This window comes from Paenibacillus sp. Z6-24, from assembly GCF_054161335.1.
The window spans coordinates 57,672-115,342 of sequence record NZ_CP096398.1 but is presented as its reverse complement, the minus strand read 5'-3'; the positions used below and the strand labels follow the sequence as shown (position 1 = coordinate 115,342).

The following is a 57,671-nucleotide window of genomic DNA, read 5'->3' as shown; positions in this document are numbered from 1 at the left end:
GATCATATGCCATACCGCCGCCGCTCCGGCGACCCGGTACGGTGGCAGGAGACAACTGCTGCCAGTTCGTACCATTCCACATCCATGTGTCATTGAGCTGATTGACACTTCCACCTACGTAACCACCAAACATCAGAACATTGCCTGTAGTTGGATCATACGCCATTAGTGGAGCTGTCCGTCCAGAAGGTACGGTTGCCGGAAACTTTTGTGTCCATGCATAATTACCATCGGTTGCTGCCGAAGCAGTGGATGCTCCGCCAAACCAGCCAGTAGGCAAAGTAACTACCAGAAGAAAAGATAACAACAGCAACATCGATTTTCTCAAAACCCGGGCACTCGACAATAGACTCTAACCTCCTATGTGTTTACCTATAATAGAAAAAAATGTTTATAATGTATATTTAAAACAAGATGAATCCAAACAAACAACCAAAATAGCCAATTTGCGTATATTTTTATTTTTTCTATCCAGCTGTTCGGCTATCGGTTTATTGCCAATATCATCAAGCAAAAAAAGACTCCAAATCCGAAAATAAGGATTTGGAGTCTTGAATGATATGGAGCTTACTAATTACTGGCGATCTGGACGGTTGTATTCTCATCCAGCAGCGCTACATTATTGGAGACCACCTGATCGCCTGCGTATAGGCCCTTGGTGATCAGCGTCTGGGAACCGGCCGTAATGCCTACCGTTACCGGTTTGCGTACAGCCTTGCCTTTGACCACTGCATAGACGTAAGACTGCTTGCCATCCTGCTGAATCGCCTTGGTCGGAATAATGATTCCTTCTTTGGCATCATCACCAACAAAGCTCACATCTGCCAGCATGCCGGTCTTAAGCGTGCCATCCGGGTTGCTGACCGCCACCTCTACCGGATAACCATTACCGCTGTCATCCATCGGATTGATGTTTTTCACTTTGCCATTCGCCACGATACCGGACGAAGACACATTCACCTGTACCCGGTCACCGGCCTGAATACCGTTGATCTCTTCTGCAGGGACATAGATCAGAATGTTCACTTGATCCAGATTAGCGATGACCAGTGACGGAGCGGCCGAAGACACCATTTCGCCGGCTTCCACATTTTTGGTAACGACAATACCGTTAATAGGTGATTTGACGACCGCATTATCCAGCGCATCGCGGGCGATATCGATATTCACCTGTGCCTGTTCCACCTTTTGTCGGCTTGCTTCGACACCGGCTGTACTCTGGGACACCTCCAGCTGACGCTGGGCATTATTGTATCCTTCGCTCGCATTGGTATAGCTGCTGTTCGCATTTTTATAAGCGGACTGTGCGGTAGCCAGTCCTTTCTGGGCCGTCACCTGTGAATTACGGGCGGCTTCCAGCTGCTCCTGTGCATTGGCACGTGCATTGACCGCATTGTCGTACGCGGTCTGGGCGCTGACGACGGCTGCCTGAGCCTGTTCCAGCTGTGCCTGCGTCGCCAGTCCGTTATCCGCCAGCGATTGGGTACGTGTCAGCGCAGACTTGGCAGTAGCCAGTGCTTCCTGGGTCTGCTTGATCGTATTACCGGCTGTAGAAATGGCTGTCTGCGCCTGCTTCACGGCTGTATTGGCCTGATTGACTGCCGCCTGGGCCTGATTAATGCCACTCTGCGCCTGGGTGATGGCGCTCTTGGATGAGATGATTCCGTTCTTGGAGCTGACCAGACCCGATGAAGCGGAGACTACACCGGTCTCGCGGGAAGTCTCCGCCGTCTTGACGCCTGCCTGTGCTGCCTTGGCATCCGACTGGGCAATCTTCAGTTTGTTGCGCAGATCGTCGTCATCCAGTCGGAACAGTACCTGACCCGGCTTGACCTGTGCACCCACGTCTACAGTCACATTGTCCACCTTGCCGGCGATTTTGGGCATAATATTTACGGTAGCCGAAGGATGTACGGTACCCGTATAGATATTACCCTGACCGAGCATTCCCTTCTGGGCCTGGCTCACCTTAACGGTAACATTCATAGCCTGTGCCGCTTCGTTGCCTGTCGAACATCCTGCCAGCAGGGTCGTGCTCAGGACAAGCGCTGCGGCCGTAACTTCCCATTTTCCTCTTTTCATTGCTCGCTTCCCTTTCTTTCTGTAATGGCTGATTTCTATTTCCATAACGATCGTTCCGAATTATCCATTATGCCTGCGCGGGTGCTTCCTCGGTAATCATGATTTCTTTGGATTTCTTTTTCCGGCTGATAAACAGGAACATCAGCGGCAGACAGCAGAACAGCGGGATCGAAGACAGCAGGAACGTATCCGCAATGCCCCGTGAATAAGCATCCAGCGAGATCAGACCGGTCGCACTGGACAGCCAGGAGCTGCCAAGTGCCGACTGCAGGTACTGCCCGCCTTCCACAGTGACCGACTCGGCGATATGCTGCGTATGCAGGGCGGTACGGCTCTGCATGATAAAAGTAAAGATCGCGATCGCCATCGAACCTGCCAGCGTACGGATCAGATTGGATGCGGCCGAGGCACTGCTGACTTTGGCGGCAGACACTTCCTCCGCAATAGCGTTCATTCCCACCGTGGACAACGGCATCAGACAGAGTCCGATTCCCATCCCGCGGACAACCATAACCGTCTCGAACCATAACCGGGATGTCTGCGGGGTCAGCGTGTGCAGATGATAGGTCATCACGCTGGTCAGCGTCAGACCGAACAGGCATAGCGGCACAATACCGATCTTGTCCACCAGTTTGCCGGCAATCGGCATCATCAGCGCCATCGCTACCGCCTGCGGCAGCAGGATCAGACCCGTGTTGATTGCCGAGTACGACTGGATATTTTGCAGGAAAAGAGGCGCCAGAAAGGTTCCGCCCATCATACCCATCATGACAAAGCTGGAAGCGACCACACTGATCGTAAATTTGTAGTTTTTAAATAATGAAATATCGATAACCGCGTTATCCTTGCCGCGTTCCACATAGATCAGGAACACCAGCGACCAAAACGCGATAAACAGCAGCCCGACAATCTTGAACGACGTCCAGCCGGACGAAGATCCGTTGGACAGTGCGTACAATAGTGTGCCTGCACATGTAGCAGACAGCAGGAAGCCCAGCACATCGAACTTGATCGGCTGATTTTTGGGCGGCTCCTTGATCAGCAGGAAAATCATCAGAAGCGCGAAAAGGGCAATCGGTACACAGGCGATAAACAGGAACCGCCAGTTAAACCATTCGATCAGATAACCGCTCAGTGTCGGCCCGATCGCTGGTGCCGCCATCGCTGCAATCCCCCACAGACCAACGGCAAAGCCGATCTGTTCGCGCAGCATAATTTTGTACACGATCGTCATACTGAGCGGCATAATCAGCCCGCCACCCAGACCTGCGAGAATCCGGGCAGCGATCAGTGAAGTATCATTCCAGGCAAAAGCGCAGATCAGCGTACCGATCGTGAAAACGGACAATGCCAAAAGCATGAACTTCTTGTAGCCGATCCGCTGCTCCATAAAGCCGGTAATGGGCACGATAATCCCGGAAGCCAGCGTGTAGCCGGTAATGACCCACTGGATACGGGTCGTGGTCGATCCCAGATCGGTCGTCAGCTGGGGAATCGCCACGTTGATCAGACTGTTGTTCAGTACAGCGACAAATGTGCCGAGTACGATTGACCAGAAGGCAAACCAGCGCTCCCTGGACGTTAGCGTCTCGGCGGTCGAAGGAGGAGCGGTTACAGTTGCAGCAGACACGTCGACTCCCCCTTTATGAAGTATGAATCTTGACTTCCACGTTCGTGCCCGGGATCAGCTTCATACCTTCCGGCACATTCAGCGCGATTTCAACCGGAATCCGCTGGGTGACTTTGTTAAAGTTACCGCTCGTGTTGGTCGCGGGAATAACGGAAAAGACCGAATTGGACGCCTGTCCCACTTTGCGGACTTTACCCTGAATGACCTGGTCGCCGGCAGCGTCAAGCGTAATATCGACCAGCGCGCCCAGCTTGATACGGCTGATGTCCGTCTCTTCGATATTGGTGGATACGTACAGACTGTTCATGTCTGCCATGATCGCTATCGTTGAACTCGGCGAGGCAATTTCATTCACTTTGGAATACAGCTTGATTACGGTGCCGCTGATCGGTGCACGCACCACGGACTTGCTGATGGAGCTGGATTCCAGACCGGATACATCCTGCTCGGCGATCGGCTCGTTTTTTTGCAGAGTGTCGCCTTCTTCAATATCAATATGGTTCAGACGTGCAGTCAGCTGCGGCATGACTTTGTACTGGTCCGCGGTAATTCGGGCATCGTCACTTTTCACAAAATAAGCGCCCTGGTACCAGTAGTAGTAGCCCAGTGCTCCGCCGCTCACGACGAGCAGCACAATCAGAACCCATAACGTGATTTTCTTTCTCACTTCTTCCACCTCAGACTCATATATTTGGCGATCCTGGTATGGATCAGGAGAGCTCATCCTTCATCCGCTGGATGACTCCCAGCAGGTCCTTCAGATTATCCAGCTCATGCTGACGGCCGGACTGTCCATACCTAATCAGAAAGGCGTAACACTCTTCATAGCCTGCCTCCACATTTTGCGGCTGCCAGGATGCGGTACGCTTTTTCATCTCATCCAGTTCCTGTTCCTTCTGCTCAATCGCTTCACTGAGCATGTATAGGATACGGTCGATATCGACCAGCTTGACAAAGAAAAGAGGCGCCAGCAGAGAGCGAATATCCTTTGGATGTTTGAAGCTTTTGTAGATCATGTCCTTGAGCGCTTCCCGGCCGCTCTCTGTTATGGCATAGTTGCTTTTGTCCGGGTGGCCTTCCGATTGCACGGTCTCTACCTTTTCGAGATATCCCTTTTTGTAGAGGGCATCGAAATTATAGTAGAGATTGCCATCGGTAATGCTGACGGTGTTGCTTGTGTTTTCCAGGATCCGTTTCTTGATGTCATACGGGTGACGCTCTTCATGCCAGAGCGAACCCAGGATATAGATTTGTAAAGACAATACATTCCCCTTTCCGCTGTTCTTACTTGTCGTCGTTCCATTTGGAACATGCTATATATTTTGGCTTCGACTCTGTATAGGGTACTCTGTACAGAGTATGTCTGTTGATTAATATACGCACTTTTGCATTAGCTGTCAATCTATTAGGTAACCTATTAATTTGAAAATGGATTTTTAGAGTGCTAGCATGTTATCTGTTCCTGATTTTGCAGTTTTAAAATTTGCAATATTCTCTATATAGTAGATGAAGGAAATCACCAAATAATTGAACTGGCCTGTCACAAATCGGGATTCCCGATTGTTATACAGCTGAATGAAATGAATAAAAGGGGCGGAAGATGATGCCTGGTACTTCAAATCCAAGCGAGAATTACAAAGTACAAACCATCGTGGAACAGGTACAGCAGGGTAATACCGAAGCGTATAGTGAACTCATACATATTTTTCAGAGACGGATCTATGTCTACTGTCATTATCTGCTCGGCAACAATGAGGAGGCCGAAGATGCTGTGCAGGAAGTGCTGGTCAAGGGATATTACGAGATTCGCCGCTTCCGGCATGCAGTCTCTTATTCCGCCTGGCTCTACCGCATTGCCTACAATCACTGCATGAATGTGCTGAAAAAGAGAAAACGTCAGCGCTCCACCCTGCAGGATTATATATCCAGCTACAGCAGCCGGCTCACCTACGAGATGGATCATTCCGATCAGCTCGACCAGCTGCTGGAACAGCTCAAGCCGGAGGAAAAGCATATTCTCATTCTGAAAGTGGTTGAACAGTACACCTTTGATGAGATGGAAGTCATTACCGGTATCCGCAATACCACACTTCGCAAAAAGTACGAGCGCATACGCAAAAAGCTCAGTTCAACGAAGCGTAAAGGAGGAATACTGCATGCACGATCCTATGGAACGACCAAATGAGGAACAACTCAAATTATGGGAAGCGAGTATCCGAACCATGCATAAAAACGATGTAGATTTAACCGACCAGATTATGAACCGCATTCGTGAGCAATCCACCAGCAATCGTAACAACGAACGACCAGAGGTCAAGCTCGCCCGAACCGGCCTGATTGCCGTATCCGTAGCTGCTATGCTATTTCTGGGATTGGCCAGCAGCGCCTATGTCTCACCATCCATGGCCAGAGCCCTCAAGGAAATTCCTGGTGCCAGTCACATTTTTGCCATGACCGGAGACGCCGGACTAAGGACAGCCGACGAACAGGAACTGCTTACCCGTACCGCACTGGCAGACAGCCATAACGGTCTGAGTATTCAGGCGCCTGAATTTATGTATGATGGCACACGGTTTTCGATTGCCTTGAAGCGCCAGCCGGACAGTGGACAAACGCCGCAGCAGAGCCTGATCCAATCGATTCAGGATGTGCAGCTGCAGATTGATGGAGAACCGATCAGTACGTATGCCGGCGCCAATGGAGATAATACAGTCGATCCAATGATGATACCCGGCTACGATCCCGATACGCTTATTATGGAATTCTCGGATCGGCGTAATCAGCAGGGGCCAGCTTTTCCGGATCAATTTCAATTAACCGTACAAATGAAAATTGATGGAGCCAAGCAGCCTTTCATTATTGATCTGCCAGTTCAGAAAAATACACAGGCGATGAAAATTATTACGCCAAATATTCAGCGGCATGACCAGAATATCCTGTTCACTGTAGCTAAAATGGAATTAACGCCAATTACAACGAATATTACAACCCGAATTCAATTACCCGACGATCAAAAAATAGATCTGGATACACTGATGATGAATTATGATGTGGTAGATGACCAGGGTCACAAGCTACCTGGGTTAAGCGGAGGACACGGTTATTATGAGCATAACGGCAGCACACTGACTACGGATAGCCGCTTTGCTCCTTTTACCACTCTGCCCAAATCCATTACGATCAAGCCTTATCGACAGCTGCTGCAGAAAGATGATCCCAGCCAGTTCCAGCAGGATGCAAACGGAAATATCAAAGTCGAATATTTGCCGGAACTGCAGGTTACTATCCCGCTGAACCAATAAACCCAAAAAGCAAGGAAGCGTTTATCCGCCTCCTTGCTTCTTTATGTTCATCTATGGATGCCTGCTATTGTTGTCAGCCAGGTACTACAATAAATGTATATACACCCAGCGGTCGGCCATTGGCTTTGTACGCCTGTACCTGTGCTGTACCATAGCCAATCATAATTACATCGCTCCCCGACAGCCTTACCACATCGCTGCCCTGCAGAATACGCCAACTGGAACCGTTCATGCCGAATCTGCCACCCAGTCCATGGAAAGTTTGCGACAGATCCTGTGTATTCATGCCACCGGAACCGGCATGAATATCGGGCGTAAATGTAACCGTCACCGTTGCATCCTGCAGTGCAGATGCTTCCACTGCTGTAGGTTGGAGTGATGCTGCAGATACCTCTGCTGCTCCACTTATGGATAAGGCTAGAACAGCCGCTGTGCAGGCGATTATTCCTTTTTTCATTCTAATTTCTCCCTTTTATGTAAATTTGAGTACATATTGAAATCTATTACATCCATATGCGCAGGTCAATACTTTTAATTTGAAATACGCCAACAATAAAAATTCGCCAAACCGTGGTCCACAAATTACCTTAAAATCCAAGTCTTATATTTGTCACTTTTTACATTTAAAATAGAAGGTGCAGCTTGTATCAGGCTGCTTCTTTCTATGCCTATTTGCAGATGCTGCTCAATCACCACGTGATCTCACCAACCAAGAAGGAGTTGTATTATGTCTAACCCTATTCAACATGCAGTCGTGATCGGAGCCGGAATCGGAGGATTATCCGCTGCGATTTCCCTGCGAAAAATCGGACTGAATGTGACAGTATGCGAAGCCAGCGCCGAAGATGCGCCTGCCGGAACCGGAATTACCCAGCCGCAGAATACATTCAAAGTACTTAAAGATCTAGGTATCTATGAAGAATGTCTGCGAGAGGGTATCCAGCTGGACAGCATGCAGATTCTGAACCGGGAAGGCCGGGTACTGCTGGAAGTAAACCAAAAGTTCCTGAATGAAGACCTCCCCGGACGCAATTCGATATGGCGTTCCAGCCTGAACCGGATTCTGCTGTCGACTGCGCTGTCTCTTGGCGTGAAGGTCCAGTGGAATCGCAAGCTGAAGGCCTACGAAGAAAGCGATACGGGCGTGACGATCCACTTTGAGGATGACAATATTCTTCATACCGATCTGCTCGTGGGCTTTGACGGTATTCGTTCCCGGGTACGCAATATCATGCTGGGACGTGAAGTAACATCTCGTTATCTCGGTATAGGCTCCTGGCGTGTACCGATTGAGTTCCCGGAAGGTACGCTTACCACGACCAGCTATATGCTGCTGAATGGCAGCAGTAAAGTAGGGATTTTTCCATTAACGGCAACTACCGGCTATCTGTTTATCCTCAAGCCGGTCGCCGAAGAATACTGGGACCCCAAGGAGCAGCGCTACGAGACCGTCCGTTCCATGCTGGACCCGTTCCAGTGGAAGCCGGATTTCCTGCGCAGCTGCTTTCAGCCGGACAGTCCCATCCTGTTCAATATGATCCGGGAAGTGGTACTGGAGGAGAAGTGGTTCAGTCAGCGCGTCGTGATTGGCGGCGATGCTGCTCATGCCAGTGCGCCGAATCTGGCTCAGGGTGCAGCGATGGCTATGGAAGACGCGATTGTACTCGCAGAAGAAATCGCACGCGGCGATTCCCTGCCAGATGCATTGGCGGCTTATTACAATAGAAGATACCCTCGGGCGAGTGAAATACAGCGACTGTCCGCCGAATTGCTGGAAGGTGAAATGTCCGGTAAGGATAATCAGCAGACCATTATTCAGCAGTGTGATGCTTTGCTGGAAGAAGCGTATTAAGTATCGATCTTGTCGGTTCTGCTCCCTGCCGGAAGCCTATCCATGATCTGTCCGGCAGGTGGATCGCTTTGCTCCATGGATCTGTTTGAATTAAGAAAGTTCTGCAAAAAAGCACCTGCAAAGGTGCTTTTCTTATTTATTCTCGGATATTCCCGGAAATACAGGCCCAAAGATGATATGTTCCTGCTGGTTGTGATAGGCTGGATATAAGCCATTTTTACTGCCACACCGGCATAATGTATTTGCTATCCACTATACGTCGATGATCCTGGCATAATTGACTGACTATATAACCGGAGGTACATGTATGAATTTGATTATTTTCGGTGCTACCGGCCGGACTGGACGTGAGCTGGTTACCCAGGCACTGGAACAGGGGCACTCTGTCACCGCTTTCGTACGTGATTCGACCCGGATGCATATGACGCACGACCATCTGAAACTCGTTCACGGCAATATCGACAGCTATCCGGACATCCTCAGCGTCGTGCAGTCGACCCGTTATGATGCAGCTCTGTTCGCCCTGGGTTCCAAAAGTCCTTTCCGGCGCAATCCCGTCCTGAACAAAGCGATGCAAAATATTATTCGCGCCATGGAAGACAGCGATACCGAGCGGTTTATCCATATTTCCTTTGTCGGTACCCGTCCGGATGCGGGCAGACTCGGTATGATGTACCGGTTCGTTATTCCGGTATTTATGAGGAATCTGCTGGCCGATCACCGGGAAAAGGAACAGATGCTTCATAACAGCAGCCTCGACTGGATGATCGCCCAGCCGCCGATGCTGACCAACGGACCCCGTACCGGTGAGTACACATACAGCGCCGGTATCGATAAAGGCAAAGCCGGCAAGCTCAAGCTCTCTCGCGCCAATCTGGCGGATTTCATGCTCAAACAGCTCGAAGACCATGCCTACAGCCGCAAGGAAGTCTTTGTCACCGAATAGCAAAGCCGGACCACCGGAACAGACCAAACAGACCACTTCGCCATGAAGCGGCCTGTTTTTTTGTATTTACGCACCCGGGATAGACGGTCCGGTTCCTCGATGCAGACAGGTCATTTCGGCTGCTGCCTACCTATACGTGCTTATAGGATTTGCATAAAAAAGCTGCCCCTTTCAGCGGAGCAGCTGCCTTTGTCATATCGTCAAATGGTAAAATATCCTGCTGATCCGTCTGCTTACCAGTCAATCTACATCAAATGGCAGCCGGATCTTGATCCGGTGGCTACAGCAGGTTATGCCGATCTTCAATAATGTTTTTCATGCTGACCTGCGATTTGGAAGGACCGAACTGCACGAGCTTCTCCTGGAAACTGGCCAGCTCCTGCATGGAAGAGGTCTGTACCTTGATCATATAGTTGTACTCGCCGCTGATCCGGTGCAGGTCTGTCACTTCCAGCGCGTGCTCGCAGAAATCGACGATCTCCTGGCAGCGCTCGGTTTTGACCATAATAAACGTCGTCATCGAACGATCCAGCTTGGCCCAGTCGAATATGGCGCTGTAGCCGGTAATTACACCGCTTTCCTCCAGCCGAATAATGCGTTCACGAATGGATGGAGCCGACAGGTTCAGTTCCTTGCTCAGCTGGGCTGCAGTGATTCGGCCGTTCTGCTGTAGTTTTTGCATAATTTTAAGATCCATTTCGTCGATGGAAGATGTCATCATATCATTTCTCCTCTATACGGATCAGCCGAGTACCAGAAAAAAAGCAAACAAGGCTTATTTCCTTCTTTTCCAAATCCATACCCGCTGATTTCCTTGGTCTGCTCATATATCGTCAGGGCAGTCTTTTTTATACTAAAGCTATCATACCACGAAGGAGATCCAAGAATGGGAATTAACGGATTACCACATTTCGCCGTTCAGGCGAAGAACTATGAATAGACACTGACTTCTTACCGGTAGATGCTGGGATTTCAGAGGGGGGGTATCACTGGAGTCTGCTATCGGTTGAATGACTTGTCACAGTTTATAATGAAGAACGTTGAGGACCTACTGCCAAGACGTTCTTTTTGCGTTTTAACCTAGGATGCGTAATGATAGATAGTGACAACTTGTATAATAAAAGCAATCCGATCGATCAACGATATGCTGGTCTTTCTGCTCGTTGGGAGGAGCCGGTCTCCTATAGATATTCATATCCTTATACGGAAAGGAAGCGATCACCGATGAAAAAGCAGCATTCTTCTCCGCTTGGAGAATTTATCAAATCACGTCGGGAGCGGCTGCAGCCGAATCAGGCCGGTATTCAGCCGCTGCCGGGAAGACGGCGTACGCCAGGGCTGCGAAGAGAGGAAGTCGCGTATCTCGCCAATATGAGCGTGACGTATTATACGTGGCTGGAGCAGGGACGGGAGACCAATCCTTCGCCTGAAGTACTCGGCAGCATCAGTGCCGCGCTGCAGCTGAGTATGGATGAACATCGCCATCTGCTCGATCTCGCCAGAAACGAGTCTGCCCGTCATGCCAACCCCAATGAGAATACGCCATCCGATACCGGATTTTTGCAAAGTATTGTAGATCAGCTGCACTATCCTTCCTTTATCACGGATGAAGGCACCAATATTATCGCCTGGAACCGCGCAGCCGAGCTGGTTATTGCGGATTTTGGCCGCCTGCCGGAGCAGGACCGTCATATGAGTCATGTGCTTTTTCTGGATGACGATTACCGTCGGCGGCTGCTCAATTGGGAGCAATTTGCCCGTTACAGTGTGGCAATTATGCGTACACGGTTTGAATTTTTCCAGGATAACCCGGTCTATATGGATCGGTTTGCCCAGCTGCAGCGGGAGAGCGATATCTTCACTTCCCTGTGGGACAAATACGAAGTCCAGCAAAAGCGGGTCACGACCGCCCAGTATCAGATGACAGATGGTTCGATCATGGAATTCACCATTCATTACACGGCCGTGATCGACAATGATCCGGGGTTGCACTGGTGTTTCTTTGTACCCGTACCGGGTTCGGGAACGGAAGAGAGACTGCGGCAAGCGCTGGAGCAGGACCAGCAGCGCGGATAAGCATGTGCTGTGTTGATTATGATCTTCAACAATCAATAGATGTAAAGACTTTGGGCTGCAAAATGTAACACCTATGGAGAAGCGTCTTGTTACAGGCGAACAATAATATGACGAATGGATAAGTTCGAATATCTTTCCAAGGCATAGGAGCGCTATTTGCATTCTATGCAGATTCATCCTCTTCGTTATGACTATACACAGACAAAACAGCCCTTTCAGAAAATAAATTTCGAAAGGGCTGCCGTTTAGTCGTATAGGATAGACAGATAACCTGCAATTCCAGTGCAAACGACAGATTCACAGCCAAACGATATACCTGCTTCTGGATATATGCACTTACAAATTTACCAATATACAAACTTGTAGAGGCATAGCTCTGTACGTTTACATACTTACTGGATGATCGCTACTTCACTGGCTCTCCAAACACTTCCGGCTCGGTAACCATTTTCAGGGAATCGATACTCGGATGCTTTTCTTCGCTTAGTTCCAGCGTTCTGGTCGTCGACTCGAAGATCTCGTGGAACATGTCCGGGTGATCCGCCAGGGCGATCCCGTAGGAAGGAATCATTTCCTTGATCTTGGGCTCCCATTCATTCATCCGCTGCGGGAAGCATCTTTGCAGCACTTCCAGCATGACATGTACCGCAGTCGATGCACCCGGAGATGCGCCCAGCAGGGCAGCGACCGAGCCGTCGGCTGCGCTGACCACTTCGGTACCGAACTGCAGCGTCCCTTTGCCGCTTGGCGTGTCCTTGATGACCTGCACACGCTGTCCGGCGACCACGATCTCCCACTCTTCCAGCTTGGCATTGGGAATAAATTCACGCAGCTCTTCCAGCCGTTTGTCGTTGGAGAGCATAACCTGCTGGATCAGGTACTTGGTCAGTCCCATTTCCTTGGCACCGGCGGCCAGCATGGTGAACAGGTTATTCGGTTTGACCGACCCGATCAGATCGAGATTGGAGCCTGTTTTGAGGAACTTCGGCGAGAAGCCGGCGAACGGGCCGAACAGCAGCGCCTTTTTGTTCCCGATATACCGGGTATCCAGATGGGGAACCGACATTGGCGGTGCGCCGACTTTGGCTTTGCCGTATACTTTGGCATGGTGACGGGCGACTACGTCCGGATTGTTGCAGACCATGAACAATCCGCTGACCGGGAAGCCGCCGATATAGCGGGATTCCGGAATACCCGTTTTCTGCAGTAACGGCAGGCTGCCGCCTCCGGCTCCTATAAAGATAAACTTGGTAATATGATGCTCCACTTTGCCATTATCGAGGTTCTGCACTTTGACAGACCACATGCCGTCGCTCGTACGCTTGATATCCTTGATGCTATGTTTATAATGAATCTCTACATTTTTACTTTTCAGATGGTCAAACAGCATGCGGGTCAGCGCTCCAAAGTTCACATCCGTGCCGGAATCGATCTTGGTCGCCGCAATCGGTTCACTGGATGTACGGCCTTCCATGATGAGCGGAATCCATTCTTTCAGCTTTTGCGGATCGTCTGAATATTCCATTCCTTCGAACAGAGGCAGCTTTGATAGCGCTTTAAATCTTTTGTTCAGAAAAGATACATTTTTCTCACCCATCACCAGGCTCATATGAGGGATCGGCTTGATAAAGTCCTGCGGATTGCGAATCAGATTGCTTTTGACCAGGAAAGACCAGAATTGACGGGACAGCTGAAACTGCTCATTGATCTGCACCGCCTTGCTGATGTCTACCGATCCGTCTTCTTTCTCGGTCGTATAGTTCAGCTCGCATAGGGCAGCATGGCCTGTACCCGCATTGTTCCATTCGTTGGAGCTTTCTTCTCCAGCGCTTGCGAGTTTCTCAAACACTTTAATTTCCCATTCCGGTGCTAACTCTTTCAGCAATGATCCCAGCGTCGCACTCATGACCCCGGCACCAATTAAGATAATGTCTGTTTTTTTCTGTATGCTGCTCATAAAAACCTTCCTTATCTCTTATATTTGCAAAAAAGAGCAGGCCCTCCTGCTTAGGATACAAGAAGCAAGGCTCCACTCAGGAACATCCCTTTTCTGTATACAGTATAACTAATAATTTCACTCTATTAAAATTTTATCGACATTGTTCCTCTAATTATAAACCATTTGCAGTTGGAAAAAAAAGTGAGAAGTTTACCCATATAGCATTAATAATACAAAACCGACGGTTTAACTCAGTTATCCAGAAATAAGTTCCTTATTCTCATCCTTATGCCAGGATCATGTCGATTTGCTTGCCAGAATGCCGGTTGCGTTATCGCATGTGCCGTATGCATTGATACGCAGGCTAACCTTTTACCCGGAAAAGGTCGTCGGTATCCTCCATTTCGTACAGGAAGCATCTCTAATCCGGCATCCGGGACGGACGATGGAAAGACGATAGACGGACCTTCCCACTCCGAAAGATCGGTGCTTCGGTAGACAAGCACCGGTAACGATCCATGCCGTTCCACTCCGGCGTGCCACCAGTGTACAGGTAATACATCCGATTCCGCTCATCCGTCAGCACAAACCGATCGCGGGCAGGAATACGCTCCAGACGGTGACCATGCTGCGGATGATGCACATCCGAGGCTGCATTGTAGACAGGCAAGACGACCAGCTCCTTTGAATACGTTTTCATTTTTAAAAGTATACCACTATCTAGCATAGCAATACAGTCAGCTCACTGGTGAACATGGTGCTGGTGGAGTCATGGTTTTGGTTGGAACCCTACGGAAAGCCGCTGTTTGTCATTACCGGGATGAAAAAGTCTCCATTCATGCCATAGCATGCGCTGGATATCCGGCTAAACCATCAGCGGGAACTCGTGCAGCTCAGCCGATACGGCAAGCAGATACTGGCAAAGCGCAGCGGACACTTTCCCCAGTTTACCGAGCCGGAGCTTGTGCTGAAGACGATCAGGGACTGTATTTATTACTATGCCACCAGAACATGAAATCCCTCCGCAATTGCGGTTGGCTGCTTTACCCGAGGATACGACTATGTTAGGGTGTTACCAGTGTCCGTCAGCAGCCAAAGAACCTAAAACAAGGAGAACCTGCCATGCAAAATTTGTATACTAAACCTGTCATTTTCCTGCTCATCGTTGTCTTTCTGCTGTGGATTCTATTACAGCTGGCGATCGACGTTAATCCGATAACCAATCCGTTTAACTATTTTCTGGTTATTATCATTTTCTTTTTTATTATTCGCTATTTCAAAGCTTCCCGTTCCAATAATAGCTAGGAGATATTATTTTACTTCTTCATTCTTTCTTTTTTAAAACAGATTGTCTATTTTCTTCATATGGAAAAAAAGGTATAGTAATTTTATTACATAAAAAGATATTTTTTACGGAGGACTGGTTTTGGAAAAAGATAGGACAAGCATTGAACCGAATCAACGCATTCAGGTACTTGATCAACTTCGTGGTTTTGCATTACTGCTTATTTTTCTGATGAATCTGCCTTCACTGAGCAGGCTCCCCATGGATTATAATGACACTTTGGAGCCTGTACTGCGAGATGACAGCATACTCGCCAATCATCTGTACGATCTGCTGTACCTGCTTTTTCGTGACAGCGCTCGTCCGCTATTTGCCTTTATGTTTGGCATAAGCATGGTGCTGATCTATGAAAGTGTAAAACGGCGCGGCAAAAATCCATTTTTCACTTTGTTCCGGCGGATGCTCGTCCTGATGCTGATTGGCTACATTCATTTTGTATTCATCTGGCATGGAGATATTCTATTGATGTACGCTATGGATGGATTGATGCTGCTGTTGTTTGTCTCGATGTCCGCCTGGCCGCTCTTGCTGTTTGGGCTTCTATCTATATTATTATTTGGAGAGACCGACAGTGGAATTTCAATGCAGGTTAACGAAGAATCAATGAACTTGAGTTGGGGTGTCCAATCACATATCATACATATTGTTAAAAGCTTGTTCTGGTGGGGAACGGATAGCTCATTTGATAGCAACCCTGCGATAGCCAACTTCCTTTATCAATTACAGTTTGCTGTACCTCATCTGTTTTTCTTTATTGCAGGTATGCTCGCTTACCGTCTGAATCTCTTTGGTAGGCTTCCCAAATACAGAGTTGCAGGCTGGATAGCCGCTGTCATTTTACTGGCGGCAGGAATATATGGTAAGAGCGTTATGCTTGATATCAATTCTCCCTTATGGGCGTTAAGTCACCGAAATCTGATTGATTTTTCTGTTTCGCTCGGTATTGCATTCATAATCATTCTGATGAGTTCATCCCGACGGATGTCTATGCTTACCCAGCCTTTTGCGGCAGTAGGGCGGATGGCATTTACCAACTATCTGCTGCAGTCGCTGGTATTCGTCAGTATCTTTATCCCATCGGGAGAATCCATTTTTAGAGAGCATGGACTGCTGAACCAGCTGCCCTACACTATATTACTGCTGCTCTCTTTACTCTTTTTTGGACTGCAAATGTGGGGAAGTCATATCTGGCTCCGGCATTTCTACTATGGCCCCTGTGAATGGCTATGGAGATGGGGAACCCATCTGAAGCTGCCACCGATGCGGCGACGAAACCTTCCTTCTGCAAAAGAAAATACGTCAACTATCCAGATTCCGTAGTTTGACGACCCATATGGTTCCTTATGAAAGATTGAGCTCTTGGCTTTACCAATAAGCAATACGCATACATGAATAACGTAAATAAAGCAGGCGGCTGGTTCAAACAATCAGCCGCCTGCTTTATTTAATTATAAAATCATATGCTCGGGCAACCTATCTGCCGATCACCTGAACAATTTGTATAAAAGTCAGTCGAACAGGACACCACCATTTATATCACCATCATGATTTATTTCAAAATCAGCAGCCGGTCATCATTCGCTCCCGGATTGCCGTTGCCACCGGATGTATTATTGGTCAGCACATAAATCTTGCCGTTATGTACGGCAACATCACGCACACGCCCCACACCGGTCAGCACATTGGTCATTTTCTTTGTTTTCGGATCGAATTCCTTGAGGCTCTCGCCTGCCAGCGTTGCTACGAGAATCGTATCATCCGGCGTAACGGCAATACCGGATGGGGCGATTGCTTTGGAGCCTGCCACGTACAGCGGAGGCGTCATACCGGTAGCTGTCTCTTTGCCCATCACTTCCGGCCAGCCGTAGTTGGCACCGGGTTTGATCAGGTTCATCTCGTCAAGACCTGTACGGTCGGTACCGCCGCCCGGGATCGGTGCGCCGCTCGGACCGTGATCGGAAGCGTACAGCTTGCCGTCAGATGTCCAGGCGATACCCTGTGAATTGCGCAGTCCGTAGGCATAGACGTAGGAATTTTTGATCGGATTGTCCTTTGGAATTTTGCCGGCTGTGGTCATCCGCAGGATTTTGCCGCCGAGGCTATCCAGATCCTGGGACAGTTCACGCCGGTTGGTCTCGCCAGAAGTGCTGTACAGCATGCCGTCCGGTCCGATCGCCAGCCGTCCGCCTTCATGGATGCGGCCGCCAGGTATGCCTTTTAGCAGTTCGCTCTGCTCTTTCCATGTATTGCCGGTCAGCTTGACCTTGACGATCCGGTTGAAGCCTTCACCGTTCTCTTCATAGGCATGGTAGATGTAGGCAGACTTGTTTTTAGCAAAATTCGGATCTAGCACAAAGCCGGTTAGACCCGCTTCGCCCACTACCCGGAGCGGCTTTTTGGTCTGTACTTTTTGTAGGGTTTGCTTACCGTTCTTGACCTGTACGATGCCGCCGACACGCTGCGTAATATAGACGGTATCTCCGGCAAACTGCATCGACCACGGCACCCTCATTTTGGTGGCTGCTGTGGTATAGCCGCCTTTGAGTGAATCGGTGAGACTGGCCTTGTCGGTCTTGGCAGCGGATGATGCCGTATTAGAGGATGATGTGGATGTACTGGTTTCTGATGACGCTGGGGCTGTCTGTTCCGCCGCAGGGGCCGCCTGTGGTTCCGCTGCGTAGGCAGAAGCCGGCAGGGCGAGCAGCAGAGCGAGCGCAACCATTTTACCTTTTGTATGCATCTTGAACATTATATTCCTCCTTGGTCCTTTTTCCATTTTTTACCCATTACTGTTGGTTTTAATCGGCATTGGACCAAGATTAGACTTAAAGGTTTGAAATTATATGCTGTCAGCCGATGATTTACTGTATTCTTTTCTACGTATACTGCCGCAATTCCATTATATGATTTGTCTATTTCTCGCTGCCGGTCTCGGACTGATCTGGTGCTTTGAGTACTTCCTGGATCACCGTCAGAGCTGCTGCAGCACGGGGCCAGCCTGCATAAAAAGCCAGGTGGGTCATCGCCTCCACCAACTCTTCCGGACTCCATCCATGCTGGATCGCCAGCCGCACATGATATGGTATCTGGTCAACCATACCTCCGGTCGTAAGCGCAGCTATGGTAATGATGCTGCGATCCCGCAGAGACAGCTGCTCACGTCTCCATACTTCTCCAAACAACACTTCCTCCGAATAACGGACAAATGCTGGCGCGATGTCTCCGTAGGATGCTCTTGCACTGGATTGGATTCTCGGATGGGGCATCGGTCTACACCTCCCCGGATGCAGACAGCATCTGGGCGATACCATTGCCAAATGACCAGTCCGCAAACTCTGTCTCGGTAATCACAATAAATACATCTTCCGGGCGCATAGGGACCGCAGTGCCCAAACGGTCCGCAATCTGACGATACAGTCCTGTTTTCTGCCTGACCGTGCGGCCGGACTTGCAGGTAATATGAATAAATACCAATCCATCGCTCCGCGACACATTCAGATAATCCGGACTGTAATAAAATTCTCCCTTTCCATGAGCATGGAACACCTGAAAACAATCATCGGGAGGTACATCAAAATGATCCACTAACGCTTCCATCATAACCTGACTCATACGCTGCAGCTGAGCATCGTCATACTGCTGCTCCATATAACCAACCCGGATAAAAGGCATCTTTCACCACTCCTTAAATAGAATGGTTTCAGTGTACGCCATCTTTCTTCATCTATATAATGGAATAAATACATACAATCAATCGATTTCGTCGATAGAGGTGATGAAGATGGATTTAAAAGAGCTTATTGCTTTTCAAACCATTGTGCAGGAGCGAACTTTCTCCCGTGCAGCAGAGAAATTGAACTACGCCCAGTCCACGATCACCAACCAGATTCAGCGTCTGGAAAAGGAGCTGGGCATCCAGTTATTCCAGCGCGGTTGGGAAGTGCAGCTTACTCCGGCAGGACGGATTTTTGCTGCGGAGGTCGATCATCTGATCCGGCATTGGCAGGATACCGCCAAGCTGGCCCAGGCGCTGCAACATGACGAGATTGGCAGTATGCATATAGGTGGCATCGAGTCTATGCTCCATACCCTAATGCCGGATGCCGTGCGTCAACTCCAACAGCACAAACCACGGGTCGCCTGCCAGATTACGGCTGGCAATACCGATATGCTGGCCAGAGAGCTGCTTGAAGAAAAGCTGGATTTTGCGATTTGCGGTTCTCCGTCCGATGCGTCTGCTTTTTACTTTGAGCCTCTATATGAAGAGAACACCATTCTGGTCGTTGATCAGAAACACCCACTGTGCGGGCAGCAGGGAATTTTTTTCGATAATGTTCTGGATTATCCGATGACTGCAGGAGGCCATACATGTCTGTATCATCTGCAGCTAGCCAAATATATGTCCAGCTATCGCAAATCTCCGGCTCTACTAAATACGATGACGCCTATCTCGCTGATCCCCCGGATGGTCAGGGACACGCTGGCAATCGGTGTTGTACTGGAGTCCACACCTTTGATCCCAGGGGTGCAAAAGATTGATGTACAACTGGAACTGCCCTCCATTCCGGTCGGGCTGCTGCAGCTGCGCAAACAGCATTACTCTCCGGGATCTTCGGTGGGATTGCTGCAAAGCATTATCAAAAAACAAATCAACGGCTGAATCCTTTTCCCCCATACAAAGCAAAAGACCGGAGAATCTCTCCGGTCTCATGCTCGTGCTATATAGCTGTACACTTACAGCAATGCTTATTTAATAACAACGTAATCCAGGTTCACCAGCTTGGCATACGTGATGATCTGATCGGTAGTCAGGTTCAGGGATACCACGGTGTGGTGACCGCCGCCATTTTCGATCCATGCGCGTACACCGTCCTGGAAGTTTGGTTTCACTTCCCACAGTACGCGTGCTACTGGCAGGTTCGGTGCCGGAACTGTCGGTTCAAATGCGGATACTTCGTTAATCAGCAGTTTGTAGTGAGTACCAAAGTCTGCCATCGATACAACAACGCCTTCGCCAGCTTTACCGTCGAATACGAGACGGGCAGGGTCTTCACGATCGCCAATACCCAGTGGGGACACGACTACTTTTGGCTTGCTGCTTGCCAGGGTAGGATCCACTTCCAGCATGTGAGACTGCAGGATCGCTTCCTGTCCGGCTGCCATTTCGTAAGTGTAGTCTTCCATGAAGCCTGTGTTGAGGTTGTGGCTCATGATTTTCAGCTGGCGATCCAGGGCAGCTGTTTTCCAGTCGCCTTCACCGGCAAAGCCGTAGCCCTGTGCCATCAGGCGCTGAACTGCCAGACCCGGCAGCTGCTTCATGCCATGCAGATCTTCAAAGTTCGTTGTAAACGCTGTGTATCCGCCGTTGTCCAGGAAGCGCTTGAGTGCGATCTCGTAGCTCGCCTGTACGCGTACACTGGCTTCCCAGTCTTCTTTGCTGTAAGAACCATATTCAAAGTCATACAATTCTGCATATTCTGCCATCAGCGCATCGATTTCCTGCTCGGTTACGGCATTAACGTATTCCACGAGGTCGCCGATACCGTAGTAGTCCACGGTCCAGCCGAACTGGATCTGCGCTTCCACTTTATCGCCTTCGGTTACGCCAACGTTGCGCATGTTATCGCCGAAACGGGCTACTTTCAGGTTGAATCCTTCGTTGTAGGCAACTGCTACGTCCATCCAGTCAGCGATTTGTTTTTGTACCGCTTCACGTTCCCAGTAACCAACGACGATTTTGTTTTGCTTTTTGAGGCGGGCATTGATGAAGCCGTATTCGCGGTCACCGTGCGCTGCCTGGTTGAGGTTCATGAAGTCCATGTCGATCGTCGCCCATGGGATGCTTTCGTTGTACTGTGTCGCCAGATGAAGCAATGGTTTTTGCAGCAATTTTGTACCACGAATCCACATTTTCGCCGGGGAGAAGGTGTGCATCCAAGTGATTACACCTGCCACTTCATCACGGTAGTTGACTTCTTTCATGATGTTGGTGATTTTGTCTGCCGTTACTGCCAGATCCTGCAGTACGAGCGGATAAGGCAGTACGCCGCTTGCGTTCAGGGAGTCGGCGATTTTCTGTGCATTGGCTTTGACTTCACCAAGTGCTTCTTCTCCGTACAGATGCTGGGAACCTACGACAAACCAGAATTGTTTTTCTACTGCTGCTGACATGTAATCATCCTCTTTTCCATAATATATAATCGTTGAAAATACGCTGTTCATGGACGACATACTACAATTGCTGAATGACTGACGAATGATTGCTGAATGATCTGGTGGGATCGCTGCTGCTTACTTCTGACCGTAGTAGGCGTCTTTGCCGTGCTTGCGCAGATAGTGCTTGTCCAGAATATTCTGCGGCAGTTCCTTGGCAAAATGATTCAGTTCGCGTGCGTACAGATTCATTTTGCACACTTCTTCCAGTACGACGCTGTTCACGACAGCGGACTTGGCATCCTTGCCCCATGTGAATGGTGCATGACCGTGCAGCAGCACTGCCGGAATCGCCATCACATCCAGACCGCGCTGTTCGAATGTCTCGATAATGACGCGGCCAGTCTCGGCTTCGTAGCCGCGGTCGATCTCTTCCTGATTAAGGAAACGGGCACATGGCACCGCACCGTAGAATGTATCCGCATGGGTCGTTCCCATTACCGGCACATCCAGACCTGCCTGCGCCCAGATCGTTGCCCAGGTGGAATGGGTGTGCACGATACCGCCGATTTGCGGGTAGTGCTTGTATAGAACGGCGTGGGTTGCTGTATCGGAAGAAGGTCTCATCTCGCCTTCCACCACATTGCCGTCCAGATCGACCACGACCATATCACTTGGCTTCATTGTCTCGTAACTGACACCGCTTGGCTTGATAACGAACAGTCCGCTTTCACGATCGACGGCACTGGCGTTACCCCATGTGAATTTCACCAATCCATGCTTGGGCAGTTCCAGATTCGCCTGATATACCTCTTCTTTGAGTTGCTCCAACATATTAGTTTCCTCCATTCTCTAACAGATGATCGATCGCTGCCTGCTCAATCGCGAGGCCCTGACGGTAGCGCTCCAGGAAGATCTCGAATCCGTGCACATCCGTATCATCCGGCGTCACTTCTTCTCCTTCCACATCGTGGAACACTTTTTGCTCCAGGAATACGTCCAGACTTTCTTCGGTATCCTTGTTGATCATGTAGGACGCCAGCAGCGCCATACCCCACGCTCCGCCTTCTCCGGCTGTAGACATTACCGCTACAGGCACATTCAATGCTGCTGATACGATGCGCTGTCCAACGAGCGGCGTCTTGAACAGACCGCCGTGTGCCAGAACGCTGTCGATCTGAACCTGTTCATTGGTCAGAATATCCATGCCGATCCGAAGTGCGCCGAATGCCGTGAACAGATGCGTACGCATGAAGTTCGCCAGATTGAAGCGGCTTTCCGGTGAGCGAACGAACAGTGGGCGTCCTTTTTCCATACCGGTGATGTTCTCGCCGGAGTAGTAGCCATAGCTCAGCAGGCCGCCGCCGTCCGGGTCGGCTTCAAGTGCTTTGTTGAACAAGACGCCGAACAGCTTTTCCTTGTCCGATCCGTAGCCCATCGCTTCGGAGAATTCGAGGAACAGTCCGAGCCATGCGTTGATATCGCTGGAGCAGTTGTTGGCATGTACCATACCGACAGGGCTGCCATCCGGCGTCGTTACCATATCAATCTCCGGATACACTTTGGACAATTCCTTCTCCAATACGATCATGGCAAATACGGACGTACCCACCGAGATGTTACCTGTGCGTTTGCGTACACTGTTCGTTGCGACCATACCGGTACCGGCATCGCCTTCCGGCGGACAGAGCGGAATGCCGGTCTGCAGATCGCCATCCGGGTCAAGCAGTTTGGCACCTTCTGCGTTCAATGTGCCTGCCTGCTCTCCTGCACGGTATACCTTGGGCAGCAGATCTTCCACTTTCCATGGATAACCTTTGCCTGCGATATGTTCATCGAACTGCTGGATCATGGATGGATGATAGTTATGGGAAGTCTCTTCGATCGGGAACATACCGGATGCATCGCCGATTCCGATCGCATGGTTGCCGGTCATCCGCCAGTGGATATATCCAGCCAGCGTGGTGATGGAGGACAGCTGCGGTACATGTGTCTCTTCGTTCAGAATCGCCTGATACAGATGGGCAATGCTCCAGCGCTCCGGAATGTTGAACTGGAACAGCTCGGTCAGTTCTTTGGCTGCTGCTCCGGTTGTCGCGTTGCGCCATGTACGGAAAGGAACGAGCAGTTCGCCGCTGCTGTCCAGCGCCACATAGCCATGCATCATGGCCGAGAATCCGATTGAACCTACCGTTTGCAGTGTGATGCCGTACTGCTCCAGGACACTTTGCTTCATTTTGCGATAAGCGGTCTCCATACCGTCAATGATCGTCTCCTGATCATAAGTCCAGAATCCGCCTTTCAGCTGGTTCTCCCATTCATAACTGCCGGATGCGATTGTCTCAAAGTTCCGGTTGATCAGTACTGCCTTGATCCGTGTCGATCCAAATTCGATACCCAGCGATGTTGCTCCCGCAGTGATCGCTTCTTTCATGTCCACCTGACTCATGATCCTGTATCCCCTCTCTAATTGCCGTCTTCCTTTTAGAAAAGCGCTTTCCAAACTGCTCGTATCTATTGGAATAACGTCTCCGAATGCCTGTATTGTCATGCCAATGTATAAATTCATGCTGCGGAATTCAGCAGCCTGCGCCGGACTGAATTCATGTATATGTTTTGTATGTGATATAGCAAAGCTGGGGCTGTCACATCTCTCTGAGGAGTGCATCGTGTATTCCACCAAAAAGAATGCGCTCTCTTTTTCAACAGTTTCAGTATATTTTTTGTACGTACATTTGTCAACATTATCTATAATTTATACTTACAATACAGCTATAACTGTCTCATATCATGCAATTTAACGATTGATTTAAATAAAAATATAGGGTACATTTCTTTAAAGAAAGCCAGATTTGTACGGTTTATTTGGATAAATAGGTCATTTCATTTCCATCCATACCTAATCATGATAAAATGTGTACGTACAACTATTTGAAATTGAACGGTGTATGGATGAACAACGATGAAAGAAGTGGTTACGTGAAGCCCAAGTACCAGGTCATCATTGATGATATAAAAAGCCATATCCTGTCGGGAACCTACAGTGTCGGCATGCAGATTCCGACCGAATCCGCCCTGCAGGAGAGTTATAATGTGAGCCGCCAGACCGTGCGCAAAGCGATTCTGGAGCTGTCGAACGAAGGATTTTTGCGAAGTGAAAAAGGGTCGGGCACGTATGTCAGCAACCAGTACCGCACCCGTTCCGGCGGCAGCACCACCAACAGAACAATCGGTGTTATTACCACCTACATCTCGGACTATATCTTCCCGTCCATTATTCGCGGCATCGAGAGCCGACTGAATGAGGATAATTATTCGCTGCTGCTGGCCAGTACGAACAACGATGTCGCCCAGGAGAAAAAGGCGCTGGAGATGATGCTTTCCTACGGCGTGGACGGCCTGATCGTCGAGCCGACCAAGAGCAATCTGTACAATCCCAATATTGCCTATTACCTGTCGTTCAAAGAGCAGGATGTACCGTTTACGATGATTAATGCCTTTTACGAGGAACTGGAAGTGCCGTTTTTCCGGCTGGATGATGTGCAGTCCAGCTATCTCGCTACCCGTGAGCTGATCGCCAAAGGTCATACCCAGATCGGCATTATCGCCAAAATGGACGATCTGCAGGGCAAGTACCGGATGAAAGGATATATCAAGGCACTCGGCGAAGCCAAGCTGCGCTTCCATCCGGAGCAGGTACTGTCCTTTGACACGGATTCCAAGCCGGATCTCGCTCATCACCTGGATACTTTCCTGAATGAGAATCGGGACATGATGACCGCGATTGTCTGTTATAACGATGAAGTCGGGCTGGAAGTGGTCCATGCCTGCCGCAGACTGAACATCTCCATCCCGGATGATATGTCCATTATCGGTCAGGACAATTCGTACATCGCCAAAAACGCCAGCATCAAACTCACCACCCTCACCCATCCCCAGGAACAGATGGGACGCGATGCCGCCGAATGGATTATCAAAAAACTGCAGGGCAAAAAGGATCTGCCGGACAGCACCTGCTATCAGCCGGTATTGATCGAAGGCGAGACAGTGAAGGAGATGGAGATCGAATAATCTCGCTTTGCCAAACCTAGCCCTTTAATTTCAAAAGGGAAGCATGCGGTAAAAGCAAGATGGCAAGCATGTCATCACCATCGATCAACAAGAAAAAGACGCCGTTCCAAATCGGCGTCTTTGTTTTGTGCTTATATATTATGGAATAGAGAGATCATAGGGACGACTATTCCATCGATTCAAAATGGCTGATCAGCGCCAGCGCTTCTTCATGATCCGGCTCGACTTCCAGCAGCTTGCGCAGGTACTCGGCGCCTTGTTCAATCTGCTCCAGTTCAAAGCAGCTGATCGCGAGGCAGTAATAGACGGTGGATACGACTTCTTCTTTCTCCTGGGCTACCGAGATTTCCAGATAGCGCTTGGACTGCTCGTACATATCCATTTCGAACAATACCAGACCGATGTCCAGCGCCAGATCGTAGTGCTGGTGTTCCATCACATAATACGACGACCACATCATCTCGATCCCGCTCAGGATATCCTCCCGCTCGTCATCGGTCGCTTCCGCCATCAGGCTGGAGATCTGCTTGGTCGTCTGGATGAAGAACTCCGCATCATAGCCGCCCAGCCGCCAGAAGCTGAGAATCTGCTGCAACCCCAGGCTGTCCAGATGCTGATCCACCCACAGCTTCAGACTGAAAAATTCATCCGGACCAAAGCGTTCCACACAGCGGCGGTAAGCCAATCGGGTATTCGGATATTTCCTCGGCTGCTCCAGACTGAGGATACAACCGATATTAATGCTGCTGTAATGCTGCGTCGGGAATAACACTTCGGCTCCCCGCTGTTCGTATACCTTTTGCATCGCATGGTAATTGGCTGTAAAGGAGAAGCTGCCGTGCAGCACCAGTTCCGGCGGATCGGCGAACTGCCATTTCTCCATCAGATGGTCTCCCTTGTCAGCGGTAATCAGCAGGAATCCGGCATCGGACAGAGCATTCAGCCGATCCAGACAGGTAAAGGCCGCTGCCGGGAACAGAATGTGCGAGTCCTCCAGATGCTCCTGATACATGGCGATCACGCTGCGATACGGATAGTCGTCCTGCTCATATTCCGGCGCATGACGATACGTATAATCCAGCTGAATCTGGCTGATGCGCTCGGATGCTTTGAGTACGCCATCAGATGGCGGGTATTGAACCGCTACATCCACTTCATGCACTTTGCCATCTCCGATATAGATCAGATCCTGCGGAATGCCATCGAAAAAGTAATTGGCGACAATCAATATCGGCTGTTTGAGATCGCCCGGCTTGATCGTTTTCCCCGATACGGCGAGCTGAAGCTCGGTATCCTCGACCGCGTTGAACCGTGCAAAATCCACGATCCCCTCCTGGATAAAGGATTGCAGCGCAGGGTGCTGCTGCCAGGCCGTTACATTGTTCATCGCCAGATCTGTCATTACATAACAGAAATCCGGTACATCGATCCCGGCGTATTCTCGCAGCTGGCGCAGCTCATGGATGACATGATACGCCAGACGCCCGGCACCCGCACCCAGTTCCACGATATACACAGGTTCCGAGCCAAATCCCTGATTCGCCCGGTCCTGCAGAAATCCGAAAATCATCTCCGCATAGGCATCCCCGATCATCGGATTGCTCGTTACATATTGAGGTACCTGGTCATTGCTCCAGGCTCTCAGTCCTTCTTCTTCATAATATTCCCACAGCAGGTTCCATATGGGCGCCTCACTGAAGCGGTAAATCGGGGTATTGTTATCTGTCATTAATATAATCCTGCTCTCTCAAATTTAATAAAGATGCTGCTCGTTTGGCATGCTTGTACTATTTAAATGCTCTATCAGCTGCATCCGTGCACAAAATGTCCGTTACTTGCGCTACAGCAACCAGTATACCATTACGCCTGCAGCCCAGACAGCCTTTTCCCGATGAATGTATCGCAAAACAACAAAACTTTATAGGTATCCGTAATTGTATATCAATGTTCCATTCATTGCTCACAGATTCAAACTCCATAAAAAAATCACGTTCCCCGGGGAGAACGTGATTTGTGGCAGACTGCTTCCATGTTTTGATATCATCATTTGCGCTTGCGGGCCACTACTGCCAACCTGCCGTTCTCGGTTGAGTATTCACATGTAGAGAGCACTATAAGCTTATCGCCATATTGCGGTGTAATCCCTGTGTCGTAGAGGGCAAGCTGCTTGATATTTTGAACATAGTCATCAAATTCGGCAGGCGTATTAACCTTGTCAATTTGATAATATTTAAAAATGCTATCCGATTTGCGATATACCTTGGACAAAATTACGGCAACGATCTCATACTCTTCCTTTTCGTAAAGTGTATCAAACCGGAATGCAGCATGCTGTCTGTAATAACTTTCCTGCTTGTACTTCAGTAAGTCTGCAAGCATCCCGCCGCTTTTCATATGATGTCCATGAATCAGCAAAATATTCGATTGATTGATCCGGCTATGTGCATCCAGAAAAGGAAGTCCGCTTGTATTTGTTTTTTTGTCAAAATCATGATTCAGATAATACTGGGTATCCTGCACATTTTGCATAATCGGATAATTGATTCGGGTATCGTCTATTTTCAGCCAACCGACGATATCCTTATTTCTTTTGTACAGCTCCTGGAACTCGGGGAGCATGACTTGTTCATGCGTCTTGATAGCCAGAGGAGAAGCAGCAGCCTTGCCTCGGCCCTGATCCGCATCTTCCCAAACCTTGGCCAGCTTCTCGATCTTCTGCTGCTCCACATAACCATTCCAAAAAATTGTTGCGATCATGCCGAGAGAAAATACCAGCACAAGAAGAGAGATGGCGATAAGAATTTTTTTGAATGTACTCATCTTCTTACCGCCTCTCTGATTATTGAATATGCTTTTTCTTTTTCTTTCTGCTGTCGAGCAGACAAATTGCAAGGATACTCAGGGACAACATTGCCAGAATCACATACAAGATTGGCGACTTGCTGTTATCTCCTGTTTTTGGAACATCGTCCAGCTCACCCGTGCTGCTGACCCGGATTCCATGGCCGGTATTGCCCTGTTCATCGTATCTGCCTGTTTCTCCATCAAAATTGATGTCGGAACGATCGATAGCGCCTGTTCCATTTTTGCCATTGCTTGGTCTGTTCTGAACGTTGTCAGGCACATTACCGGCATGTTCCGGTGTATCCTTGGTCTTGCCCGGCTTGTTATTGGTAACAACAGGGTCAGGCCGAACTGCAGTGCTGTCGGGTCCATGGACCGTATTATCCGGTACGACGTCCATACTGTCAGGTACATGTACAACGTTATCAGGCAGGGTCTCGGTAGGATCGACTGTTTTCCCGGTATTGTCAGGAGAACTCTCAATATTTCCGTTACTGATCCCGGTGCCACCACCGGATCCGGAATTGGAACTGCCGGCTCCACCGCCACCTGCAGAAACGACAGGCTTCAATTGCAAATCATAACGCACAATGTCGCTGCCGACCGAAATGATCGGGCTCGTATGCGTCTCATAACCGGATTTGGTCACAATCAGGTAATAATCCGTATTCGGGAATACCATATACGCGTACGCACCATTCCTATCGCTGTACTGAGTCGGGCTGGCATTATCATTTGGCGCAAAGCCCGGAATTTTAGGCAGTGTCACTTTTGTACCCGGTACAATGCCATTTCCTCTGTTTCTCTCCGTATCGGCATAATACAGTGTTACTTCGGCGCCCTGGATTACGGCTCCCGTTGTCATGTCTGTAATAATGCCGTAAGGGTCAACAAGCTCCTGGGAAATGTTCAATTCCCCGGTTGCTTTTACGTCCAGTTCTGCATTTTGAATAAGTGTCAGTTCTTTGCCTGGTGCCACTTCATAACGAATTTCCATTTTGTAGCTCTCTGCGGACAGACCATTGACTGCGAATGTACCGTTCGATTGCAAATCAAATGCTTTTGGCGTACCGTTTGGCTCTGTAATATACTGACCGCTCGCATTTCGCAAATAAACATGCAATTTACCGGCAAGCTCGCTGTTCAGCAATGACGATTGACCTGCAGGCTGCTGCATAAGCACTACGCCTACAGCCGTAATATTGGCCGGAACCAGCTCTCCGCCTTTTGCATCGCCATCCACTTCCGCTTTTTGCGTAAATGTGATGGACTCCTCCGTACCATTTATTCTGATTTGTTTCGTGAAGCTGATCGTGTAGTCGCCGCCATATGCGACAGGAAGGAAATACACTCCATCGGCATCGGTTGTAATGCTGTGCTGTTCTCCTGTCGTATCATTTGTAATAACAATGGCAGCATTGGGAATCACTGCACCTGTTGTATTATCGCGCAGCACTCCGGTAATGGCTGCGGGTACTGCCGTTACGGTTGTAGTGGCCGTCAGCTTTCCTTCGGTCAGGCTGTCTACTTTTGCCGTAATATGATGATCTTCAGGTGTTGTTGCATCAAGCTTTGCCGGTGTATAAGGAATGACGGCTTTCCCCTGCGCATCGGTTTTTACGGTAAGCTCCGATTGATTCGGCAGAGTGAAAATAATATCCTCATTTGCCACCGGCTTGCCTTCATAGTCGGTCAAAGTAGCCGTCAGTTCCGAAGGCGTTTTTCCATCGCCCGGCACTGTGGCAGGGTTGGCTGTCAGCGTCAGACTGCCTGGCAGATACTTTTCATTAATGAAGCGGGCTTCTTTAATTTGTTTTTCCATAATCGTGCCGCTATGCGTCTGATTCGCCGGGTTGGCAGTATAACCATCTACAGAATAGTTGGTTTGGGTAACAATATACTGCTGACCGCTTGGAATGCCTTCTACAGCAATAGTATTCCCGTGTTTCAGGGTGATTATATCGCCGGATTTGATCGTTCCCTGCGTATTATCCGATTTGGTATACGTATAGGCATGACCTGCATCGGCATTCGGGAACTGGACAGTAAACTCAAATTCCTTGTTTTTGTCTGCTCCGCTGCCGATCACCGTCTCACCAATCAGCAAACCCCCGTATATCATTCTCGTATTGACGACCTCTGCGTGATGGTCACCCTCTTCGACAATTACGCCGTTCGTTTGCCAATTGGGCCAGGTCGCCGTATAGCCGTCAGCCGTATAGTCGGTCTCAATGACGGTATAGGTTGTATCTTTTGGAATTCCATCAATGACAGCCGTTTCCCCGTGTTTGAGGATCATTATTCCTCCGGACTTGATGGTTCCTTTTGTCCCTTCAGGGGTGGTGTACGTGTACTCTCCGCTTGCACCCGCACCTTTGAAGTCAACGTGGAACTCAAAGGTTTTGTTCTTGTCTGCGCCATTGCCCGCAACCGTCTGTCCGATCGTCAGTTTGCCGGGAAGATACTTGGCGTTAACAAAATCTGCCTCTGCGGTTTTATTGGCTGCGATAGCGCCTTTATGCTGAAGATCTGCTGGATCGGTAGCATAACCTTCATTTGCTGCATTTTTTTGAACAATGGTATAGGCAATACTATCCGGAATATTGTTAATGGTAATGGACTGGCCGCCTTTCAGCTTAACGGTTTCGCCGCTGGCCACATTTCCGCTTGTTGAGCCGGAATAGGCATAGGACTTGCCATTACTGAAAGTGATCGTATACTCAAATTCCTTGTTGGGATCGGCAGCTTTCCCTTCTATCACTGTGGACAGTTTCAGGCTGCCTGTTTCCCATACCGGAGTCGGTACAATCAGCGGCTTGGCACTGGTCACTTCCACTCCATCCACCCAGATAGGGTTCCACGGTGTAGAAGCCACCCTCACCTGATATACCTTTGTCGTTGGCAGATAGGTTGTCGGATCGATATACGTTTGCTTGAGCACATAAAGTCCTGCCTTGGCAAACAAGCTGAGTTTGCCGTCCGATCCGGTCGTTCCGCCGGTAACTTCCGTTTCTCCATCAGGCTTGTATAAAGTAAACTTCACGCCGCCAAGAGGCTTGCCATTAGGATCGACTTTGGTTATATCCAGCTTGCCCTGGGTTTCTGCGCTGCCGCCAACATCACTATTGTCTACTGCATGTTCACTTTTGGCGCTGATTCCTGCCAGGCTGTCATCGCCCATCAGTTTGATCTCATTGCCTACCTTGCCACCGCTGGGCACCTGAGTGACCTCGGTCTGGTACACAATCTGATAATACTGGTTGGGGTTATCCATGCGGAAGATCAGCTTGGTTGCGCCGTTTTCTGTAACGCTCTCTACCTTGACCTCGCTATTCGGATCATACAGGTTCAGTGCATCACCGCTCTTTTCGAGCGCTCCGCTGGAAGTGACCTTAGCCCGGTATACCGCCATATCGGGAAGTCGCAACGAGAGATTTTCATTCTCGTCCTTGCGCAGAGCCAATCCCTCACCAAGCGTATCCTGAAGATAGACGCCGCTTTTTACTTCAAAAGGAGGCGTGTAATTTACTTTCCACTCCAGAACACCGGGGTTTGGCTTCGTTACCGATTTGCTCAGTGTTTGCATAGGAACGATAACTTTACGACTGGATGTCACCGTGCTGGGCTCATCTCCCCAGGTGATCTTCATATCAGCCGTATTCGTCACTTCATACTTGGCGCTGCCGCTTTCAAAGTATTGACGCAAAGCAGCTTCGCTCGGTCTTGCTTTGACCAGAATGACATAAGGACTTTCCAGCCTGGTAAAGGAAAATGTACCTGTATTTCCGACTGCAGAGAAGTTTACAAGATCGCCCGGATTGGAAATAAGCGTACTTGCAGTAACCGTTCCTCCATAATCTGCCCGGACTCCTTTATAAATCGCAAAAGATTGCCCTTCCGAATAAGGTACAAACTCCCAGCCCGCAGGCAGAGTATCCACAAGTCTAATATCGTTGGCAACATGGTTACCTCCATCTTTTGCCATTTCTTCGGTTTTCAGACCATTCATATTGACAGCCAGTCTGAAGGTCACCGTCTTGGTCACCTGATCGTAAGCAGCCAGTGTGTAGGCTTCATTTGCGTCATTTCGGATATAACTTCTTACATCATTCGGAATAACGCTTGTTCCGTCAGGCTTGGAGGCAAACAGCATTTCTTTGGCCAGCATACTGCTGTTAATCCGTTGGGCTGGCTGGGTGGAAGCAACTGTCCGGGTTCCTCCTTCAAACAGGAATGCCCGGTTGTAGAGATCGGTCGATTTGTTGTTCGCAAACTGCTGCCACTGTGTCATCAGTGAATTAAATGTAAATGAAGCCGCAGCATCGGTATTATAACCAGTAACACGGAGCAGGTCGGCAACAGGCTTTCCACCTTGCAGCAGTGTATATACCTCGTGAGTCAGACCGTCGCTTGACTGAAAAGATCCCGGCTGAAAACGCTGGTAATATCCGGCTCCAATGTTTCCCTTCAGCTGGTTGAGTATATTCGCATCCAGTTCCGGGCTGGCCGTCACCTTGGTAAAATCGATAGAGTTTGCATCTCCATAGACCATCAGGTCATATACTTCACCGTCCGGAAGAGCCTCCTGTGGTTTAAGTGTTACCTTCCACGGCAATCTTCCTGTAGCGAGGGTATCGACACTTGAGCCTGCGCTTTTGGTAAGTGTATGAGCACCAAGGGACACAGTAGCCGCAGCAGCTACTGTACCCTGGTTGTTATCCTGTACCGTGTTGGTATCCAGATTCCACTGGGTAGTCGCCTTGTTGCTGAAGCTTGTTGTACTGCCTGTAACTTCGGTTACGATAACCAGTCGAACCGGACCGTTTACTTCTCCGAAAGCGTATACGCTATTAGAATCAGGTGTGATCGGCATTGACGCTGTCGACCAGTCTTTTTGGGCACTGTCCCACGACTGCCATGCAGCCGATTTCCATGTCAGCCCAGTCGGCAAAACATCGGTAATGGTGAAATTTTTCAGGCCCTGCTTGCTGTAGTTTTTGTTAACATCAATGGTCCATGTAATCGTGTACGGATCTGTAGAAGCAGTCCGTTTATTCAGTACGCCGCTCTTTTGAATCCAGTCGGGTCTGAAAATAACCCGCCATGCATTAGAAGCCAGCAGCTTGCTGTCCGATGCATTTCTCAGTTCCGCGGTGTTGGTTACGGTCTGCTGTCCGCTCGCAACATTGTACTCTGTATAGTACATCGCTTTGGGAATCCATGTCTTGAAAGTAACGATAGCCTTGTCGCCAAAGCCTGCCGGGAAAGTATACGCCAGCGCATTGACAGTGCCGCTATCCGGTGTAACCGTACTTCCATTGACTTTGAGCGATCCTTCCACATAAGTACCTACCTGGATCGGACTAAGCTCATCATAGAACTTCAACCCGGCCAGCGGCTGCGGGATGGCAGGATCAAACATATCGGCAGCCGCAATTTCCGCCTGCCACTCGATCGTTCCATTGACAAAGTCCACCTGGTTAATCCATCCGTTGTCAGCCGTATTGCTGGTGGACTTTTTTGTAATGCTGTAAGCAGGGGTCACATTGGGATTCTCCAGCATATAGCCTGCTCCAAAAATGCTGACCGGCTTTTGCTCACCATAGTTCATGCCGGTGACATCCGCTTTTGCGGTCGAATCAAAGCCAAAGATAATATTTCTGCCCTGACCATTAAAAAAGCGTTCTTCCCCATCAAATACTACCTTGATACCCTGCTCGGAAAAATAAGCCGTACCGATAGGATTGCCCGATTTTTCCTTGAGTGTCATGGTAGCAGTCGGCAAAGTCACTTCCGGAAAATAGGTAGCTTTGTCCAGCATCACCCAGTCCCCGTATAAAATGACTGTACTGCCGTCCACTGTATTCGGATCAGCAGCATCGCCCTTTACCGGCACCTTGATATCCAACGATTTCAGGGTAAATGGTTTTCTGCCATGAATAACGTCGCCTGTATGTAACACAGTGCCTTCCTGTATAACTTCTAATGGAAAGGGTGAATTGCCTTTCATCAGTACAGCCGTTTTGTCTGTCGGCCCTTCTGCCATAGTCGTTATTGCAGTACTGTTCGACTCCGTATACACTGCCTCAGATACCGATGAAGAATTGTCTGTGCCTGATGAACCCGATTCACTTGCCGTTGTTCCGGGATCACTTAATGCACTCTCGGCGTATATTATGCCAGAGAATGTTAATGACTGAAGGATAAGCATGATGGCCAGGAAAACAGCCAGTATTGGCTTACCCATACTGCGTTTTGATTTCAATGAAAAGTCTCCTCCGTTCGCAAAGTCCTTAAAATCTTTACGTGATCTGCACCAGTAAGACCGTCTGCTCTATACTATTCAAGCCATACCAACAAACAGGCATACCGGCTTGATTCGAGCGCTCTTGGTATTATTGAAAGTTTCTAAGGAATACGAAGGGACGCAGCTGTATAGGCCACTGATCTTATCAGGTGACCTGCTTTCCCCCCTTTCTGTTGGCTACGCTTGCCAGTTATGTAATATCCGTTCTTTTTATATATCGTCTTTCTTCCTTTAATGTTTAGATTTATATGTAATTTTAATAATTCAGGCTCTGTGGCATAATCAATGTATAACAAAAGGACTGCCTCCACATCATAAGATGTCAAGAGAACAGCCCTATATGGTTACTTACACGCGGTACAGAATCACTGGATGCTGTACATTATTTCATGTATGGGTTGTGCTTACGTTGTGCATATTTTTGCTTTTCCGACTTCGCAGTGAATACAGCACGAGCAGCAGAATGAACCACAGCGGCGTACACAGCAGTGCCGGGCGTGTCTCATCCGCGATCAGCATAATGACTAGAATTCCCGCGAACAGCGCCAGTACAACATAGTTGATAAAAGGGGTAAAAGGAGCTTTGAATTTGGACGCATTGTGCAGGTCGCGGCGGCTTCTTTTGTACCGGATATGACAGACGAGAATAACGCCCCATACCCAGATAAAGCAGATCGCACTGATGGTCGTCACAATTTCAAAAGCCTGCCCCGGAATCAGCTTGCTCAGCAGTGCGCCGCCGGAGATCACGAGCGTGGATACGAACAGCGAGCTGCTCGGCACATGATTGCGATTCAGCTGGCCGAAGCGCCCTGGAGCCTGTCCTTTGCGGCTCAGATTATACAGAATCCGGCTGGTCGAGAACATACCGCTGTTGCATGCGGATGCCGCCGACGTCAATACGACAAAGTTGATAATACCTGCCGCTACCGGAATCCCGACCAGAGTAAAGGTACGCACGAACGGACTTTCCGACGGGCTGAGCTGTGTCCATGGGTTAATGCACAGCAGCACGAACAGTGCGCCGACGTAGAAGAACAGAATACGCAGCGGAATCTTGTTGATCGCCGAAGGGATACTTTTCTCCGGGTTGGCCGTCTCTGCTGCCGAGACACCGACCAGCTCCACGCCGACATAGGCGAAGACGACCATCTGGAACGAGAACAGGAAGCCGGTGACTCCATTCGGGAAGATGCCTCCATGCTCCCACAGATTGCGTACCGTCACCGAGCCGGCATCAGTCTGGAATCCCATGATCAGCAGCACAATCCCGAGGCCGATCAGTGCCAGAATGGTAATGACCTTGATGAGAGCGAACCAGAATTCGAGCTCCCCAAAGTTCTTGACCGTCATCAGATTGAGTCCCAGCAGAATAATCAGGCAGATCACGGCCGGTATCCACTGCGGAATATCGAGCCAGTACTGCACATATACCCCTACCGCGATCACATCGGCCATCGCGGTCATAATCCAGCAGAACCAGTACGTCCAGCCGGTAATGAATGCCGCCCTCGGTCCCAGATAATCTTCAGCAATATCCGTGAACGACTGGTAGCCCGCTTTGGAGAGCAGCAGCTCACCCAGTCCCCTCATCACGAAAAAGATAGCCATACCGACGATCAGATACGTGATGATAATCGATGGACCTGCCTTTTCAATCGCCTTGCCCGAACCGAGGAACAGCCCCGTTCCGATCGTTCCCCCGATCGCAATCAACTGGACGTGCCGGTTGGCAAGTTCTCTTTTTAATTCTGTCTGTGCCATGTTAGTTTCCCCCTAGATCCCTGCAATACATGCATTCAAATTTATCAAACCGGCTCAAAAAGCCATAAAAAAAAGAGACTGGATGTCATCCAATCTCCCGGTGCATAAGAATATCAAAATATAATACCTGCCCTGCCGATAACGCTCATCTGCATGACAAATATATATTCGGTACTCTTCTGTCCTTTTGCCTGAGATTGTGAACCCTTCGGCGCCGCGGTCAATCCGCGATCTCTCCAGAAGCTGCTCCTGCTATAGTGTGATCCATAGCAATCATAGCCCTTGAATGTATGAAGTTAATAAAACGGTATTGCTATGCTACCATATTACCAGCCATGGAAGCAATCCATCCGTGAAAAAAGTTACACATGCCCTATATTAGGTATGGGGGCTTATAGCGCACTTATACTGCATTTATACCCTACTTATTCCAGCACCTGATTTTCTTCACCCCGCTGAGGTTCACGGTAAAACCGGATAAACATGACGCCCCCGACGACTGCCACAATAATACCCGACCAGAAAAACCAGGTCTGCACTCCAAACCGCTCCACAACCGGTCCCGCCAGCGCCATTCCGATCGGTGAGCATAGCAGAGCGATACTCGTAATGAGCGAGAGCACCCGTCCCAGCGTCTCGGGTTCGTACGCTTTCTGGATCATCGCCATATACGGTCCATTGAATAACGGAGCTGCCGCCCCCATCAAAAAGGACAGCACCGCAAATCCCCAGAATGCACTGCTCCCGATCATACCGCTCAGCATACAGGTAATGCCGATAATACCCAGACTGAGGCTGATATACGTGGAGTCTTTCCATTTGGAAGAGAGTATCGACAGCATCATACTGCCCAGAATCATGCCGACGCCAAATACCGCCTCAATCAGACTGGCACTGTATCCTCCGCGGCCAAAATGCGCAAGCGTCATCAGCGGAAACAGCATCGCCAGCGGCATGAAGACCACACTGAACACCGCCATGGCAATCGTGATCGTGACAATCGCTTTATTCGAGATCAATGTCCGCCAGCCCAGCACGAACTCCTGCCGGAAAGAAGGTGTCGTCTCCCGGATCTCCAGCCTGGGCTGATCAATACGAACCATCAGCAGCAGCACATTGGCGATCAGCGCCCCAACCACATCAAGCAATAGCAGCGTTCCGAGCGAAGATGCCGAGTATACCGCAATGCCCAGCGCCGGACCGAGCACACTGGAAGCGGAGAAGACCAGCTGATGCCAACCTGCCACCCGGGTCAGCTGGTCTTCCGGTGCGATCAGCGGAATAGCCGCCTGAAAGGAAGGCCCATGAAAAGAAGACGCTGCCGAGCGGATGAACAAAACGACATACACGACCCACAGGCTCGGTTCCCCCCATATATAATAGAGACCCAGCACCAGACTGGAGACCGCGATCATGCTGTCTGACACAATTATGGTCAGCTTGCGGTTCCACCGGTCCAGCCAGACCCCGATGAACGGACCGAGCAGCGCCTGCGGCATAAATCCGACCAGTCCCGCTATCATCAGCACGGTAGCCGATCCCGTCTTTTCTGTCAGATGCCAGATAATAGCGAATTGAACCATGGACGAAGTCAGAATCGAGAAAATCTGTCCGCTAAAGATCAGTGCAAATTTCCTTTGCCAGTTGTCATACTTCAATGATACCCTCTCCTTTTCTGTACATTCCAAACAACAAAAAGCAGATCAAAGCCTACCAAGGGCCAGGATCTGCTCATATGACGTACAGGAACACAACAGGACAACACAGGGTACAGCCGTCCGGATTGCGAGCAATCTCCATATACGTAAACATAAGCATCTCAAAAAAGCCCGCCTGAACAGGGAATTCTTTTTTTCGGGTGCTTATTGTAAACGCATGGAATGAGTCATTGATCGCATCCTCCCTTCAATCAGATGGCTTCATACTAACATTAAAGTAATTATATGTAAATCGCTTGAATACGCCGCTAATCGGCCTTGGCTGCCCATAAAAAAAGGACGGGAGGAGATGGATTCTCTCTTCCCGTCCTGCCTATAATCCCAGGTTAACGATTATCTATTTATTGGACTATGGTCCAGTTTATCTTGTCGCATACGTTTCCTTGATCGTAGCTACTGTAAATGCCCCGATCACCAGCAAAATACCCGAAATCAGAATCATCACCGGCATCGAGGAACCGAGCAGCGGGAACAGCGCAAAGCTCAGACAGGAAGCGATAATCTGCGGCAGACAGATACTGCCGTTGAACAGACCGAGATACGTACCCATATTTTCACCGGACAGTGCATTCGTCAGCATGGTGAATGGGAAGGTCATCATCGCCGCCCAGGCAATACCGATCAGCAGGAACGACACAATCAGCGCCCCCTGGTGATGAATGAAGAACACCGAGGCAAAGCCTGCGCCGCCCAGGATCAGGCTGAGTGCATACCAGCTTTTGCGCTTGTTGTTGGACATATTCGCGAGTACGAGTGACCAGAGTACCGCTGCGACAGATTGAACAGCCGACAGAATACCAAACCAGTTACCCGCTTCCTGATACGCCGCACTGGAAGGATCGGCTGTATTCCATACGTTGGCAGCGACAGCTCCCGTACCGTATGTCCACAGATACTGGAATCCCATCCAGCAGAACAGCTGCACCAGGGATACCGTCCAGAATACTCTTGGCGCGCTGCGCAGCAGACTCATCATGCCTGCTTTGTTTTTGCCGTTTTCCTCCGTGATGCCGTGGTAGGCGGCATACTCGGCAGGTGTATATTCTCTTACTTTGAATACTGTGAACAGACTGCACACAATCAGAACAATCGCTCCGACATAGAAGGAGATAACAACAGACTGCGGAACGACGCCCGGAGGCGCACTATTGGAGACGCCCAGCATCGTCAGCAGGAATGGGAAGATACAGGCGATTACCGCACCGCTGTTGGACAGAAAGCTCTGGATCGAATAAGCAAACCCTTTTTGCTCTTCATTGACCATGTCGCCGACCATCATCTTGAACGGCTGCATCGCTACATTGGACGATACATCCATAAACAAAATCGTGATCGCGCCAAATGTCAGTGCCGCCATCGGACCAAATCCGAAGCTGCCCGAGTTCGGCAGCAGACACATCACGATAACCGCCACAATGGCGCCCATCAGCAGATAAGGTATACGCCGTCCCAGTCTCGGCATCCAGGTCCGGTCCGAGAAGTACCCGACCAGCGGCTGTACAATCAACCCTGCCAGCGGCGGCAGGATAAAGAAGAACCCAAGACTATGCGGATCGGCACCAATTGTCTGAAAAATACGGCCCATATTGGAACTTTGCAAAGAGAACGCCATCTGTACACCCAAAAATCCAAAGCTGATCATCCAGATCATATGAAGGGGCAGCTTGGGCAGGTGCTGTCGAACACCATTGTTGTTACTTTTATTCATCTTTTCTGCTAACATAATATCCTCCTAATCCGATTCAATAGATTGTTGCTGTTCTTCATCGGTGATGGCCAAGACGCTGTTTTTTGCGCAATCGTTTGCTCAAAAGCCGAAGTAAGGGTTTTCAGTAAACTATGTAAGCTAAAGTGTAACTAATTGCGTTCTTCCAGGCTTCCTGGGATAACAGTGTAGAAACAGGCAATGGAAAACATGAAGCATTTGTTATGAAATTATAAGTTATTATAGTATTATCTTGTGATTTATGCAACCGTTTGCATTGATAGTTGAACAACTTTTTTACCCTTTTTGTGAATATTGTTTAACATATCCGATAAATAAGCGTTAATTCGCTGTAGAATTAAAGCCTTCTTCCTTCTTTTTATGTACAAGCACCGAAGAACCCATGTGTTTGCTTCTGCCGCTTTTTATTTTAAGTTCCTTTTATTCGATTATGTGCAGGTGTACTTTAATACAGGAAGCGCCACAAATAAAACGTCGCATATGACTCCCACAGCGACCAGCCGGCGGACAATTCCAGAATATGCGCTTTGGTCGGTTTGGCTTCCAGTCCGAGCACATGCTTGATCGAATTATGCAGTCCCACATCATCGATCGGAAAAGCCGACGGCATCCGCAGACAGCGCATCAGCACATAATGGGCTGTCCATGGCCCGATGCCGCGGATCTGCACCAGCATTTTCTCCGCCTGCTTCACATCGCCCGCCTGGAGCAGCTGCTCCTTGGACAACGTGCCTTCAACAATCCGTCTGGCGGTGTCGATCAGGTACTCGCACTTTTTGACTGTCGTTATGCCTGCAGCCGACAGCTGTTCCGTAGTCAGACCGGCGATCCGCTCGGCTGTCGGGAACAGCCAGTAGGTCTGTCCTTGCCGCACCAGTGCCTGGCCGAAATGCTCCACCAGTCTTCTTTTGAGCGTGTAGGCAAATCCCAGATTGATCTGCTGTCCCAGAATCCCCCAGCAAACAGCTTCATACAGATCCGGAATCCCCATATTGCGCAGCCCGTAAAAGGATACGACCGCTTCCCGCAGCAGCGGATCACTTTGGGCCATTTCATAAAAGGGAGCCAGATCCGTACCGAGATCGAACCAGTCGTACACATACTGCGCCACTCCAGCGCGCAGAGCCGGCGAGTCCACGTCAGGCTCGTCAATGAATCGTACATGCAGATGGGTATCGCCATATGCGCTGATCTCCACCACTGTCGCCATCTGGTTGACCGCGATGGCTTTGTAGATACGGCCGTCCTGCAGGGTGTACAGAGACTCATTGGTAGCCGTCGCCAGATGGTTGTAATTTTCGCTAAAGCTGAATTCGCGGGGAACCGGGATCAGCAGATGTGGACCATCATCCTGCCACAATACAGGCGCAGCGGATCGGCTATCGTCAAGCCGGGAATGCTGTTGTAATGGTAAAGATTGCTGCTGTGAGGACAGGGAGTGCTTCGGATGAGAGTTGGACATGGGATGTTGGCGCCTCCGTTCGTATTCTCCGTAGGGAGATGAGTTATTCACCTATTAACCGTCTGTCACAATGGACTAACCATGGGGGAAGCTTCTGTCTGCATAACTATAGGTATCCTGTACAAAAAGCTGCCACCGGATCATGCTGGTAAACAGGCATCGCTTACCCACAAATAACCTGCCCTTATAACGCAATCCTTGCTATACTGGGTTCAAATGGAAATCAAATCTACTCGAAAGGATGTGTCATTTCATTTCACACAAAAAAGTCACCTGGCTGGAGCTGTTCTACGATCTGGTCTATGTCGCAGCCGTCTCGATCACCGCGCATGTGCTGGCTCACTCGCATCACGGTACGATCCCGCTGGATGTCATTTGGAAATACATACTGATTTTCGTTCCACTGTGGTGGGCCTGGACAGGCTTCACCGTATACGTCAACCGCTTTGGACAGGACGATAGCGTCCAGCGGATCGCTTACTTTGTGCAGATGGTATTCGTCATTATGATGGCGGCGAGTATTAATCTGGATTTTGGAGCATATTATCTGTTCTTTATGCTCGGTTATGTGGGGATTCGGCTGTCCACCGTGTTCATGTACATACGAGGCTGGATGCAGCGTGACGGCGAACCGCGTCGGATCTCCCGCTATCTGGCAATCAGCTTTCTGATCGGGGCGCTGATCAGCTTTGCCTCGGTGCTGGTGCCGGGTGATGGCAAGTTTATCGTGCTGTATACCGGTATTTTCGTAGATATCCTGCTGCCGCTGCTGGGCCGCCGCCGGGTGCTGAGCAAGCTGCCTGTGCATCATCCGCATCTGCTCGAAAGATATGGGCTGGCGACGATCATCCTGCTCGGTGAGCTGATTCTGGTCATTGTAAATGGCCTCCGTGAGGAACATATGACCGGAGCAACCGTGCTGTCCGCTGTGCTGGGATTTGTGATCGCGGTGTCGGTCTGGTGGCATTACTTTGAATCATCCGAGCATATCGCCGGAGAAGACCGCAAAAGCTCCGGTCAGTCTGTCATTTACGGACATCTGCTGACATTCATGTCACTGGGGATTGTTGCCAATGTGGTGCATTACGGATTCCATCATGAACTGACCGCGCGCAGCTTTGCCTGGCTGTCGGTAGCCGGGTTTGTGTTGTACGCGGTATCGGCAGCGATTATTTTCCTGCCGGGCAAGCATCGAGCGCAGATCGTCCGTAGTCTGATACGTACGGCTGTGTTTGTGGTGGTGGCAGTGGTGGTTTTACCTTTGCTGCCTTCGGTGGAGATAATTTATGCGGCACTGGCGGTTTGTTTTGCCGGGTATGCGCTGGCGGAAGGATTTGTGCGTAAGCGCAGCAAGCAGTCTGGTAGCTGACAGTTAATAATGACTACTTGTACTGTAAAAGCAGGCTAATCCGTAACTTTTATATAGTATACTGAGCTTCTCCTTTGGAAGAAGCTCAGTATACTATAGGCAATACAGATAGGTTTTCTATTTCTCCAACTAGTTAAATGGAGCAATACCAAATTCAAATTAGATTTACTTACAAATATCCGACGTGAAATATCAAATAACTATCGCGGTTGTAAAACAGTAACTTGTTTTATAATCGCGATATTTTTGAGGAGTGTCAGTTTAATGTCTTCTTTTATATCAAAATCCAATATACATACAGAACGTATAACAGCTCTTGACCAGCTTAGAGGCTTTGCCTTACTGACTATTTTTCTGGTTAATCTCAATAAACTCGGCGGTTTAAATTTGGATCATATGTTCTGGACTTATTCTTCGTTTTCTTTATCAGATCGATTGCACGAAATTATTTATATCTTTTTTGGTAATAGTTCACGCCCTCTGTTTGCCTTTATGTTTGGAATTACCATGGTCATTATGTATGATCATGCCATTCAGCGACAACTTAATCCTTATTTCCTCTTATTCAGAAGAATGTTCATTTTACTTTTAATCGGCACTGCTCATTACTTATGGATTTGGGATGGCGATATTTTATTCATGTATGCCCTGGATGGTTTTTTGCTGTTACTCTTTGTATCTATGCCGGCTTGGCCACTTTTTATGTTTGGACTATTGGCAATGTTTTTATACCAGCCTGCACTTATACCTATCTCATTATTCATCAATGGAAAGAATATGGACATTTCAGATTATTTTTTACTTTTACCTTCCAACAACTATTGGTTCTTTCGACCACTAATATGGTTGCACCCTAATTTTTCTGATGAATTCAGTGACGCTATGCAACATCTAAGTTTTTTCCTGTTTGGTATGTCAGCATATCGTGCAGGATTATTTCACCTTAAGCAGAACGCTCTTAAAGGAATAATTGGCTTCATATTCTTGGCAATTGGCTTATGGGGAAAATATCAAATTTACACCTCAAACGATTTCCAATGGTTAAATCTGACGATTATTTGGGATTTTTCTGTTTCCTTTGGATTTGCTTTAGTATTTTTATTTATTTCTTCATCCCAGCTTTCTTGGCTGATTAATCCTTTTGCCTGGATTGGTCGCATGAGCTTAACAAATTATTTGCTGCAATCATTAGTATTTTCTTCTATCTTTATAGGAGGCAGCATGGCCTTTTTAGGTAAAATTGCTTTCATTCCTCCGATTCCGTATGCAGTGTTGCTTCCGATCGGAATCGTATTCTTTATACTTCAGATCTGGGTTAGCAAGTTATGGCTCCAGCATTTTATATATGGTCCTGTCGAATGGTTATGGCGCACTGGAACGTACTGGAGTATCTCCCCCATGCGACGACAAAAAAGAACGATAGATACATAGTAGATACTATTTATTTAATCATCCTCTCATTGTTTACATGAAAAAGTCACTCCTTCATCTGGAGTGACTTTTTCAATACATATTTATTTTATCCATCTAACGTATTAGCTATTTTCCATAGCTGAATTGATGGTATTCATAATCTTCGTATAATTCGTAGTAAAAAGTATGTAGTTATTCGTCTTGGTCTGGATGGCTACTCGATCGGTCGTACCATATGGAGCACCAATGCGTATAGCATCTGCCTCTTTGCCACCATACGTATCATCCAGAGAAACACTGATAATATCAGCAACAGGGATAACCAGCTTTGTAAACTGATACTTGATCACGATATCGTTATCCTCTTTTTTAACATCGATTCCCAGCATTGTTCTTTTCCTCCTTTAAATCAATTCGCCACTACCTTATGATACCATATTTAGTATTATCCATTTGTTATCGCCTCCATACAAGCTTATCACCATAACTAAACAACCTATGTATATCTTTTCCTGCCCCATACGCTATTAATCAGTCTTGCATTTCCTGCCCAGTATACAAGAAAGCAGCCCTTTCCACTACGAGCTGCCGGTTATGTGTTATGCCACAAATATGAACATCCTATCTACAGTTACTTGGTTGCTGCTTTGACAGGGGTGGGGAAATAGTTCATTTGCACCGATGAGACGAATTTTTCCGATGATTCTGCTGCTTCACGATCTGCGCATTCTTTCCGCTGCTCCGGTGTGAAGCTCTTTAGATATTTGCCTTCTGCTAGCTTCTGGTCTACAAAATCGGCAACTTTTTGCAACGAAGCAATCTGCTCCCGAATATGATCCCGATGATTTCTCAAGCGCTCTACCAGCTCCGGGTATTCGGCAGGGTCCCTATTGGCAGAGACGTGCAGAAAAGGACGCATTTCCTCCAGCGACATTCCTGTTCTTTTCAGACAGGAGATGAACTGGATCGTCTGTACATCTTGTTCCCGGTAAATACGGTGTCCGTTCTCCTTGCGCTCTGCACGGGGCAGCAGCGAGATTTTTTCGTAATAACGAATATTGTCCTCGCTAATGCCTGTCTGCTGTGCTGCCTGCCTGATCGTAAATGTAGTCTCGGTCTTCATGGTATTCCCCTCCCGTATACTCTTTTACTGTGGATTATATATCTTGGAGTCAACTCCAAGTCAAGCAAGCTGATCCAAGATCATTCGGATAATTTCAACCCTTGACCTGGAGTCGACTCCAACTTTTACAATAGGCGCAATCAGAAAACTATCCTATCGCCTAAAGGAGAACAATATCATGCCTATACCTTCATACACTGCACTGGTCACCGGTGCCAATTCCGGAATCGGACTGGAGCTTACCCGCAAATTGCTTGCAGAGGGCTGGCAGGTCATCGCTGTGCATCGATCCGGATTCTCCGAAGATGATCTGACGATCCACCAAGCGATCCAGAGCAGACAGCTGCGCACCTATACGGTCAGCAATCTGGCGGATTACGATCAATTGAGACAGGTACTGCAGATGATCAAGCATCACGAACAACAGATCGATGTGCTGTTCAACAATGCTGGTGGAACCTTTGCAGAACTGGATTATTCCAAACAGGGTCGTGAAATGCATTATGAGCTCATGACCGTAGTTCCGTATATTATACTGATGGAATTAAAAGATCTGCTGCATAACGGCCATCTCCATACTGTTATCAATACTTCATCGGCGGCTGTGAAGTACACCAAAGCCATAAATAACGAGATTCTGGAGCGTCCCACGATCTTCCGCAAACTGGTCGGCCCTTATGCCACATCCAAGCTGGCCCTATCGCTATGGACTCAGGCAGCCGCACCCCGGCTAGCCAAGGAAGGCATTATGATACGCAGCGTTGATCCCGGCAGCAACAATACATTGCGCAAAGGAAAAAAGTCGGGCCTTCCATGGCTGGTCAGACCATTGATGAAGTTCTTTTTTGCTCCTCCTACTCATGGTGCAGATCAGTTATACCAGGGGGCTGTAGGAGAACATAGCGGAAAATCGGGGATATTCGTATCCAAAGGACAGATTATGGAAATGAAATTTCAGGAGCAGGCACCGGAGATTCTGGAGCGGATCAACCAGATTTACGAACAGGAATTTCTGCAATAACAGCAGTGACACAGAAACCATATATACTCCTACGGATAAGCGCAAATCTCCGGGCACCCTTGGACCGCTGCCTATATTGCATCAGTGCCACTAGTTGCTTATCCGTACCTGCACGTGGATCAGATTAGCGACTCTGCGCACCCCATTCGCACAGCTGCTCCATCACAGGCAGCAGCGTCTGTCCTTTGGGGGTGAGCGAGTATTCCACCTTGGGCGGGATCTGCGGGTATTCTTTGCGTTCGACCAGTCCGTCGACTTCCAGTTCTTTGAGCTGGGCGCTCAGAATTTTGTAGGTGATCGCTCCGATCTGCCTTTGTATCTCGTTAAAACGAACCGGCTGCTTGGCTGCCAGCAGGTACAGGATTACCATCTTCCACTTGCCGCCGATGACGGACATGGTGTAGCCAAATGGCGTGTCTTGGATGACCGTCTCTTTGCCTTTCAAGTCGGATATGCTCATATTTACACTATCCTTTCAGATAGTACCTATCCTATTTGTGCGTACTATCGCTTTCATTTTGCCCAGTTTATACTAGCCTTAATTCAAAGTAAAGGGGCTAACACAATGACTACTATTCAGACGTACAACCACACTCTCTGGGACCATGGGATCTCCCAGGGCTACCGCGTCGACAATACCATTCATATCTCCGGCCAGTTCTCCCACAATGCTCAGGGCGAGTTCGTCGGAGCAGGCGATATCCGGGCGCAGATGCTGCAGACGCTGGCGAATCTGGATGCCGTACTCGCCGAATTCGGCGCTGTCCGATCGAATCTGGCGTATGTCGAGCTCTACTTAACCAATGCCCAGGAGCATGGAGAGATTGCAATTGAGCTGTTCAAAGAATACATCGGAGAGCACCGGCCTGCAGGCAGCATGATCGGAGTGACTTATCTGGCACTGCCGGAGCAGTGGGTAGAGGCTCGGGCGGTTGCGCATATTGATTAATTGAAAAAAGGGAGGGACTTCGCTTTTATCGAAGTCCCTCCCTTTTTGAGATATGATATTAAAGAAATCTTTTTATAGCAGCTTGATCAGCTCTTCCAGCTCTTCCACTAGCACTTTGGCAAGCTCAAAGTTTGTATCCTTCAAAGCCAATTCGATTTTCATTTCAACCGCTTTTTTGTTTTGTTCCTTTTCCAGATAATCTTTGTCAAAATGATGCTTATAAATCATCTGTCTGAATTTGCGCATACTCATTTTGCGGATCGTCTTGTTGTCGATGATCAGCACATAATCCATACCGTTGACGACGGAATAGAAATCATGGGAAATCATGAGGATGGCGCCTTTATACTCCTTGATCGCTTTCTCCAGGGCAATCTGTGTATAGATATCCAGATGGCTCGTCGGTTCATCGAGCAGCAGCAGATTGGCATTGCTGGAAGCAATCTTCGCCAACTGCAGCATATTCTTCTCGCCGCCGGACAGGGATTGGATCTTCTGATTCAAGATTTCCCCTTCAAATCCATAGCTGGACAGATACGCTCTGATATCATCATACGTACTGAATCCGGCTTCGATGAACTCATCCAGAATGCTGTTGGAATCGGTCAACGTCTCGCCTTGAAGCTGGGATAGATAACCGATCTTCACGTCGTCATGGATCGTAATCGACTCCTGTTGGTTTCGGAAAATGTCTCGTAGTAACGTTGTTTTCCCCGTTCCATTGGCGCCGATAATCGCCACTTTATCTGTCGATTTCATTTCAAAATCCACATGCTCCAGCAGCAGTTCGTCAAACGAAACACCGTAATCATTCACCTGCACGATAACGGTATCTTCCAGTTCATGATCCAGACCAAAATCCATACGCGGCTGCTTGATATCCACGAATGGTGCCTTGATCCGGCTCGCTTCAAATCGTTCCTGTACCTTCATTCGTGCTTTCAGCGCTCTGCCTCTGGATTCGTCGGAATTGTACGTTGCGATGGTACGCAGATTATCGATAAGGGCCTCATTGCGCGCCACTTCTTCCGCTTCGGCAACGGCAATCTCCTGCATCTCGATCTTCATTTGCAGCAAGGAGAAGTTGTAATCGATATAGCGTCCATCAAACTCCTGAATCTCGGCATTTTCGAGGTGAATGATTTTATTAAAACAATGATTCAGCAGATACCGGTTATGCGTAACGACCAGCAGCATGCCTTTGTGGGAATTGATCAGCTTCTTCAGTGCATTGAGGTTCTCAAAGTCCAGAAATACATCCGGTTCGTCCATAATCATCAGATCCGGGCGATTCAGCATTTCTTTCATGACCTGAATGAGTTTGAATTCGCCGCCGCTCAGGGAGGTGACGTTCACATCCTTGAGCTTCATGAGGTTGGCCAGATTCAGCTGCTTGTTGATGGTGTTTTCGAAGTTATCGCCATCCATGGCTTCGAAGGCGTCCAGCGCCAATTGATACTTTTCCATCAGTGCATCCATATCTGTTGTGGTCGCCATCTCCGCATAGATCGCGTTGATTTCATTCTGTATCTTGATAAAGGGTTCTCCGATATATTCAAAAACGGTGATTTCTTTTGTAGTGTCGACTTGGGAGAACTGGCTGACATACCCGATTGTGCAGTCCGGATCGATCTCCAGCTTGCCATCGAACAAATGTCGCGACGGGTCCATCAGGATATCGATCAGCGTACTTTTCCCGCTGCCGCTCGTTCCGATAAACGCGCAGTGTTGGCCTTCTTCAAGCGTAAAGGAGATGTTGTTATACAGTTCTTTCTGGGGAAACGAGAAGGACAGGTTTTCAACTTTGATCATAGTGTTACCTTTCTTTATAGCTAAAATGGTGATTATTTTTAGTAGGGGTGGTGCAGCACGTGGAATTTGAGTTTACCACTCCTCAGAGTAACACTGTTTGGGGGGAAGTACAATTAATTTGTGTATTTGGTGGTTGCTTTAAAGTTTTAATATTTTTGGTATACCGCCCCAGCAGCAAGGGTTTTAAATGTGGATCAACTACCATTAAGCGAACAATTAAAACTGACTTCTTCATGGGAAGTGTTATATGACCGAGCTATCAGCCTCATCGTGATTTACAATGACGCAAGAATTGAGGTTCAGGATATACATCAAGAAATAAAAGGAACATTTTCAATAGGCGTTTCTGGATTTTATTTTTTCATGGTCACAACAAAGATTATAGAATTCTACAATTTGTATCCAAATATCACTTTTCATGTTATTACCGGAGATGCTAATCGCTGTAGCCTGTGTGTCCCTACAGGTCTCATTAGTAACCATAAGGTTAGAATCTATAAAAAAAGTGCGTACTTTTCTTTCTCTTCATTCCTTTATACAGTAAGAGAATCACAAAATAGAAAGGAATGGTTATATGTCAAAGAAAGTAGCAGTTTTAGTTACAAATAGGGTCGAAGATATTGAATTGACTAGCCCTGTTCAACATTTAGAAAAAGCCGGTCATAGTGTAGAACTTCTCAACGCCGATGGTCCTGTAGAAATCACAGGAAACCATGGTGGACAATTCAAAATCGAGAAGAGTTTTGATGAAGTTACTCCAGAGGACTATGATGCACTTTTAGTTCCAGGCGGCTTCTCTCCTGATCTTTTGAGAATTAATCCAAAAAATGCCGAGTTTGCTGCCCACTTTATTAAAGAACAGAAACCGGTATTCTCAATCTGTCACGGTCCTCAATTCCTAATTGATACAGGTCTTATTAAAGGTTACGAGCTGACAAGTTTCGTATCAGTTCGTAATGATCTTAAAAATGCAGGGGCAATTGTTAAGGATGCAGAAGTTATTGTAGACCGTAACCTTGTCACTAGCCGTACACCGGATGATTTGGAAGCCTTCAATCGCGAGTCACTTAAACTTTTAGAAACTTAAGTCTCATTCCTCCTAAACTCGGGTGTACTCGAAACAGAGGATTTTATTGAAGACAACTTCCAAACGTGGAAATCTTTATGATTTCCACGTTTTCAGAGTGTTAAGTAACTCTTGTCACATAAGCAAAAATGATTCTTTATATGTTAAAACAACTCATAACGTTCTATTTAGTAGACTCTCCTTGTCAAAAGGAGAGTCATTTTCTTTATACTTTGTTCGATTGGACATTTAAGGGAAAAAAATACCTGTCCAGTTTTATTAACTATGAAGGCAGCCTAAGAAAAGTTGAAAGATACGAACTAGAAAGCATCTAACAATAAGAAGCTTATTTTTTTGGTAAATTAGTTGATCCATTCTAAAGAACAAGGATCCTATACTTAATATATCTCCAGAAATTTATTAAAAGAAAACTAGACTGACTGTAGTCAATTACATTTATTTTTTAAATACCATTTTTGCAATGTTGACAACTGACTGTAGTCAGGTATATACTTTGAAAGTTGTTTTAGAAAGAGGTCTAGGAGGAATTTCGAAATGAAACCCGTAAGCAATAAAATTTGGTCATTATCATTCATCTTTGTCTTGATTGCTAATGCCTTAGTATTTATGATTTTTGAAATGCTCTTACCGACGTTGCCTTTATTTGTAACGGCGTTAGGAGAAGGAGCCGGTCAAGTGGGACTGGTAACAGGGATTTTTACCCTCTCTGCAATAGTAACGCGTCCTTTCGCGGGATTATTGGCAACCAAGTTCGATAAGAAAATACTATTAATTATCGGAATCTTGCTAAATGCTCTTTCAACCGGGGCCTACTACCTGGCGGATAGTATACCGGAATTACTAATTATCCGATTGATTCACGGAGCTGGGTTCGGATTGATTACCACTTACTTTGCTACACTCGCAGCTGAGATTGTTCCTAAGGAGCGAAGAGGTGAAGGAATTGGCTATTTTGGAGTCGGAGAAACCGTAGCCATCTCGGTAGGTCCGATGATTGGTATTTTGACGCTGGAATTGTATGATTTCCAGCGATTGTTCTTGGGCGGAATGGCTGTTCTTATACTGGCCGTAATTATGGCGATCTTTATTAAGAGAACACCCGAAGGAAAAAAAATGGACAAGGAAATTAATGTGAAGGTAAAGTTTTTCGAAAAACGGGTGCTCTTTCCGGGCCTTTTAATTTTGTTGGTGGGTATTGCTGCAGGAGGAATTATGTCCTTCTTTTCACTTTATGCACTTGAACGAGAATTTACACAAGTAGGGTTCTTCTTCTTCCTAGTTGCTATGGCAAGTTTCGTTGTCCGTATTATTTCCGGAAAGTTATTCGATAAATATGGACCAACTATCATTGTCGTACCCGGTTCTCTTTTTTCAATTGTAGGATTACTCTTGCTCTATGTAGCAGCTAATGACGTGATGCTACTGATAGCAGCAGTTGTTTATGGATTTGGATTTGGTGCGTTATTGCCGGCGATTCAAACTTGGTGTTTGAATTTGGTTGGAGAACATGAACATGAGGACGCCATGGCTACCTTCTTTAATTTCTTTGATTTGGGAATCGGGGGAGGTTCATTAATTCTCGGAATGGCAGCTGTTGCGACCGGTTCTTATCAAGTTATCTATATCATCGCTACGCTGATTTACGTTTTACTTCTGATTATTTATATGGTTCACTGGATTGTGAAAAGAAAATCAGTGAACTAAGGAGGTAATAATGTCCAAACAATTAATTAAGCAAGCAGCAATCAATCAGTTCCACAAATACGGATATGAAGGTGTCAAAATGGCTCAGGTTGCCACAGAGGCAGGTATGAGAAAACAGTCAATTTACTACCATTATTCAACCAAAAGGGACTTGTTTACTGAACTCTATGACGAAGTAATAGAAGAAGAAATTAAATTTATACAAGCATATTTCAAAAATCAATCTGGTGTTACTTCCAAAGAGTTGCTCTATCATTTCTTAAAGGAAATGAAAAGACGGACAAGTGAGAATGCGACTGTTGTTTTCCTTCATTTAATGTCATATTCACCGCCTATGGAAATCAACACATTTGTGGCTTCCCGGTATCTGACTAACTTCAATGTATTTAAGAACGAAGTGAGAAAAGTGTTTGAAAAAGAAGCATTCCCTTCAGGACCAGAAGAATGTACCCTTGGTTATGTCACGCTTTTTGATGGCTTGATTGTCCACCTTTTTTACAATACTGGCCAATCTTACGAACATTCACTAGATACTTCATTTGAAATATTTTGGAAAGGTATTAGTTGTACCGAATAGTTATAGGTCGACACCTAAAAAATTCAATTGAATTGTTATTCATGATTCAATTTCTGCTTTTAATAAAAAACATTATAAGGAGAGGAGGATCTGCTAAAAGTTTTCCGTAGAAACAAAAAGCTCTTCAACAAATACAAGTAAAGCCTTCTTTTTTAACGAAGTCATAACATCTTAACTCACTCACAACTAGCAGGTTTAGAAAAAAATGATTACTGTTGTTGCTATGACTCTTAATCAGGACAGATACGGTTGAATGTAAGTAAGTTATTTATCTCAACTAAAAGGAGTGTTAGGAATGTATTTTGATTTAACTGGTAAAATTGCTTTTGTAGTAGGTACTGCTCAAGGTATGGGTGAAGGTGTATTGCGCCGTTTCGTCGGAGCTGGAGCCTATGTAATCGGTACAGATATCAAGGGAGAACTTGGACAAAAAGTTGCCGACAGCCTTCCTGGCAAATGCGAATTCCATCAGCTTGATGTCACTGATGAGATGGCAGTAAAGGCGATTATGGAAAATGTCAAAGAAAAACACGGGCGCATTGATATTTTGGTTAACTGTGCTGGCATCATAACTCCTGAAATTCCTGTTGAAGAATTGGAAATGAAAGATGTACGCAAAGTAATGGAAGTCAACTACTACGGTACTTTCCATACCATTAAATATGCGCTGCCGATTATGCCGGATAAATCAGCTATTGTTAACACCAGCTCACTTGGTGATAGCGCGGCCATGCCGGGATATGGTGCTTATGGACCTTCTAAAGCAGCCATCACCAATTTGACCAAGACTGTCGCTATGGAACAAGCTCATCGCGGGCTGCGCTGCAACTGCATCTCTCCAGGCTCTATGAATACGCCGATGCTTTACACAGAAGGTGTTGAGACCGAGCTGAAGGTTGCAAAATACGCTTGGCCTTTGGGACGATTCATGGAGCCAGAAGAGGCTGTCGCTATTATTCACGCTTTGTCTGCGGATGACTGTTTGTACCTCACTGGCCAAAACATTATTATTGACGGTGGTTACATGGCTGGTACGAGTCCTGCTGGATTGGCAAAGTGGGCTGAATAAATACTAATTGAATTAAATTTATTCACCAAGTAATTTAGTAGATAAATGATTATACCTTTTTCCTTGCAAATACAAGGAAACTGCAAAAATGCACCTCCCTTCATTAAAAGGAAGGGGGGTGCATTTTCTTATTGCTGACTTCGTTGATTTTCAGCTTCAACTAGAGTCCGAAAGATACAGATTATCCGATTAAATGTTATACCAAGAAGGGAAGTTATTAAAATGGTAGAAACTCTTAGAGAAAATATCAGAAAGCGTTTGGAAAATGGCGATTATCATTGCGCTAAAGAGTTTACATTGTCAATGTTTAGCGGTAAATGGAAAGTCGTTATCTTATATCATTTAGGGATTGACGGCGCTACCAGATACAGCGATCTAGAACGTTTATTTACGGATATTTCTCATAAAACATTATCCAATCAACTAAAAGAGCTAATGAAGGATGGATTAATTGCTCGGAAAGTGTATCCTGTTTCTCCACCACAAGTTGAATATTATCTGACAGAAGTCGGGTTTACTCTTCTACCTATCATAGAGATGATGTACGAATGGGGAAAGAATAGAATTAATCAACTGATAGCTGAGAGTGAACCGATAGATAAGTAGTCCGGCTAATTAATAATATCACTTCCAATAAACACAAAAAACGGGTCAATTGGAAACTTAAGCGTACCAACGGCATCTCCGAGATGAGATTTTTTGTCACTCCGCTAATAGGAAATGCTGCAGAACAAAATAAAACAGATTAAAGTTAACTAAATAATTTGAAATAAGATAAGGTATTTAAAATCTGAAAGAGATTGAGTATTATTCTGAATTAATCAAACTTAAAAACTGTTCTCATTAGATCGATAATTTAATTTAAATCCTTTATTTGCTTTTGCTTATATTACGGCTCGGTGTAACAGGTCGATCGGCGAGCAACTGTGTTAAACTACTAAAAAGAGCATCACTTATTTATGATAAAGAATGCTTCACCACCCGATATAGGTAAGTATCATGCTAAGCCTGGTTAGAAAGGAGCTGCCATGCGCCGTTTCAAGAAACAAATAATGAAATCCTTATTCGTACCAATAATTCCAGGTGGAATCACCATCATTCTCATATTCTTTCTTGATTATTTCCAATTGGAATTGGTTGAAAAATTTCTGTTGTTTGCGGCTTTTGTCATTGTACCTCTGGTCGTTTTACTATTGAAATACGACCAAAAAAATACCCATCAACGGATGATCTATACGGCTATGAAGTGGTTTCAATTTCCGGCAGCGCTTCTTGCTCTGGCCTCTGTGATGAGCAGTAAGGTTTGGGGATTAGAAGGTACAGCCGTACCGGGGACTCTCTCCCTTGGTTGGCTATTGCTCACCTTGCTGCTTTGCCTGTATGGGATAGCCAATATAGCGATACATAAAGGAAAAATAGCAGAAATTGCGATTGGCGCGGGACTCGTTTACTTTTTTATCGGAGGCATTTGGTTCACCTTGTATCAGTATCAATGGACCCTCTTCCAGGCTAATCCTGACACACATGCATTAAGTTCGGTTCATTTTCATTTTTCCTCTGCGATCGTTCCGATTTTTATTGGTATGCTGGGACGGATCATGACGAAGAAGAGCTGGTATCCGTGGGTCGTCGTCATCGATATTATCGGACCTGTTTTGATCGCGATCGGTATGATTTTCTCCAAGCCGATTGAGTATATTGGTGTCACGTTGTTTGCTTGTAATATTGCAATTTACACTACGTATCTCCTTACATACTTAAAGCGAAACGCGTTATACAAAAAGGCAGCATTCTTTTTAGTTCTTTCTTGCCTCGCCTTCTACACTGTTGTCGTAATTTCCATGTTCTATCCGCTCCTGAAAAACAGATTTGCTTTAACGATCCTTGATTTCATTCCCATTTATGGAGCACTGCATGCGTTTGGATTTGTTTTATGTGGATTGATCGGGTGGGTGTACCTGGTAGACTCTCTTAACGGAAAAAAGCTTTACAATAAACATAGATCATGAAGTTACAATTTCGCTCTACTTATGATACGGTTCACCATAATGTATCTAAACACAAAGCCACTCCGTACATGGAGTGGCTTCTTTGCATAGAACTTCTCTATTATCGAATATTAATTCTTCGTATCCCAAACAGTATGGTTTTCCCAATCAGACCATAAGGACTTTAGCCCTTTAACTAGCCAACTATTACATGTTGACTGAAATTTATAAAAGATTGTTACTGTAGTTGTACTCACCAATTACACGATATTTATCGTGTCTATGTTCGAATATGCTTTCATTTATTTATAAAATAGTTTTGGCTTTATTAAAAGCTTCCGACTTCTCATCCACAAAATTTATTTTTATAACAATCTTTTGTATAAACCTTGGCAAAAAGTATGCTCCAAAGAAAGCAATAATAAATGCCATCCCCCAATTTCTTAACCACGTCTGTAGAAAAATCTCATTGTACCCAACGTTTATTGAAACCAAAATAAATGAAATAAGCATACTCATACTGAAAGCCATTAAGAAAGAAAAAATAGCTTGTTTATATTTTATATTAATTTTCAAAACTTACTCCATCCTTTAATTTTAAAATTTAGTAATCTCTACTGACTCGTATTGAACAATTGTCTTTTTCAAAATTGGCTTTTCACTGACTCCCTGTTTCTTTTGTTTGTTCATTTCCTTATGCTCGTTAACATGGTCTTCTCTTGATAACCATGTAGTAAATTCTTTTTTAGTTGTCCACTTTGTTACAAGGACATATTCTACATGTGCATTACTCTCCTTCTTCCAGCATTCTAATGCAATCAATCCTTGAACATCTTCCGTTTGGTCTATAGTTTTTTTTATCTTTGAAATGATGTAGTCCTCATTGAACTTGTCACTTTCGAAGTGTGCTTGGTTGATAAACATAGCTTATTTACTCCTCCTATATATTATTAGATAATTATCTTATTAAATAAGATAATATTTAAAAATAAACTTAACATAGGGTTATGTCATTAGTCAATGAGAATTTCTATCAATTATAAAGTTACACTGTGTATTTATTTTAGTTTTTTATTAATTTTACGAAAAACGCTTAACATTTGATCGATTTCTGTTTCTTCTAAATCATGAAATAGTTCAACAAATGTCTTTGCTCGGTTTTCGATAATTTGATCCACAATCTCCTTACCTTCAGTCGTTAACGATAGCTGAACAACTCTTCTGTCTTCTTCTAATCTAAGACGATTAATTAAATTATGTTTCAGTAATGTGTCAGTAAGAACCGTCCCTCCACCGGAAGTAATTCCTAAATATTTCGTAATATCTGATGCTGTACATTTTTTCACTCTATAAAGATAGGTCAGAACAAGTATGTGTCCATCACTAAGGTTGTACTTTGTTTTTGGGAAAAAATTATATTGAGTTTTAGTTTTACTAAAAATATTTTCAAACAAGTCCTGAAACTCTTTTAGCTTATTATATCGTTGATCTAACTCCATATTTTCCTCCATTTATTATGATATGTCCTGCCTATTAGTTGGACTTTTAACGTCAAATTTTCGCTTTATTGTAGCATAAAAATAATATAGTTTTTAAGTAATAGCTCAATTTTATTAAAGTAGTCGAGTAGAAGAGCTTGTTCACCATACTCTTCTACAAAAAAAAGATTGAAAGGCTTAAACTACATTCATTACAACTTTTCTAGTCACTCTTGATTAAGCATTACTTTACCCCTCTGCTTTGTAACATGTACGCTGAGAGGTACCTAAGAGAACCATTCCTCTCATAAGCTTTCAACTGAGGATTTATCTGCAGCAATATGCTATTCCATCTCAAACGCCCCCTTGTACGATGCATGCGTGGAAGGGGGGGTGGTTATGTCCGTAAATAGTGGTATTAAGGCCAGGATATTTCGCCCTTGATCACTTGAGCGATCGTCTCAAGATCGCTTTTGTTTTCGAAGTCCGGATAGGATTTTTCCATTGCGGCGATCAGTTCTTTCGAATCCTTGGCTTTCTCAGCCGCGGCTTCGAAGTCTTTGATGTAGTCACGGGTAAAGGTTACGCTGGACACGGTTTCCGAGCTGCTGCCAACGTAATGTCCCGGGATGACTCGCTCCGGGTTTAACGCGATAATCTGATCCAACCGCTCCAGCCATTCTTTGCGGCTTTCTGGAGTTTGGCTGTCCGCCATCCACACATGTTCGTTTTCATAAACGGACACCCCGCCGAGAATCGTTTTTTCCGAAGGGATCCAAAGAACCGTATGCGCCGGGTCGTTCCCGTCAAGACCGATAATTTGAATCGTTTGGCCGTCGACCGTCAACTGATCGCCGTCCAGCA

Annotated in this window: 49 protein-coding genes and 1 riboswitch (2 of these 50 cut by a window edge); of the genes, 19 read left to right on the top strand and 30 right to left on the bottom strand. The window is 47.1% G+C overall.

Annotation, left to right across the window (positions count from 1 at the left end; genetic code table 11):
* From M1D61_RS00525 to M1D61_RS00505, 5 genes are all read right to left on the bottom strand, one after another.
* Positions 1 to 328, bottom strand: partial view of an S-layer homology domain-containing protein gene (locus M1D61_RS00525; protein ID WP_458120688.1) — the 5' end (the start) only. The gene continues 3,107 nt to the left of window position 1, outside the view; the window shows 328 of its 3,435 coding nt (coding positions 1–328); its start codon is at positions 326 to 328; its stop codon lies beyond the left edge, outside the window.
* Positions 329 to 570: 242 nt separating this feature from the next.
* Positions 571 to 2,082: an efflux RND transporter periplasmic adaptor subunit gene (locus M1D61_RS00520; protein ID WP_458120687.1), complete on the bottom strand. Its 1,512-nt coding sequence runs from the start codon at positions 2,080 to 2,082 to the stop codon at positions 571 to 573.
* Between the two features lie 67 nt (positions 2,083 to 2,149).
* A complete protein-coding gene (locus M1D61_RS00515) occupies positions 2,150 to 3,712 on the bottom strand; it encodes a DHA2 family efflux MFS transporter permease subunit (RefSeq protein WP_458120686.1) in 1,563 nt (520 codons plus the stop codon).
* A gap of 13 nt (positions 3,713 to 3,725) precedes the next feature.
* On the bottom strand, positions 3,726 to 4,379 hold the full coding sequence (locus tag M1D61_RS00510) for an efflux RND transporter periplasmic adaptor subunit (RefSeq protein WP_046212447.1): 654 nt from the start codon (positions 4,377 to 4,379) through the stop codon (positions 3,726 to 3,728).
* A 43-nt stretch (positions 4,380 to 4,422) separates the two neighbouring features.
* Complete coding sequence (locus M1D61_RS00505; protein ID WP_458120685.1) at positions 4,423 to 4,974, bottom strand: PadR family transcriptional regulator; 552 nt, start codon at positions 4,972 to 4,974, stop codon at positions 4,423 to 4,425.
* A 338-nt stretch (positions 4,975 to 5,312) separates the two neighbouring features.
* On the opposite strand from M1D61_RS00505, the gene M1D61_RS00500 reads away from it, so the two are divergent.
* Positions 5,313 to 5,897, top strand: a complete 585-nt coding sequence (locus M1D61_RS00500) for an RNA polymerase sigma factor (protein WP_458120684.1) — start codon at positions 5,313 to 5,315, stop codon at positions 5,895 to 5,897.
* On the top strand, positions 5,869 to 7,014 hold the full coding sequence (locus M1D61_RS00495) for a DUF4179 domain-containing protein (RefSeq protein WP_458120683.1): 1,146 nt from the start codon (positions 5,869 to 5,871) through the stop codon (positions 7,012 to 7,014). Before M1D61_RS00500 ends, M1D61_RS00495 begins: the two co-directional genes overlap by 29 nt.
* Before the next feature lie 73 nt (positions 7,015 to 7,087).
* Here the strand turns inward: M1D61_RS00495 and M1D61_RS00490 are convergent, their stop codons facing one another.
* The gene (locus M1D61_RS00490; RefSeq protein ID WP_458120682.1) at positions 7,088 to 7,471 is read right to left on the bottom strand and encodes a hypothetical protein; all 384 of its coding nucleotides are present in this window, start codon (positions 7,469 to 7,471) and stop codon (positions 7,088 to 7,090) included.
* Positions 7,472 to 7,741: 270 nt separating this feature from the next.
* On the opposite strand from M1D61_RS00490, the gene M1D61_RS00485 reads away from it, so the two are divergent.
* Positions 7,742 to 8,866, top strand: a complete 1,125-nt coding sequence (locus M1D61_RS00485) for an FAD-dependent monooxygenase (RefSeq protein WP_458120681.1) — start codon at positions 7,742 to 7,744, stop codon at positions 8,864 to 8,866.
* A 307-nt stretch (positions 8,867 to 9,173) separates the two neighbouring features.
* On the top strand, positions 9,174 to 9,812 hold the full coding sequence (locus tag M1D61_RS00480) for an NAD(P)-dependent oxidoreductase (protein ID WP_458120680.1): 639 nt from the start codon (positions 9,174 to 9,176) through the stop codon (positions 9,810 to 9,812).
* Between the two features lie 280 nt (positions 9,813 to 10,092).
* Here M1D61_RS00480 and M1D61_RS00475 read toward each other — a convergent pair whose 3' ends face one another.
* Entirely contained in the window at positions 10,093 to 10,533 is a 441-nt protein-coding gene (locus tag M1D61_RS00475; RefSeq protein ID WP_458120679.1) for an Lrp/AsnC family transcriptional regulator, read from the bottom strand.
* Between the two features lie 503 nt (positions 10,534 to 11,036).
* Between M1D61_RS00475 and M1D61_RS00470 the strand changes: the two genes are divergently transcribed.
* Positions 11,037 to 11,888 carry a helix-turn-helix domain-containing protein gene (locus tag M1D61_RS00470; RefSeq protein ID WP_458120678.1) on the top strand — a complete coding sequence of 284 codons (852 nt, stop codon included), beginning with the start codon at positions 11,037 to 11,039 and terminating at the stop codon, positions 11,886 to 11,888.
* Positions 11,889 to 12,294: 406 nt separating this feature from the next.
* Here M1D61_RS00470 and M1D61_RS00465 read toward each other — a convergent pair whose 3' ends face one another.
* Positions 12,295 to 13,845 carry a malate:quinone oxidoreductase gene (locus M1D61_RS00465; protein ID WP_458120677.1) on the bottom strand — a complete coding sequence of 517 codons (1,551 nt, stop codon included), beginning with the start codon at positions 13,843 to 13,845 and terminating at the stop codon, positions 12,295 to 12,297.
* 403 nt (positions 13,846 to 14,248) lie between these two features.
* On the bottom strand, positions 14,249 to 14,497 hold the full coding sequence (locus tag M1D61_RS00460) for a hypothetical protein (protein WP_458120676.1): 249 nt from the start codon (positions 14,495 to 14,497) through the stop codon (positions 14,249 to 14,251).
* A 452-nt stretch (positions 14,498 to 14,949) separates the two neighbouring features.
* Between M1D61_RS00460 and M1D61_RS00455 the strand changes: the two genes are divergently transcribed.
* Complete coding sequence (locus M1D61_RS00455; protein ID WP_458120675.1) at positions 14,950 to 15,132, top strand: hypothetical protein; 183 nt, start codon at positions 14,950 to 14,952, stop codon at positions 15,130 to 15,132.
* A gap of 121 nt (positions 15,133 to 15,253) precedes the next feature.
* Positions 15,254 to 16,492, top strand: a complete 1,239-nt coding sequence (locus M1D61_RS00450; RefSeq protein WP_458120674.1) for a DUF418 domain-containing protein — start codon at positions 15,254 to 15,256, stop codon at positions 16,490 to 16,492.
* Between the two features lie 229 nt (positions 16,493 to 16,721).
* Here M1D61_RS00450 and M1D61_RS00445 read toward each other — a convergent pair whose 3' ends face one another.
* The 3 genes from M1D61_RS00445 to M1D61_RS00435 all read right to left on the bottom strand — a co-directional run bounded on the left by M1D61_RS00445 (position 16,722) and on the right by M1D61_RS00435 (position 18,844).
* Entirely contained in the window at positions 16,722 to 17,921 is a 1,200-nt protein-coding gene (locus M1D61_RS00445) for a PQQ-dependent sugar dehydrogenase (protein ID WP_458120673.1), read from the bottom strand.
* A gap of 163 nt (positions 17,922 to 18,084) precedes the next feature.
* Positions 18,085 to 18,438 carry a carboxymuconolactone decarboxylase family protein gene (locus M1D61_RS00440; RefSeq protein ID WP_458120672.1) on the bottom strand — a complete coding sequence of 118 codons (354 nt, stop codon included), beginning with the start codon at positions 18,436 to 18,438 and terminating at the stop codon, positions 18,085 to 18,087.
* Between the two features lie 4 nt (positions 18,439 to 18,442).
* Positions 18,443 to 18,844 carry a tautomerase family protein gene (locus M1D61_RS00435; protein ID WP_458120671.1) on the bottom strand — a complete coding sequence of 134 codons (402 nt, stop codon included), beginning with the start codon at positions 18,842 to 18,844 and terminating at the stop codon, positions 18,443 to 18,445.
* A 109-nt stretch (positions 18,845 to 18,953) separates the two neighbouring features.
* On the opposite strand from M1D61_RS00435, the gene M1D61_RS00430 reads away from it, so the two are divergent.
* Positions 18,954 to 19,832: a LysR family transcriptional regulator gene (locus tag M1D61_RS00430; protein WP_458120670.1), complete on the top strand. Its 879-nt coding sequence runs from the start codon at positions 18,954 to 18,956 to the stop codon at positions 19,830 to 19,832.
* 86 nt (positions 19,833 to 19,918) lie between these two features.
* Here the strand turns inward: M1D61_RS00430 and araA are convergent, their stop codons facing one another.
* From araA to M1D61_RS00415, 3 genes are all read right to left on the bottom strand, one after another.
* Entirely contained in the window at positions 19,919 to 21,343 is a 1,425-nt protein-coding gene (araA, locus tag M1D61_RS00425) for an L-arabinose isomerase (protein WP_046212433.1), read from the bottom strand.
* A gap of 120 nt (positions 21,344 to 21,463) precedes the next feature.
* The gene (locus M1D61_RS00420) at positions 21,464 to 22,159 is read right to left on the bottom strand and encodes an L-ribulose-5-phosphate 4-epimerase (protein WP_046212432.1); all 696 of its coding nucleotides are present in this window, start codon (positions 22,157 to 22,159) and stop codon (positions 21,464 to 21,466) included.
* A 1-nt stretch (position 22,160) separates the two neighbouring features.
* On the bottom strand, positions 22,161 to 23,774 hold the full coding sequence (locus M1D61_RS00415) for a xylulokinase (RefSeq protein ID WP_458120669.1): 1,614 nt from the start codon (positions 23,772 to 23,774) through the stop codon (positions 22,161 to 22,163).
* Between the two features lie 530 nt (positions 23,775 to 24,304).
* On the opposite strand from M1D61_RS00415, the gene M1D61_RS00410 reads away from it, so the two are divergent.
* Positions 24,305 to 25,396 (top strand): substrate-binding domain-containing protein, encoded by a 1,092-nt coding sequence (locus tag M1D61_RS00410; RefSeq protein WP_458122589.1) that lies wholly within the window; start codon positions 24,305 to 24,307, stop codon positions 25,394 to 25,396.
* Positions 25,397 to 25,562: 166 nt separating this feature from the next.
* Here M1D61_RS00410 and M1D61_RS00405 read toward each other — a convergent pair whose 3' ends face one another.
* From M1D61_RS00405 to M1D61_RS00375, 7 genes are all read right to left on the bottom strand, one after another.
* Positions 25,563 to 27,125: an SAM-dependent methyltransferase gene (locus tag M1D61_RS00405; protein ID WP_458120668.1), complete on the bottom strand. Its 1,563-nt coding sequence runs from the start codon at positions 27,123 to 27,125 to the stop codon at positions 25,563 to 25,565.
* 314 nt (positions 27,126 to 27,439) lie between these two features.
* Positions 27,440 to 28,216 (bottom strand): class B sortase, encoded by a 777-nt coding sequence (gene srtB, locus M1D61_RS00400; protein ID WP_458120667.1) that lies wholly within the window; start codon positions 28,214 to 28,216, stop codon positions 27,440 to 27,442.
* A gap of 19 nt (positions 28,217 to 28,235) precedes the next feature.
* Positions 28,236 to 34,202: a DUF7601 domain-containing protein gene (locus tag M1D61_RS00395; protein ID WP_458120666.1), complete on the bottom strand. Its 5,967-nt coding sequence runs from the start codon at positions 34,200 to 34,202 to the stop codon at positions 28,236 to 28,238.
* A gap of 732 nt (positions 34,203 to 34,934) precedes the next feature.
* Positions 34,935 to 36,311, bottom strand: coding sequence for an amino acid permease (locus tag M1D61_RS00390; protein ID WP_458120665.1), 1,377 nt, complete (start codon positions 36,309 to 36,311; stop codon positions 34,935 to 34,937).
* A 169-nt stretch (positions 36,312 to 36,480) separates the two neighbouring features.
* Positions 36,481 to 36,561, bottom strand: a riboswitch (glycine riboswitch).
* A 175-nt stretch (positions 36,562 to 36,736) separates the two neighbouring features.
* Positions 36,737 to 37,969 carry an MFS transporter gene (locus M1D61_RS00385; RefSeq protein ID WP_458120664.1) on the bottom strand — a complete coding sequence of 411 codons (1,233 nt, stop codon included), beginning with the start codon at positions 37,967 to 37,969 and terminating at the stop codon, positions 36,737 to 36,739.
* A 421-nt stretch (positions 37,970 to 38,390) separates the two neighbouring features.
* The gene (locus M1D61_RS00380) at positions 38,391 to 39,752 is read right to left on the bottom strand and encodes an SLC45 family MFS transporter (RefSeq protein ID WP_458120663.1); all 1,362 of its coding nucleotides are present in this window, start codon (positions 39,750 to 39,752) and stop codon (positions 38,391 to 38,393) included.
* Between the two features lie 448 nt (positions 39,753 to 40,200).
* On the bottom strand, positions 40,201 to 41,217 hold the full coding sequence (locus tag M1D61_RS00375) for a DNA-3-methyladenine glycosylase family protein (RefSeq protein ID WP_458120662.1): 1,017 nt from the start codon (positions 41,215 to 41,217) through the stop codon (positions 40,201 to 40,203).
* 241 nt (positions 41,218 to 41,458) lie between these two features.
* On the opposite strand from M1D61_RS00375, the gene M1D61_RS00370 reads away from it, so the two are divergent.
* Together M1D61_RS00370 and M1D61_RS00365 are read left to right on the top strand one after the other, a co-directional pair.
* Positions 41,459 to 42,586 carry a low temperature requirement protein A gene (locus tag M1D61_RS00370; RefSeq protein WP_458120661.1) on the top strand — a complete coding sequence of 376 codons (1,128 nt, stop codon included), beginning with the start codon at positions 41,459 to 41,461 and terminating at the stop codon, positions 42,584 to 42,586.
* Between the two features lie 264 nt (positions 42,587 to 42,850).
* Positions 42,851 to 44,017, top strand: a complete 1,167-nt coding sequence (locus M1D61_RS00365; protein WP_458120660.1) for a DUF418 domain-containing protein — start codon at positions 42,851 to 42,853, stop codon at positions 44,015 to 44,017.
* A 104-nt stretch (positions 44,018 to 44,121) separates the two neighbouring features.
* On the opposite strand, the gene M1D61_RS00360 is transcribed toward M1D61_RS00365, so the two are convergent.
* Both M1D61_RS00360 and M1D61_RS00355 read right to left on the bottom strand, forming a co-directional pair.
* On the bottom strand, positions 44,122 to 44,388 hold the full coding sequence (locus M1D61_RS00360; RefSeq protein ID WP_458120659.1) for a SunI/YnzG family protein: 267 nt from the start codon (positions 44,386 to 44,388) through the stop codon (positions 44,122 to 44,124).
* Positions 44,389 to 44,630: 242 nt separating this feature from the next.
* Positions 44,631 to 45,122: a MerR family transcriptional regulator gene (locus M1D61_RS00355; RefSeq protein ID WP_458120658.1), complete on the bottom strand. Its 492-nt coding sequence runs from the start codon at positions 45,120 to 45,122 to the stop codon at positions 44,631 to 44,633.
* 178 nt (positions 45,123 to 45,300) lie between these two features.
* On the opposite strand from M1D61_RS00355, the gene M1D61_RS00350 reads away from it, so the two are divergent.
* Positions 45,301 to 46,143: an SDR family NAD(P)-dependent oxidoreductase gene (locus M1D61_RS00350; protein WP_458120657.1), complete on the top strand. Its 843-nt coding sequence runs from the start codon at positions 45,301 to 45,303 to the stop codon at positions 46,141 to 46,143.
* A gap of 124 nt (positions 46,144 to 46,267) precedes the next feature.
* Here the strand turns inward: M1D61_RS00350 and M1D61_RS00345 are convergent, their stop codons facing one another.
* Positions 46,268 to 46,603, bottom strand: coding sequence for a winged helix-turn-helix transcriptional regulator (locus M1D61_RS00345; RefSeq protein WP_458120656.1), 336 nt, complete (start codon positions 46,601 to 46,603; stop codon positions 46,268 to 46,270).
* Between the two features lie 105 nt (positions 46,604 to 46,708).
* On the opposite strand from M1D61_RS00345, the gene M1D61_RS00340 reads away from it, so the two are divergent.
* Complete coding sequence (locus M1D61_RS00340) at positions 46,709 to 47,092, top strand: RidA family protein (protein ID WP_458120655.1); 384 nt, start codon at positions 46,709 to 46,711, stop codon at positions 47,090 to 47,092.
* Between the two features lie 72 nt (positions 47,093 to 47,164).
* Here the strand turns inward: M1D61_RS00340 and M1D61_RS00335 are convergent, their stop codons facing one another.
* Entirely contained in the window at positions 47,165 to 48,904 is a 1,740-nt protein-coding gene (locus M1D61_RS00335) for an ABC-F family ATP-binding cassette domain-containing protein (protein WP_458120654.1), read from the bottom strand.
* 574 nt (positions 48,905 to 49,478) lie between these two features.
* Between M1D61_RS00335 and M1D61_RS00330 the strand changes: the two genes are divergently transcribed.
* The 6 genes from M1D61_RS00330 to M1D61_RS00305 all read left to right on the top strand — a co-directional run bounded on the left by M1D61_RS00330 (position 49,479) and on the right by M1D61_RS00305 (position 55,350).
* Entirely contained in the window at positions 49,479 to 49,991 is a 513-nt protein-coding gene (locus tag M1D61_RS00330; RefSeq protein ID WP_458120653.1) for a type 1 glutamine amidotransferase domain-containing protein, read from the top strand.
* A 534-nt stretch (positions 49,992 to 50,525) separates the two neighbouring features.
* The gene (locus M1D61_RS00325) at positions 50,526 to 51,695 is read left to right on the top strand and encodes an MFS transporter (RefSeq protein WP_458120652.1); all 1,170 of its coding nucleotides are present in this window, start codon (positions 50,526 to 50,528) and stop codon (positions 51,693 to 51,695) included.
* Positions 51,696 to 51,705: 10 nt separating this feature from the next.
* The gene (locus M1D61_RS00320; RefSeq protein ID WP_458120651.1) at positions 51,706 to 52,272 is read left to right on the top strand and encodes a TetR/AcrR family transcriptional regulator; all 567 of its coding nucleotides are present in this window, start codon (positions 51,706 to 51,708) and stop codon (positions 52,270 to 52,272) included.
* A 295-nt stretch (positions 52,273 to 52,567) separates the two neighbouring features.
* Positions 52,568 to 53,341, top strand: coding sequence for an SDR family NAD(P)-dependent oxidoreductase (locus M1D61_RS00315; RefSeq protein WP_458120650.1), 774 nt, complete (start codon positions 52,568 to 52,570; stop codon positions 53,339 to 53,341).
* Between the two features lie 222 nt (positions 53,342 to 53,563).
* Positions 53,564 to 53,947 carry a winged helix-turn-helix transcriptional regulator gene (locus M1D61_RS00310; RefSeq protein ID WP_458120649.1) on the top strand — a complete coding sequence of 128 codons (384 nt, stop codon included), beginning with the start codon at positions 53,564 to 53,566 and terminating at the stop codon, positions 53,945 to 53,947.
* Between the two features lie 422 nt (positions 53,948 to 54,369).
* Complete coding sequence (locus M1D61_RS00305; protein ID WP_458120648.1) at positions 54,370 to 55,350, top strand: YndJ family transporter; 981 nt, start codon at positions 54,370 to 54,372, stop codon at positions 55,348 to 55,350.
* Positions 55,351 to 55,635: 285 nt separating this feature from the next.
* Here M1D61_RS00305 and M1D61_RS00300 read toward each other — a convergent pair whose 3' ends face one another.
* The 4 genes from M1D61_RS00300 to M1D61_RS00285 all read right to left on the bottom strand — a co-directional run.
* Entirely contained in the window at positions 55,636 to 55,905 is a 270-nt protein-coding gene (locus tag M1D61_RS00300) for a DUF2798 domain-containing protein (RefSeq protein ID WP_458120647.1), read from the bottom strand.
* A gap of 21 nt (positions 55,906 to 55,926) precedes the next feature.
* Positions 55,927 to 56,253, bottom strand: coding sequence for an antibiotic biosynthesis monooxygenase family protein (locus M1D61_RS00295; RefSeq protein ID WP_458120646.1), 327 nt, complete (start codon positions 56,251 to 56,253; stop codon positions 55,927 to 55,929).
* Between the two features lie 134 nt (positions 56,254 to 56,387).
* Positions 56,388 to 56,828, bottom strand: coding sequence for a MarR family winged helix-turn-helix transcriptional regulator (locus M1D61_RS00290; protein ID WP_458120645.1), 441 nt, complete (start codon positions 56,826 to 56,828; stop codon positions 56,388 to 56,390).
* A gap of 397 nt (positions 56,829 to 57,225) precedes the next feature.
* Positions 57,226 to 57,671: the 3' portion of an MBL fold metallo-hydrolase gene (locus M1D61_RS00285; RefSeq protein ID WP_458120644.1), read on the bottom strand. The gene runs 223 nt beyond the window's last position; only the last 446 of its 669 coding nucleotides appear in the window; the start codon falls outside the window, past its right edge; the stop codon is at positions 57,226 to 57,228.

What these genes read in the sequence shown, in the direction of transcription:
- M1D61_RS00310 (WP_458120649.1), top strand. Translation starts at nt 53,564, where the DNA reads ATGGTAGAAACTCTTAGAGAAAATATCAGAAAGCGTTTGGAAAATGGC.
- M1D61_RS00420 (WP_046212432.1), bottom strand. Translation starts at nt 22,159, where the DNA reads ATGTTGGAGCAACTCAAAGAAGAGGTATATCAGGCGAATCTGGAACTG.
- M1D61_RS00405 (WP_458120668.1), bottom strand. Translation starts at nt 27,125, where the DNA reads ATGACAGATAACAATACCCCGATTTACCGCTTCAGTGAGGCGCCCATA.
- M1D61_RS00470 (WP_458120678.1), top strand. Translation starts at nt 11,037, where the DNA reads ATGAAAAAGCAGCATTCTTCTCCGCTTGGAGAATTTATCAAATCACGT.
- M1D61_RS00390 (WP_458120665.1), bottom strand. Translation starts at nt 36,311, where the DNA reads ATGGCACAGACAGAATTAAAAAGAGAACTTGCCAACCGGCACGTCCAG.
- M1D61_RS00350 (WP_458120657.1), top strand. Translation starts at nt 45,301, where the DNA reads ATGCCTATACCTTCATACACTGCACTGGTCACCGGTGCCAATTCCGGA.
- M1D61_RS00485 (WP_458120681.1), top strand. Translation starts at nt 7,742, where the DNA reads ATGTCTAACCCTATTCAACATGCAGTCGTGATCGGAGCCGGAATCGGA.
- srtB (WP_458120667.1), bottom strand. Translation starts at nt 28,216, where the DNA reads ATGAGTACATTCAAAAAAATTCTTATCGCCATCTCTCTTCTTGTGCTG.
- M1D61_RS00490 (WP_458120682.1), bottom strand. Translation starts at nt 7,471, where the DNA reads ATGAAAAAAGGAATAATCGCCTGCACAGCGGCTGTTCTAGCCTTATCC.
- M1D61_RS00495 (WP_458120683.1), top strand. Translation starts at nt 5,869, where the DNA reads ATGCACGATCCTATGGAACGACCAAATGAGGAACAACTCAAATTATGG.
- M1D61_RS00435 (WP_458120671.1), bottom strand. Translation starts at nt 18,844, where the DNA reads ATGCCTTTTATCCGGGTTGGTTATATGGAGCAGCAGTATGACGATGCT.
- M1D61_RS00440 (WP_458120672.1), bottom strand. Translation starts at nt 18,438, where the DNA reads ATGCCCCATCCGAGAATCCAATCCAGTGCAAGAGCATCCTACGGAGAC.
- M1D61_RS00355 (WP_458120658.1), bottom strand. Translation starts at nt 45,122, where the DNA reads ATGAAGACCGAGACTACATTTACGATCAGGCAGGCAGCACAGCAGACA.
- M1D61_RS00305 (WP_458120648.1), top strand. Translation starts at nt 54,370, where the DNA reads ATGCGCCGTTTCAAGAAACAAATAATGAAATCCTTATTCGTACCAATA.
- M1D61_RS00375 (WP_458120662.1), bottom strand. Translation starts at nt 41,217, where the DNA reads ATGTCCAACTCTCATCCGAAGCACTCCCTGTCCTCACAGCAGCAATCT.
- M1D61_RS00520 (WP_458120687.1), bottom strand. Translation starts at nt 2,082, where the DNA reads ATGAAAAGAGGAAAATGGGAAGTTACGGCCGCAGCGCTTGTCCTGAGC.
- M1D61_RS00465 (WP_458120677.1), bottom strand. Translation starts at nt 13,845, where the DNA reads ATGAGCAGCATACAGAAAAAAACAGACATTATCTTAATTGGTGCCGGG.
- M1D61_RS00340 (WP_458120655.1), top strand. Translation starts at nt 46,709, where the DNA reads ATGACTACTATTCAGACGTACAACCACACTCTCTGGGACCATGGGATC.
- M1D61_RS00330 (WP_458120653.1), top strand. Translation starts at nt 49,479, where the DNA reads ATGTCAAAGAAAGTAGCAGTTTTAGTTACAAATAGGGTCGAAGATATT.
- araA (WP_046212433.1), bottom strand. Translation starts at nt 21,343, where the DNA reads ATGTCAGCAGCAGTAGAAAAACAATTCTGGTTTGTCGTAGGTTCCCAG.
- M1D61_RS00320 (WP_458120651.1), top strand. Translation starts at nt 51,706, where the DNA reads ATGTCCAAACAATTAATTAAGCAAGCAGCAATCAATCAGTTCCACAAA.
- M1D61_RS00345 (WP_458120656.1), bottom strand. Translation starts at nt 46,603, where the DNA reads ATGAGCATATCCGACTTGAAAGGCAAAGAGACGGTCATCCAAGACACG.
- M1D61_RS00295 (WP_458120646.1), bottom strand. Translation starts at nt 56,253, where the DNA reads ATGTTTATCAACCAAGCACACTTCGAAAGTGACAAGTTCAATGAGGAC.
- M1D61_RS00475 (WP_458120679.1), bottom strand. Translation starts at nt 10,533, where the DNA reads ATGATGACATCTTCCATCGACGAAATGGATCTTAAAATTATGCAAAAA.
- M1D61_RS00335 (WP_458120654.1), bottom strand. Translation starts at nt 48,904, where the DNA reads ATGATCAAAGTTGAAAACCTGTCCTTCTCGTTTCCCCAGAAAGAACTG.
- M1D61_RS00360 (WP_458120659.1), bottom strand. Translation starts at nt 44,388, where the DNA reads ATGCTGGGAATCGATGTTAAAAAAGAGGATAACGATATCGTGATCAAG.
- M1D61_RS00480 (WP_458120680.1), top strand. Translation starts at nt 9,174, where the DNA reads ATGAATTTGATTATTTTCGGTGCTACCGGCCGGACTGGACGTGAGCTG.
- M1D61_RS00380 (WP_458120663.1), bottom strand. Translation starts at nt 39,752, where the DNA reads ATGTTAGCAGAAAAGATGAATAAAAGTAACAACAATGGTGTTCGACAG.
- M1D61_RS00430 (WP_458120670.1), top strand. Translation starts at nt 18,954, where the DNA reads ATGGATTTAAAAGAGCTTATTGCTTTTCAAACCATTGTGCAGGAGCGA.
- M1D61_RS00445 (WP_458120673.1), bottom strand. Translation starts at nt 17,921, where the DNA reads ATGTTCAAGATGCATACAAAAGGTAAAATGGTTGCGCTCGCTCTGCTG.
- M1D61_RS00415 (WP_458120669.1), bottom strand. Translation starts at nt 23,774, where the DNA reads ATGAGTCAGGTGGACATGAAAGAAGCGATCACTGCGGGAGCAACATCG.
- M1D61_RS00455 (WP_458120675.1), top strand. Translation starts at nt 14,950, where the DNA reads ATGCAAAATTTGTATACTAAACCTGTCATTTTCCTGCTCATCGTTGTC.
- M1D61_RS00365 (WP_458120660.1), top strand. Translation starts at nt 42,851, where the DNA reads ATGTCTTCTTTTATATCAAAATCCAATATACATACAGAACGTATAACA.
- M1D61_RS00315 (WP_458120650.1), top strand. Translation starts at nt 52,568, where the DNA reads ATGTATTTTGATTTAACTGGTAAAATTGCTTTTGTAGTAGGTACTGCT.
- M1D61_RS00325 (WP_458120652.1), top strand. Translation starts at nt 50,526, where the DNA reads ATGAAACCCGTAAGCAATAAAATTTGGTCATTATCATTCATCTTTGTC.
- M1D61_RS00290 (WP_458120645.1), bottom strand. Translation starts at nt 56,828, where the DNA reads ATGGAGTTAGATCAACGATATAATAAGCTAAAAGAGTTTCAGGACTTG.
- M1D61_RS00500 (WP_458120684.1), top strand. Translation starts at nt 5,313, where the DNA reads ATGATGCCTGGTACTTCAAATCCAAGCGAGAATTACAAAGTACAAACC.
- M1D61_RS00370 (WP_458120661.1), top strand. Translation starts at nt 41,459, where the DNA reads ATGTGTCATTTCATTTCACACAAAAAAGTCACCTGGCTGGAGCTGTTC.